Raw genomic sequence first — 55,485 nt, forward strand, 5'->3', positions numbered from 1 at the left:
AGCCAGCAGCAGCTCCACCTTTTGCGCCACGGGCACCTCAAAGGCGTTCTGCTGAATCGGCGTCTTCCAATTTACCTCGCCGTAGCCCTTTTGCGGGGCCAACTTTACGGGCTCCTTCTGCACCTTGGCGTTGGCTTTGGCAATTTGCACGGCCAGCTGCGCGGCCTTGGCCAGGCCTTGCTCGTTAAGCTGGTTGGTGGCCGCAAACCCCCACGTACCGTTGGCCAGTACCCGCACGCCGGCACCTAGGCTTTCGCCGTTGGCGATGTTTTGCACCTGCTTTTCGCGGGTGAAAACGCTTTGGTTGAGGTAGCGCCCGATGCGCACGTCGGCGTACGAAGCGCCGGCCGATTTGGCCGCGTTCAGGGCCGCATCAGCCAGGCGTTTGTTCATTGCCGCATCGAAGGGCTCGAGCAGGCGCGCCGCATCAACGGGCGTGCCGCCGAAGCCCGGAAAGCTCGGCAAGAACAGGGCGCCGACCCCTAGGCCGGTGAGCCCGACAAAATCACGTCGTTTCAAGTGGGTACTGGTTAGTGAATACGGTGAGGGAAGTTTAGTGGGAAAAGCCCGGAGTTGCAAAAAGAAGGACGAAATGACTTTGCCAAGGCTGCATAATGTTTGGCCACAACTCGCAGAAAACGCAACAGCCCCTCCGCGGCGGCAGAGGGGCTGTTGGCTAAATGTATTATTAAAGGCTAAGCTACCAGGCCGAGCAAGTCGGCTGCGATGCCGGGCCACGGCTGGTTCAGATCGATGGTAACAACGCGCATCGGAAACCCGCCTAGGGTATAGCGCAGGTAGGCCTCGTGTGCGGCGGCGGGGTATAGCAGCACGCCCTCGAGCTGCTGCCCGGCCCTAGGTGCCTGGTTTTGTAGGTAGGCAAAGAGCTGGTAGAGGTGCGGCGCAATCAGACGCTGCCGGTCGTAGTGCGGCTTAAGGGCCGCGGCGTAGTACTTGGTATCCAGAATGATTTTGCGCTCGGCTGATTCCAGCGAGGTGTCGGTAATCATGCTGGGCAGCAGCCCGAGGTCCTCGGGGCGCTCGGCTTCGGCTTGCCAGCTTATGGTTTCGGACAGCACGCGGTAGCGCCGCTGCTCGAGCCGGTAAAAGTTGCGCACAAACCGCTCGAAGATGCCGGCCATCAGCGTTTCGTCGCGGCGGAAATCGTGGAAGCGCGTGCGGCCTTCGGTGTCGGTATCGGGTAGGGCGGTGCGGTAAATCAGGTCGCAGATGTTGAGCAAAAAGCCCTCTTGCCCGGGCAGGCGCAGGCGGCGTACCGCGCGCAGCTCGTGGCGGGTAAAAGGTGCGGCTACCAACTCCTCCGGAAAGCGGGCCCGCAGGCGCCGCACCTCTTGGCGCAGCGCAGCCGACAAGTGGCGCGTGCGTCCCAGCACCTCCAAGGTGCCGGCCAGCAAGCGGTTGAAGGGCGTGTTGGGTCCTAGGTCGTCGTAAGCGCAAACGGCCCGGCCCTGCCGCAGCAAGTCGCGCGACAGGGTAGGGGCCAGCAGCACGCGGCCGCGCAGCTCGGTTAGTTCTTCCTCGTGCTCGGCATAACCTAGGGGCAAGCCCTGCTGCAACAGCCGCCGCGTGCCGGCCAGCAGCATGTGCGTAAGCAGCTCCAGCGGCCTATGAAAAGTGCTGGCCTCGAGGTGCTGCCACTCGCCTTGGCTGGGCAAGCGGTTCCAGGCGTAGCAGAGCAGGTAGTACAGGTTCTGGATGGGTATCACTGCAGTAGGCGCTGCTTGTGCGCGGCGGCCTGCGCCGGCTGATCAAACCAATAATCATCGAGCAGAGGCGCTATTTCCTGCTCCAGCACCAGCGCGAGCCAACCGGCAGCAGCGGCAGCATCGGTGGGCGGTTGGCAAAAGTAGCTGTGGCCGAGCTGGAAGTCGGTGCCCAGTTCGGGGTCGTCGGCTATGGTTTGGTTGAGCTCGTTGAGGCGGGCCAACAGGCGCTCCGTTACGGTGGTGGGTACGCCGCGTGCCTTCAACAATTGGCGCAACGGCTCGCCAAACTCGGGCTGCATTGGCACGAAGGCAAAGCGGCGGCGCAAGGCGTAATCGAGCGGTGCCAACGAGCGGTCGGCCGTGTTCATGGTGCCGATTACGTACAGGTTGTCGGGCACGAAAAACCTAGGGGCGTCGGCCGGCGAGTAGGGCAGGCGCACGGCATGCCGCGGCCCGCGCTTATCGGCCTCGAGCAGCACCAGCAGCTCGCCGAAAATGCGGTTCAAATGCCCGCGGTTGATTTCGTCGATGAGCAGCACAAAGGGGCGGTGCGGCTCCTGCGCGGCACGGCGGCACACATCGGGCAGCACGCCATCGGCCAGCCGGAAGCCACCCTGCCCATCGGGCCGAAAGCCCTGCACAAAGTCCTCGTAGCTGTAGCTCGGGTGGAACTGCACCAACTCGATACGCGCCTCGTCGGTGGCGCCCAGTAGCAGCCACGCCAGGCGGCGGGCCAGAAAGGTTTTGCCCGTGCCGGGCGGCCCCTGCAAAATCAGGTTCTTTTTCCGACCTAGGCCCGCCAGCGCATCGTCAAGCTTTTCAGCCGAAACAAAAAGCTCCCGCAAAGCCATGTCGCGGTCGTAGGGCTCGGCCGGAGCGGCGCCGTAAGCCGTGGGCGGTTCCTGGGCTTGCGGACTGGAGGCGGGCAGGGTTGCCGGTGCTGTGGCTTTTTTGTGGGTGGGCAGCGGCACTTCGTCGGCGGCCAGGCCGGTATAAAGCTGCTGCAAGGCATCCTGCGCGGCCACGTCGCCATCGAGCGGCGAATTAGCCAGCGTTGGGCGCTTCGTGGTTACGGTAAAGCTCAGGCCTTCGAGCACTTGGTTGGTGGGCGCCCCGGCGGGCAGCGGCCACTCGGCATCGGTTTGGCCTGTGGCTAGGCGGTAGGCCAGTTGCGCCACCGGGCGCGGCGGGTAGCGCCGGCCCCGAAACACCAAGTCGTACACGGTACTGGGCGTCAGTTCCGTGCCTTCGCGGTCGATCTGCTGCAGGGCACGCAGCACATGCTCGCGGGTAAGCAACGACAGGTCGGAAGGGGCAGTAGGAGTAGCGGCCATGCAAACGGGAAGGTACAGGCAAAACGCCAACTGGGCGGTAGTAGTTCGGCAACCTAAGTGCCCGCAAATGCCGCGCCCCGCACCAGCCTAGGGCCAGGTGCGGGGCGCGATGCGTAGGAGGCCGGCGGGCCTAGCGCTTGTTGCGCTGGTTGCTTTTCAGGCCCGGGTCGGCGTTGCGCTCGGGGTCGTGGGCTTTGTCGGGCGTGGGGTGCCGGTTGCTGGTTTTCATGGTATCGGGCCGCTGATCTTCCTGCTTCTTGCGGGCGGGGTCGTCGTGCGAGGGCGTGGCGGGCACGTTGGTTCGGTTCTTAGTCATGGTTGTGGGTGGTTTTGGGTGAAACCATACCTAGGTGTACGCACCGCAGCGGCGGGTGGTTAGCTGCGCAACAAATTGATCATCAGTATAGATGAGCTTGCGTGGCCGACGCCCCTCCGTAGTTGCCTGCTCTCCTGCGGCCACCAACGGCACCCGCTACCTAGGGCTAAAACGCCCAGCCCACGTTCAGGCCCGACGATATCTTCAGCGGCGTTTCCCGCTCGCGCGTGCCGGTGTAGTTGTCGTTCTGGTCGTAGGTTTTCTCGGTTTTGTGGCGGTAGCCGAGGCCGGTGAACAGCTCTACCGCCAAGTGGCGGCCCAGCACGGCTTGGTAACCAAACAGCGCGTTGAAGTTGCGGTTGACGGTGCGGCTGCCCACTTTGTAAGCGAAATCGGGCGCCTCAAAGGTGTAGTGGGCTCTGGTGTAGGAAAAGTGCGGCGACACGTAAAAGCCTTCCGGCGCCTGCCGCCGCTGGCCTAGGTAGTGCTTGTACTGCAACTGGTAGCGGTGGCCCGTAGTGCGCGTTTTCACATCCGTCCAGACGACGCGCGCGTGCCCGGCGGCCGCAAATGCTGTCATGATGGTTGCGCTCAGGGCTGCTTCGCCGATAAACGTAAACGGGTAATTGGTGCCCAGGTAAGAGTAGCTGCCCATCAGGCTGCCGTGTTGGCTTACTACCCGTTCGTATCCGAGGCGAGTTTCAACCGAAAACGGCTCCTGGCCGTGGATCCAACCGAGCGGGGCAATTTTGATGATGTTGCGCGGGGCCGAAGCCGGCGACGAAGCTGGCGCAACAGGGCCAGAACCGCCTAGCAAACCGCCTCCTAAAGCAGCGGCCAACAAAAACGAGGGCATAAAGACAAGTATTTTATATAGGTAAAAATAGATGTTTTTGCCGGGTTAGGGCGCTTTTTCTTTCGATAAGACAGTTGAGCTGGCACTTAATCGATAAAATACTGTAATGTTTAACTTTTTAGGTATAAAGGTTAAACATAGGCGGCGGCAGTTTAGTATACGATCTGCTTTCGCCCTCAAGTATGAAACTGCCGTTACTCGACCGCATCGTTCGTTTGGCTCCGCTGGGAGCCGCCGCAGCGCCCCCCGATGCCGCCGCCGCGGCCGTGGTGCAGCGCTTGTGCGAGGCATTGCCCGAGTTGTTGGCCGCGGCCGTAATCGAGCTGCAAACCGGCCGACTGCTGGCTAGCCACTCGCAGCAACGGGGCCTCACCCTAGGGCGCGCCGCCCAACACCACGCGGCCATTGTGCGGCAAAAGCAGCAAGCCGTAGCGGCCCTGCGCCTCGAGGGCGAACAAATTGCCGACATCCTCATCAGCACCCGCGAGCAGCTGCACCTGTTGCGCCTGCTGCCCGGCGGACAGCGCCTGCTATACCTCGCCGTAAGTGCCCACGACACCAATCTGGCTGTGGCCCGCAGCGTACTGCACGACGTGACTGCCTAATCTGTTTTTCCTCAACTCTTTCTTCACCAACGTATGGCGTACTCCTCTACTAACCCGGCCGGCAAGGCCGTCGAAAACATTATCAACGATTTGCCCCAGCTGATAGCCGTTGCCGTTGTCGATACCCAATCGGGCATGACGTTGGCCTCGCACAGCAACTCGCCTTCGCTCAACCCCGAAACGGCCGCGGCCTACAACACCGAGGTAGTAAAGCAAAAGCAAAAAGCCATGGCGGCTTTGAAACTGCAAGGCGAAACCATCGACGACATTCTGATTTCGCTGACCAATCAGCTGCACCTCATCAACCTCGTCGACGGCGGCAAGAAGTTTATTTACCTGGCCGTAAACGCGCGCGATACCAACCTGGCCATTGCCCGCGACGTGCTGCGCCAGCAAAGCGAGCTGCTGAAATAACCCACCCGTAGTTGCCCGGGGCTGCGGCCCCGCCCTAGGTGCTCAAGCGCGCTGTTGCGCTTTGGGCCGGCTGCCCTATTGCCTTTTCCCTCAGCTGTTAGCTGCTCCTTCGCTTCGCAATAAGGCGGTTGTTTGTCTGCGTTTTTCCGGGCGGGGCGCCCAGGTGCCCCGCCGGGGTTTATTCATCCACCACTTTTACCGCATTGCTTATGAAACTGACAGCTTCCCCCTTCCATCCGCAAACCGGCGAACTGCTGCCCGTGTACCGCGACGCGTACCTGCGCGGCGATTTGTCGCGGCAGCACACCGCCGCCGTTGATGCCTACCTGAAAGCCAACCGCGCGCTGGCCGACGAAACCTTGGGCCGCTTCTACGACTTGCGCCAGCAGGGCGAAGCCGTGCGGCCCTTGGGTTGGGTGGGGCGCCAGCTCGAGCTCATGCGTACCGAGCCCGAGCGCCTGCGCCGCCGCGCCGCCGTGCTGGTAGCCGGGGCGGTCCTGGCCGGCGGAGCCGTAATGGCCAATGCCAACCTGCCGAACCGCAACCTGCCCGAAAGCGCGCCTGCCGAGTTGGTAGCCCCCGCCGCCGAGGCCGCCAGCGCGGCGCGCTTTGTAACGGTGCGCGGCCGCGTACTAAACGAAAACGGCCAGCCGCTGGTGGGCGCCACTGTGCTCGATAAAACCACTGGCCTAGGTGTCGGCACCGATGCCCAGGGCAACTACGCCCTGCGCCTGCCCGCCGGCGAGGCGGCCCGGTTGCAGTTCGGCTACGCCGGCTACACCGAAGAAGAACTGCCCCTCGACGCCCGCTACACCCGCACCGTAACGCTGCTCCCGCGCGAAGAAGCTTCCGTGCGCAAAGCCCGCCGCTGGTGGATTTTCTAAGCCCGCACACCCGTTGCTGGCTACCGTACAGCGCGTAACTAGTGCAACAAAAAACCCGCAGCGCCCTAGGTGCTGCGGGTTTTTTGTTGGCCTGGGGCCTAAGCGCTTACTGGTACTGAATGTACAGCGGCTTGGGGTCCAGCTCGGCCAGTACTTCCTTGGGCGTCATCATGTGGTGCGGCGCCGGGCGCGGGTCGTACTCGTAGAACAGCTTGAAGCCGGTGTACTGCACGGGCTCCTTCACGATGTAGTCGCGGTACGAGTCCTTTTTCAGGATGGGGTTGCCCCAGCCGTCCATGTGCATTACCACCTGCACGCGCGGATCGAGCTTGATGTTCTTGTAGTTCGTAATCATGCCCTGCGTAAAGCGGTGCACGATAAGCACCTTCGGGGGTAGCTTGTTTTCGGCCACGATGCGCGCCAGGAAGTTGATGGCGTAGTTCACATCCTTGGCGTCGTAGGTGCCGATTTTGCGGTTGGGCTTCACCTTCTTGGTTTTCAGGGCAAACTCCGGGTCGATGCCCAGGTGAATGTCCGGCGACTTCAGGTACTGCTCCAGCTTGGGTAGCTCCGATTCCAGGTCGCTCCAGCCCACCTGCACGTCCAGAAACAGGATGCAGTTGTTTTCGCGGGCCCACTTAATAACCTCCTCAATAGTGGCTTTGGAGTTCATCAGGCGGTACTTGCCGTCCTTGCCGGGGCTGCCTTGGGCCGTGATGGTTACGTTGTGCAAAGCCGGCTGAACAGGTATCGAGGGGTCGGCTGCTTGCCACTCCTTCTGCACCTTCCGGAACTTGGCCAGCATTTGCTCTTTGGGTTCGCGGCCCAAAATGCCCATGCCCTTGGAGCGAATGTTGCCGTAGAACGCGATGATGCGCTTGCCCGGCAAAATAGAGCCCGGCAGCTGTCCGCTGGCTTTCACAATGGAATCGGCCTTGAGCGAATCGCGGCGCATGGCCTCGCGCTTCAGGGCCACCGTATCGACAACGGCCGGTTTGGCGGCAGCGGCCTCGGCGGCCTCCGCAGTGGCGTTGCCCTCGGCGTCGGTGCGGGTGCCGCAGCTGGGCAGCAGAGCGGTAAGAAACAGGCCCAGTGCCGGAAGCACGACAGCCTTTAAGCGGGAAGCGTAAGCGAAATCAGTCACTAGCAAGCGGTTGATGGGCAGAAGACTGTCTCAAAGTTAGGGCCTTTTTCAGGAACCCTTCCGCCGAAAGCGCTTTGGCCGGGGTAAATCGGTGATAAAAAACCGGCCGGCCCCACAAGCAGGGCCGGCCGGTTCAGCCCGGCTGGGTTATAGTGCAAACGAAATGGGAACGGTGTAGGCAACCCGAACGGGCCGGCCGTTTTGCTCGCCGGGCGTCCAGCGGCCGGGCAGCGCTTCTACTGCCCGCAACGCAGCCTGGTTCATGGCATCGGCTAGGGGCTGCTGGGCTGCGTCGGCCGCTTCGATGCCTTTTAATACTTCGGCACCGCTTAGCTGGCCATCGGGCTCTACCACAAAATTCACAAATACCTGACCGGTAAGCTTTGCCGCGGCGGCCTCGCTAGGATACCTAACGGAAGCAGCCAAGTCCTTCATCAGGTGCGCTATGCCGCCCGGGTACTCGGGCATTTTATCAACGCTGGTGTGCACCTGATCGGTGCCCTTGTACATCGGCGGAGCCGGGGGCGCAGGCGGCGGAGCCGGTGCCTCGGGCGCGGCCGGGGGCGGCGGTGGGGGAGGTGGCGTACCCAGCGAGTTCATCTTCTCGCAGGCCAGTAGCAGCAGCAGCGAGGCGGCTACGGGCAGTACGGCCCATTTGCGCCAGGTCGCGGTGCGTTGGAGGTGGTGCAGCATACGAATGCGATTCAAGGTGTTGGAAGTGGCGAAAGAGTGCGCGAGTACCGGGGCCGAGCGCCACGCGTTGGTAGCCTGCCGGGCAAGCAAACCGGCGTAGCTGCCGGGAGTAGCGGTGCGCTGCCGACCTAGGGCTGCAGCATCGGCGAGGTACTCGTGGGTAAGCTCCAGGGCGCGCAAATACAGGTGCATAAGCGGGTTGAACCACAAGGCAGCGCGCCAGAGCTCAAGCCACAGGCGGTCGGCGCTATGGCCCTGGCGCACGTGGGCCAGCTCGTGCATCAGCACCTGCTTGGCCTCGGCCTCGGAGAGCGGGGCGGTGTCATCCCAATACACGGTGTGGGCAAAGGAGCTTATTGGCAACTGCCCGCCCGTGAGGCGCAGCGTGTAGCCAAGCCGGGCCACCGCGGGCAGGCGCCGGGTAAGCAGCCATAGCTTGCCCAAGCGCAGGCCGAGCAACAACAAACTTAGGGCCGCGCCGCTTACATAAAGCAGCAAGGGCCAATTGGTTGTGCTGGCCGCAGCTTTTTGGGTTGCCCCTACGTGCAGCATCGGCAACACCGCCGTGGGCATGCCTACCTGGCGCACGGCCATGGTTACCGGCCACCATTGCTCCCAAGGCAACAGCGGCGCTACGGCGGCCAGCAAAGGCGTAAGCAGCAAATAGGCGCGGTTGTAGCCAAAGCACGACTCGCGCCGGAGCAAGGCCCAGTACAGCAGCCAGCAAGCACCCAGGCACAGGGCGCTTTGCCACATCCAATTAAGCAGGCTTGGCATCGTCATCGTTGGTGCGGGGCGGTTGGTTGAGGTCTTGCTGGGCGTGGCGCAGCAGCTCGTCGAGTTGCTGCGCGGTCAGGTTTTCTTCCTTGGCGAAAAATGAAACCAAGCGGCCGAAGGAATTGCCGAAGTACCCGCCCAGCAGCTTGCGCAGCGAGTGGCGGCGGTAGTCGTCCTGCGCTACCAAGGCGTGGTAGCGGTGGGTGCGGCCGAAGGCCTCGTGGCCTACATAGCCTTTCTGCTCCAGAATGCGGATGATGGTGGACACCGTGTTGTAAGCAGGTTGTGGGGCGGGCATTTCAGCCAGCACTTCTTTCACAAAGGCCGGACCTAGGCGCCAAAGCACTTGCATTACCTGCTCTTCGGCGCGGGTTAGTTCGGGTAGTTTTTCCATGGGCGACATCGATATGCTAAACGTATAACTAATAATTTAGTTTAAAAACTAATTGTGTAGTTGATCTTGCGAATTGGCAGTTATATTCCAAGTACACGCGGTGCGGGCTTTGGCATACATGCACGTCAGCAGCAGCTATTTCCGCTTTTGGCAAAGCCGCTAGCGCCGCTGAACGGAACCTGAATTCGTCGATACGGGCCGATAGAAGCTGGCGCAGTTCTTTTTGGGGGCGTCGCGAAATCTTTTGCCCGTTGAAGTGTTGAGGAAAAACCAATCAGAAGTTACTCCTCCGTGATACAGAACAAGCTTTTTCAACGGGTTACGCGCTACACGTGGCTCCTTTCCGCGGCCTTGTTGCTTGCGCCCACGCCCAGCTGCCAAAAAGAATCGGCGGCGAAGCCGGCTCCTGCTGCCACGCCCCAAGCGCCGGAGCCTACCGGTGGCCGGCTTATCAGCAGCACGCTTATTGGCGAGTACGACCAACGCACACTGGCCAACCGGGTAGCCTCGGTTCCGCTGGTGGGCGCCTTGGCGCAGTACCCTATTAAGGTGTACAAGCTTACTTACAGCACGCGCAACACCGATGGGCAGGACGTTACGGCTTCGGGGGCATTGCTGGTGCCGGTTACTACCAAGGCCTTGCCGCTGCTGAGCTACCAGCACGGCACCATCTCGCCAACCGACGAAGACCGCGCGCCTTCGTACTATAGCTCGAGCAGCGAGGTGTGGTCGGCGGTGTCGGTACTGGCTTCCACGGGCTATATCGTGTCGGCGCCGGACTATATCGGCTACGGCGCTTCTAAGGCGCTGCCGCACCCCTACGAGCATGCCCCGTCGTTGGCTTCGGCTTCGTTGGATATGCTGCGGGCCGCGCGCGAGTTTTGCCAAAAGCAGCAGGTGCAGCTCAACAAGAAGAACTTCCTACTGGGTTACTCCGAAGGCGGCTTTGCTACCATGGCTTTGCACAAGCTAATTGAGGAGCAGGCCAGCAACGAGTTTGCTGTTACGGCCAGTGCGCCCGGCGCCGGCGCTTACCACAAAACGGCTTTTGCCAAGTACATCCTCAACTCCACGCAACCGCTCAACTTCCTGAATTCATACGTGTGGGTGCTGAACACCTACAACCGGGTGTATGACATCAAGCGGCCGCTTACGCACTACTACAACCAGCCCTACGCCACGCAGCTGCAAAACAACCCCTTTAGCGCAGTGCCGAAGCAGGTGCAAGAGCTCTTTACGGAGTCGTTCCGCACGAGCGTGCTTGCCAACAACGACGCGCCGATGAGCACCGCCTTCCGCAACAACGACGTGTACGACTGGAAGCCCAAAGCGCCGCTGGCCCTGTTCCACGGCACCGCCGACGACTACGTGCCCTTCTTCAACTCGCAGGATGCCTACAACGCCATGCGCGCCAAGGGAGCCACGCAGGTGCAGCTGCGTCCCATTCAGGGCGGCAACCACTTTAGCGCGGCCGGGGCTTACACGCTCGAGGCTTTCGGCTTCATCTCGCAGTATTACTAAGAGTAGCCGCTGAGGCATTACTTGTTGTCATTCCGAGCGAAAGCGAGGAATCTGAGTTGCTCCGTACGCGGCGCACAACTCCAGATTCCTCGCTTTCGCTCGGAATGACAGTTTAGGCCGAAACGGTATCGGCAGATGTTGGACTAATAGCCTGCCGCAGCCAGCAGCCCGTCAGCGCGGCCAAGGCGCCCACCAACCCCGCAATTACCGCCGCTACCAGCACCACTGCCCAGCCTTGCCCACCCAGGGGCAACAGCTCGGCTACACGGTTGGCCAAGTGGCCGCCGTTGCGCACGTACAAATAGCCGGCCGGCAGCAGCCAACCTAATGCCGCGCCGCCGAAGCCAGCCCCAAAGGCCTGCCCACCGCGGCGGGCGAGCAAGGCACCTAGGAGCAGGGCTGCCGCGGCCAGCGTCCACCACGGCAGCAGCAGTTGAACCACGGCCGCCAGCACCAGTATTGCTAAGAAGAGTTTCATACTAGAAAAGACTAGGTGGTTAGCGGCTTTGCAGCGTCCAGGCGGCTTGCACGCGCGGGTGCTGTTGCGTGGGCGAGGTCAGGTAAATCAGCTCGTTGAGTTGGCCTGTGCGCCAAGTTTCGATCAGGTTGTCGTAGTAGCGGGAGCCAGGGTTGCCGCTTTGCCCACCGGGGAACACACCATAGGCTTTCGGCTCGGGGCCCAGGGCCACTACCATGCGCCACGAAGGACCGTTGCGCTCGGTGGTGGCATTCACGATGGCCGCCCCGCCGCCGCAATCCAAATCCAGGCGGCCGAAGCCGGGCAGGCGGGCCAGGTGCAGGATGTCGGTGCTTTTGTGGTTGGCCCAGCGCCACTTGGGCCCTAGGTCGCCGTACTTGCGCGTGAGCGAATCGGTAGCAAACCGGAACGACTGCAAGGCCAGCTGCGGCAGCGACTCGCGCTGCGGCGTGCGGCGGTCGTCGATCCAGCGCGAGGTGTCTTCGCGCAAGATGAGGTTGGCCGTACGGTCGCGGGGCGGGTAGCGCATTTCCAGGCCGGTAGCTTCCGGGCCGAAGTCGTCTTCCCAGATGCTATCTACCAGCTCGGCGTACCACATATCGAAGATGCTCGGGGCAATGGCCTGGGCATCGTGCATGTAGTTCCAGCGGCGCAGCTCGTCGTAGGCGCGGCGCTGGGCGGGCGTAAGCTGCTCGGGCTGCACCAAAGCCAGCATACGCGGCAGCATCAGCTGGGCGTGCAGGTTCAGGTTATCGTTTTGCAGCACGCGCAGCGAGTCGGGCGTGGCTTTGCTCATGCGCGCCAACCGCTCGTTGATGCGGTGGCCGCGCTCGTAGCTGGCAAAGCTCCAGCCTAGGTAGTAGGGGTAATCGGGCCCGGCCGGAAACTGGTTGGCCGACGACACAAAGCCGCGCGCCGGGTTTTTTACGTGCGGATTCTGCTGCTGCGGAATCCAGCCCTGCCAGTCGTGCTGCGGGTTGGAGCCATCGAGCACAAACTTGCCCTGGTTTTTCCACTTCAGCGGAAACTTGCCGTTGGGCCAAATGGCCACGTCGTTTTGCTTGCTGGCGAAGATGAAGTTTTGGGCCGGCGAGGCGTAGGTACTTAGGGCCGCGGCGTAATCCTGGTAGTTGCGGGCGCGGTTGAGGTTATAGAACGTAAGCACCTCGTTGCCGCCCTCGTGGGCCGTCCAGCGCAGGGCGTGCCGAATGGGCGTTTGCTCGTTGAATACTTTCTCGGCGCGGTCGTAGGTGATGGGGCCGTGGTGGGTGTAGAGCACGGTATCAAGCCGCTCGGGCAGGCCGCGCACTTTAATGCGCTCCACCACCTGCCGGATGGGCTTCCACTGCCCGTCGTGCCAGTACTCGCGCTTGGTGTTGTCCTTGAACTTCAGCTGATACCAATCGAGCACGTCGGCGCCAACGTTCGTCACGCCCCACGCCACCTCCTGGTTGAAGCCGATGATGATGGTAGGCGCGCCTGGAATGGTAACGCCGTACACGTTTACGCCCGGCGCCGAAAGCTGCACCTGGTACCAAATGCTGGGCAGGTTGAGCTGCAGGTGCGGGTCGTTGGCCAAAATGGGCAAGCCCGAGGCCGAGCGCGCGCCGCTCACGGCAAAGTTGTTCGAGCCCAGGTCGGCGTCGGGCTCCCGGGCGGGCACCTTATCCGAGGCCGAGGCGGCAAATACCTGGGGCACCGGCGGCGTTTTCACGGGCGTGTAGTCGAGCGGCGTGCCCACGGGCACAATCGGGTCTTCGCGCGTGGGGTAGTCCGGGAACAAGTCGCGCACCACCTCGGGGCCGTACTTGTGCAGGGCGTTGGAGAGACGCAAGTCGTCGGAGCGGCCGCTCAGGTCCCAGGCCATCAGCTTCAGCAGCAGGGCGCACTTCAGCGGCGTCCAGGCTTCGGGGGCGTAGTTCAGCAGCTTGTACTCGAGCGGATAATCGCGCGGCGAGAGGCTGCCGATGTAGGCATTCACGCCGGCCGTGTACGACTCCAGCACCGTGCGGGTGGTGGGGTTGGCCATCATCACCTGCAGCGACTTTTCGGCTCCGTACGGCAAGCCCATGCGGCGCTGAAACCGGTCGTACTCCAGGGCCCTAGGTCCAACGACCTCCGAGATGCGCCCGGCCGCTACGTGCGTCTGAAACTCCATTTGCCAGAGCCGGTCGCGGGCCGTGAAGTAGCCCTGCGCGAAGTACAGGTCGTGGTCGTTCTGGGCAAAAATGTGCGGCACCCGCTGGTCGTCGAAGCGCACCGTTACGGGCTGCTGCAGGCCGGGCAGTTCCAGGGTCTGCTCGGCGGCAAAGTCGTTGGGGGCTTCGGCGTTGCGCCAAAAACCCTCGTACGGGCTCAGAAACTTGCCAAAAGCCGGCACCTCGCCGTGGTTGGTGTTCAGGGCCCACACCAGGGTACCCGTAGTCAGAAGAGCCAAACCGGCCCGGATGTAACGCAGCATAGGAACAACAGCTAGCAATAGCTGCCCTCAACATCCGACAAAAAAACGCGCCGCGCAAACCTAGGGGTGTTTCTCGCTGAGGTTCGCAGAGGTTCACGCCGAGGTGCGCAGGGGCCGTTGGATAACTCAGCGAACCTCGGCGCCGGCCTCTGCGAACCTCAGCGAGAAATAAACCAAGCGGCCCCGGCTGCGCAGTGCAACCAGGGCCGCTTGTAAGGCTTGCTGATGAGAGTAGGCGTGCTACAGATTTTCGGCCTGACGCACGAGCCCGTTGATGCCGCGGGTTTGCAGGCGCTGCCACAGCTCGTCGGCTTGCGGGCGGGGCAGCCGCTCGCCCACAATCACGCGGTTAAGGGCGCGGCCATTTACGTTGTCGGTGTGCACGGCCACGGGCAGCTGCGCGTCGAGGGCTTTGATTTGGGCCGCTAGAGCTTCGGCATTGCGCAGCTCGCCGAAAGTGCCGGCCTGCACCACGTAGGTTTCGGCGGGCTCGGGCGAGGTTTCGGTTACTACAATGTCGGTTTCCTGTTCGGCGGGCACGCTAGCCACGCCATTCACCGGACCCAGGGGCGTATCGGCAGGCACGATTTGGGCCACTACGCCGGCCGAGCCCAGCTGCACGATGCCCAGCGGGCGGGCCGCTACTTCCGATAAATCGAGGATGCGCTGGTGGCGGTAGGGGCCGCGGTCGGTTACGCGCACTACCACGGCTTTGCCGTTCTGGGGGTTGGTTACGCGCAGGCGGGTGCCGAAGGGCAGGGTTTTGTGCGCGCAGGTGTATTGGTTGCGGTCGAAACGCTCACCGTTGCTGGTGCGTTTGCCTTGGTGCTCGCGTCCGTACCACGAGGCCCGGCCGCGCAAAACAGCGCTTTTCGAGGCGGTGGCGGTGGGGGTGTCGTCGGCCAGGGTGGGGAATGAGCCAGCGAGTAGCAGCAGGGCTACCAGCCACGTCATCAGCAAGCCCGAGAGGTTCTGTCGTTGGTTCAACTTCATTGATTCTCTGCTTTGGTGAACGGGCCAAAACTATTGGCCTCGCCGGAATACAATCCAAATACCACGGCGGCGTAACCTAAGCAGAATAGTTGAAAATTGTGCTATAGACGGAAGATTTGCATTTAAGATTATTTCTGAGCGGATGAAAAATGGCTGATTGTGTTTCCTTAAGGGCGATTTAGGATTCTGTGTGGATAATTGGGCTGCCGAGCCAGAAATAAGATTATCCGCCGCTGAAAAAAGTTACTGTCGAGCCTCCGGGTTTTGTTCAAAAGCTGGTTGGTAATTACCAAAATTTTGTGTAAGGCAGTAACAGCCGCGCCGTTCGCCATTGCGTAGGTTTGCACATGGATTTTGGCCGCTTACCCGATGTGCGCGGGCTCGACTTTACCCTGCCGCCCGACCACCCCGACACCGCCCCGCTGCTGGCCCGCACGGCACTGCCCGCCGAGCCCGCCGGCATTTGGGTGGGCTGCCCCACCTGGACAAACCGCTCGTGGCTAGGCCAATGGTACCCGTTGGGGCTGCGCGAGGCCGACCAACTCATGTGGTACGCCAAGCAATTCAATAGCTTGGAGGTGAACGTGACGCACTACCGCATCCCCGATGCCGACATGGTGCGGCGCTGGCGCCAGGCCGTGCCGCCGCAGTTTCGCTTCTGCCCCAAAGTGCCGCAAGCCATCAGCCACGACCGGGAGTTGTTTCGGGCCGAAGACCTCACCAACTCGTTTTGCCGCGCCCTCGAGGGGTTGGGCGAGCAGCTAGGCATGGCCTTTCTGCAGCTGCCGCCGCACTTTGCGCCCCAGCAGCTGCCGCGCCTCGAGCGGTATTTGCTCGATTGGCCCCAGCACTTGCCCCTGGCCGTGGAGTTGCGCCACCCCGCCTGGTACCACGACAAAGGCCTGCTGGCCGAAACCGCCGCCCTGCTCGAGGCCCTAGGTAAAACCTGGGTAATCAGCGACGTGGCCGGCCGCCGCGACGTGCTGCACCAGCGGCTTACCACGCCCACGGCCTTTATCCGCTTCAACGGCCACGCCCTGCACCGCTCCGATTACCTCCGCGCCGATGCCTGGGCCGAGCGCATAGCCGCCTGGATGCAGAGTGGCTTGCAGCAGGTGTATTTCTTTATTCACCAGCGCGAGGTAAACGATGCCCCGGTGTGGGCGCAGTACTTTTTGCAGCGCCTGGGCAAGCTCACGGGCCGCGAGCTGCCCGCCCCCAAGCTGGTGGTGCAGCCGGTGCAGGGCAAGCTGTTTTAGCGCCAAAGCGGTTCGGGCACCTAGGGTGCGGCCACGGCCGCACCCTAGGTGCCCGAACCGCTTTGGCGGGTAGGCATCAGAAAGCAAAGCCCGCCCGCACCCGCAGCAAAATGCTGGGCTGCCACCGGTAGCTGGGCGTGCTGTAGCCCTGGTACCAGGGCTGCTGCCGCATTTGCAGGCCGGCACCCGCATCCACAAAGCCATACCGGCCCAACTGCCGCTGCCAGCCCCACAGCAGCTCGGCGCTGGGCTCGTGCTGAAACTGCGCTGGTCCGTCGTAGGTGAGGGGCGAATACATGCGGGTGAAGTTGCTGGTGTATTGCAGCTGCACGTAGGTGCCGCCCAGGCGGGTGGTGGCTTTGCCGAGGCGCTGGCGGCGGGCCTGGTTGTAGTAGTAACGCACGCCAACCGAGGGCGTAAGGCCGGCCAGCCGCCCTCCGCGCGAGAATCCCACGAGCACGTCGCTATCGAGGGTAGCCGAAAAATGCTTGCCTACCGCCCGCTCAACGCCTACATACAAAGGCGCCTTGAAGCCCCAGTATGAGCCCCAGGCTTTGGGAGGACTTACCCCCAGCTTGAACAAGGTTTGGGGCGTGGCCGTGGCCGTGCGCGCCGAATCGGGGACGGGCGACTGACCTAGGGCGACGGTGGTAGATAACGGCAGGCCCACGAGGCAGCCCGCGGCGGGTAATAACAGCTTATGCACAAATAATGCGTTTGGTGGTTGTAAGTACCTGCACGAGGCTGCGGCACCCTACTTGGGTTGCATGGGCGGCAGGCAAGCCACCTAGGCCTGTTTGTTCGTATGTTGTTATCCTACTTCCGACCCTGACCCTATCTGCCGATGCATACTTTCTCTACTCTACGGCGCGGTGCTTGGGCAATTGCCCTGGCGGCGGCCCTGTTTAGCCCCGCGGCGGCGCAGCAACCTTTGCCAGCAACAGCATCGGCTACCTCCTGCCTGTTGCTCCCGCTCGAGCCCGCCACGCGGGCCCAGCGTGCCGCGTTGGTGGTAGAGGCCGAGGTAGTGGCACAGCGTAGCTTTTGGGACCAGGAGCGCCGCCACATCTTCACGGCCAATACCTTGCGCGTGTACAAGCTGCTGAAGGGCCAGTGGGTGGCCGGGCAACCCCTTACGGTAATAACCGAGGGCGGCACCGTGGAGCTAGCGCGCGAAACCCTTACCAACACCCTCGCCCTGAAAGCGGGCGAACAAGGTTTGTTCTTCCTGAGCCCGGCCGCGTTCCGGGGCGTCAACGAGCCGCAGGCTTACACGCCCTATGGCAGCCTGCAGGGGTTTATCCGCTACGATGTAGCCGCTGCTACCGCTGCCGAACCCTTCCGGCAGTACCCGCTGCTCGACGATACCTTTTACCAGCAGCAACTAGCCTTTACAGGCCAGGCCCTGCGCCAACTGCAGCCCAACGCCGCGCTTGCGGCAGCCGTGGCCAAGCGCCTGCGCCCCGCCACCGCTTCGCGCGTTACGGCACCCGTAATTACTACCCTCGCGCCGCTTACCGTTACGGCCGGGACCGGCACGGTGCTTACCATCAGCGGTACGGGTTTTGGCGCCACGCCGGGCAGCGTCGAGTTCCGCAACGCCGACGACGGCGGGGCCTCGTTTACGCGGGCGCCCGGTTCCGAAATCGTGTCATGGTCCGATTCGCGCATTCAGGTGCGGGTGCCTTCTTTTACCGAGCAGGGGCGCCCGGCCGGCACGGGCAACATCCGCGTGAACACGGCCGATAACCAAAGCACCATCAGCGCGCTTAGCATTACGGTGGTGTATGCCATTTCCAATGTGCAGGAAACCAACAGCCTCGCCTTGTTCCCCACGGAGCATTTCAACCAAAACCGGCGCGGCGGCTACTCGTTTCAGCCGGATGCCGGCTTTGCCCAAAATGCGGCGGCCATGCAGGCCTTCAACCGCGCGCTGGCCAGCTGGCGCTGCCAAACGGCCATCAACTGGGAGATGGGCAGCACCCGCAGCAGCCGCGGCATTGCCTCCGACGACGTAAACGCCCTCGAGTTCGACCAGGGCGGCGAGCTGCCCGCGCAGGTATTGGGCCGCACTACCAGCTATTTCCTGGGATGCCGCGATGCCAGCGGGCAAATCCGCTTCTGGGTAAAAGAGATTGATATGGTCTACGACGACGGCACGCCCTGGCAGTTTGGGCCGGCGCTGCCCACGGCGCTGCAAATCGATTTTGAGTCGGTGGCGGTGCACGAGCTGGGCCACGGCCACCAACTTTCGCACATTATTGCGCCAGCCGCCGCCGGCCGCCCCGGCGCCGTGATGCACTACGCCATCGGGCGGGGCCAAGTAAACCGCACCCTCGATTTCGACCGCGACATTCAAGGGGGCTACACGGTGCTGCAGCGCAGCTTTGCGCCCGATAACTGCGGCGCCGCCCCCATGATACCTGCCCCGCTTACGGGCGCGCTCACGGCCCAAACCGCGGGTCCGCGGGTGCTGCTTACCTGGGCAGTGCGCGACGAGTGCAATGTGCGCAACTACGTGGTGGAGCGCAGCACCAACAACCAGCAAACCTGGGCGCGGGCCGGCGAGGTGCGGCCCACGGGCGCGGCCTCCTACACCTTCACCGACAACAACCCCGGCGCCGAGCTGGTGCACTACCGCGTGCTGGTGCAGCTCAGCAACGGCCTCACCCTCACGGTGGCGCCCGTTACGGTGCGCACCATACCCGGGCCCGAGTTTGCGCTGTACCCCAACCCCCGGCGCGGCACCGAGGTGTACGTAGCCCTGAATGCGGCCTCCACCGACAACCTGGTTATCCGCCTCTACGACGCCGTGGGGCGCTATTACGGCGCCAGGGCCTACACGGTGCCGCAGGCAGGTTTTAACCCAAAGCTGCTCATCTCGCTGCCGCAATTGCGCGCCGGCTGGTACCTGATTCGGTGGGAAGCGGGCAGCCAAAAAGGCACTGTGCCGTTCATTCAGGTAGAGTAGCCTAGGTAGCCAACACTTGCAGCAGGGCCTTGCAGTACCGCAAAACCCGGCCGCCGTGTAGCGACCTAGGCACGGCGGGGTAAGCCTTCGGCCTAGTTTAGCCAAACGTGCGTGGTTGTCAGTAGCTTTGTTGGGCCCGCGCTGGTGGCACCGCCTGCCCCGCAGCAGCTCACGTTTTTGCTCTATGAACTTACGAGTACTTGTTACGCTATGGTTGGTAATGGCCGCGTTGGGGCTGAAAGCGCAATCGGTAGCCGACCTGGATGCCAAAAACGGTTTCGGCAACGATGTTTTCGGCACCGACCTCAGCGCCCTACCCGGCATGGTTTGCACCAGCAAGCAAAAGTCGGAGTACCAGCTGTATGCCCGCCCTGCCGATGAGCTTGCTTGGGGCGGCGGCAAGCTGCAAAGCATCAAGTATGGCTTCTATAACAACAAGCTCAGGGAGGTAATTCTGACCATCGACGGAGCCAGCAACGCAGCCCTGGTGCTGCAAGCCCTAACGGCGTTGTACGGGCCCGGCACACCCGGCCACAAGCCCAACTCCACGGTGTGGCAGGGGCAAAAGGTGAAGATGGAATGCGTGACGGACAGCCCGTTCGGCTCGTTTGTGTTCATCGGCCAAACCAAGTAGCTAGCCCATAGTTGGTTGTGGCCACGTGCACTTTGGGGCCTAAAGCCGCGGGCCAGTACTAAACTTGGCTTTTTGGAACGAAGCTGCGGCCGGGCCGTACTTTTGCCCGCTGCTCTGCGTTTTAGAGCCTCCGCTTAGCCCTTTGTTGCCCATGCGTTTTGCTTTTTTGCGCCCCGTGCTGGCTTTGGCCTTGGGGGTTGTTTCGCTGCCGGTGGCAGCTCAGAAGTACCGCACCGCGGCCGGCGCGCGCATTGGTGCCGGCAACTACGGCCTCACGGTGCAGCAGCGCATCTTCGAGAAAACCACACTCGAGGGGTTGGGCTTGCTGAACTCACGCGAGGTAACGGCCACAGTACTGGCCGAACAGCACTTTCCGCTGCTGGGCCGCAGCCTCAACTACTACCTAGGGGCCGGGGCGCACCTAGGGCGCCACAAAGACCGCGGCACCGTGGGCGGCTTCGACGGCATTGTGGGCGTGGAGTGGAAGCTGCCCATCACCCCGCTGCTGGTGTCGTTTGATTTGAAGCCGACCTACGAAATCAACAACGACGACTGGTTCCGCTTCCCAACGGCCGTGTCGGTGCGCTACGTGCTCGTGAAGGAGAAAGAGAAGCCGTTCATGGGCGGCCTGTTTGGCGGCGGCAACAACGACGGCGACCGGGAAGGCAAGCGCAAGTCGAAAACCAAAACCAAGCGCAAAGGCGAGTCGGGCGGGTTTTTCGACGGGTTGTTCGGCAACTAAGCCCTAGGTGCGCTACAGCAACGCGAGGCTCAGCAGCAGCACCGACAGCAGCACAAAGCTGATAATCAGCAGGTAAACTACCGAAACTACCAAGGCTTTGGCAATGGTTTTGGCCCAGCCTTGCTCGTACACGTGGTGCAAGGCCAGCACCAGGTACAGCGGCGGCGCCAGCGTAAGCACCACGTCGAACCAATCGTTGCGTACGAACTCCGTCCAGAGCATGCCAGCCAGCACCAACACAAACAAAAAGCAGTGCAGGTGCAGCGAAAACACCAGGTGGTTGATGTAGAGCCGCTTGCGCCGCGCGTATACGCCCTTGAGCAGCAGGGCAAACAGCGGCATCAGCACAAACATCGAGACGGATGCGTTTTTGGTGATGCGCTGGCGCACTTGGTCCACCGTCGACTCGCGCACGCGCGCCCATTGGCGCAGGGCCAGGCGGTTCCAGAACGTGGGCGTGGCGCCCTTGCTCCGGATAAGCGAATCGGTGCGGGCGGGGCTGGGGTTGCGGGCGTAGCGCTCCAGCTCGGCGGTGCCAAAGCGCACGCGGCCCACCTCAATCGAGTCGGGGCTGCTGGCGGCCCGCATCAGCAGGCTGGCATCGAGGTTGGGGCGGGCCTTTACAACGGCGGCGCGCGTGCTGTCGAGGGCGGCGCTGGCCGCCTCCGAGGCTTGAGCGGTGGTGTCAACCAGGCGGCGCTCGTCGTGGCCCATCAGCAGGCCCACCAGCAAAAAGAAAACAAAGCTGACGAACACGTACAGCCGGATGGGCGGCACGTAGGCCACGCGGTGCCCTAAGTTAAACTTCCGCGTGAGGCGCCCGGGCCGGAACAGCAGCAGGCCCAGCGTGCGGAAAAACTTGCTGTCGAAGTGAAACAGGCCTTCCAGGGTTTCCTCAACCAGGTGGCCGAACGAGATGTTCAGGTCGTGGTTTTCCTGGCCGCAGCTGGGGCAGAAGCTGTTGGGGCCGCCGGCGGCCACAAAATCGTAGCCGCAGTTGGCACAAGTGGGCAACCGGTGCGGAGTGTGCGCCATAGGAGCTTGGGGTCAGCGGCGGGTGGGCCGCGGGCGCAAGTAAGCATTTCCGCTGCTACGGTTGTGCTTTTTCGTGCGCCGGGCCCTGGCAAGGCCCCTGGCGGCGCAAGCCGCCTGCCCACCTAGGGGCCCGCCGTAACCTCTCGGGCCGGGCACTAGGCTACTGGCTGCCTAGCCCGGCCCAAACACCTAGGGCTAGCCCTTCCGGACGCGGCCGCTGCCCGAAATGTGCGTGGTAATGCGCGGCGCGCCGGTGTAGTAAATGCTGCCCGAGCCGCTGATGCGGGCCTCGAGCGTTTGGGCAACCCCCACGCGGCAATTGCCCGAGCCGCTGACGTGGGCCGTGCAACTGGCGGTTTGCAGGCCGGCCGCCTCGATGCGCCCCGAGCCGCTAATGTGCATTGCGGCGGCGGGGCTGGTGCCGCTCAGGCGCAGGCTGCCCGAGCCCGAAACGCTGGCCTTTAGCTGCTCAGTTGCTACGGCCACGCGCAGGGCCCCCGAGCCGCTCACCGACAAATCGAGGGCGGCGGCGCGCAGTGGCTGCGCGGCCTCGATGCTGCCCGAACCGCTAACGCCCAGGGCCTCAACCCGCGGCATGGTTACGTACACCTTTACCGGGGCCGAAAACCCGCGCCAGTTTTTCCAGTTGCCGTCGGGCTGACCAATGCGCAGGCGGCCGTCCTTCACGGTGGTTTCTATGGTGCGCAGGTCGTCGGGGTTGCCCACCAGCTCCACCTTTTGCACGTTGCCTTGTACCAGCACCAGCTCGGCCGAGGTAGCCAACGACAACCGCGTGAAGGCCGGTACCTGGCGCACTTCGCGCGTTGACTCGGGGCGGCTGAAGGTGCTGGCAACGGCTGCCGGCGCGGGCCAATACACCGGTGCAGCGGCCAACAGCGCCAGCGGCAAAGTGAGCAGAGGCAGGAGGAAGGTTTTCATGGCTAGGCTTTTACGGGTTGGCGTGTTCAAGATAGCAGATGCAGCGGAACCCTGCACCGTTGCTTGGTCTGCCGAAAGCACAGGGTATCAGCTGCTAGCAACGCCGAAAAGCCTAGGTGGCCAGGGCCTGCTCGCGCTGCAGGTAGCTTTGGCCCCAGCCAATCAACGCCTCAAACAGGGGCTGCACGCGGCGCCCGTGCTCGGTCAGGTGGTATTCTACTTTGGGCGGCACTTGCTGGTACACCGTCCGCTGCACCACGGCATCGAGCTCCAACTCGCGCAATTCCTGAATCAGCATCTTTTCGGTGATTTCGGGCATCAGGCGCTTCAGCTCGCCGTAGCGGCGCGGGCCCTCGAGCAAGTACGATAAAATGAGCAGCTTCCATTTGCCGCCCAGCACGTTGAGGGTGGTGCGCACCGGGCAAAAGGCGTTGGGCGGCGGGGCCGTGCGGCAGGTTTTCCACTCGGTTTCGGCTTGCTGCTGCTTCGTGAGTTTGTCCATGACGAAATAAATTAGCTGATAATCAGCATAACTACCCAAAAGGTAGGTAGCATACTTTTTGGTGGGTACTTGCTTAAACCAAAGGTAAGGGGCGTCCTTTGAACCGCCAACGCGGCCCAGGTGGCCGGCGTGGCAGTTCGCGTTCAACCCACACGTTTCTTTGTTATGCAAAAGCACATTGTAGTAACCGGTGCCACCGGCAACATTGGCAGCCGCCTGGCCCACGAGTTGTTGCGCCGCGGCCACCGCGTAACGGCCGTAGCCCGCTCGGCCGCCCACCTCGAGGCACTGCGCCAGGCCGGCGCCGAGGTGCGACCCGGCCAACTCAGCGACGTTGCCTTCCTGAGCGAGGTATTGCGCTCGGCCGACGCGGCTTTTCTGATGCTGCCGCCCAACGTAACCGCCCCCGACAACCTGGCTTACCAAGACGACCTAGGGCAAGCCGTGACCGAGGCCGTGCGCGCCGCGGGCCTGCCGCAGGCCGTAAACCTGAGCAGCATTGCCGCCGATTTGCCCGCCGGTACCGGGCCCATTGTGGGCGTACACCGGCAGGAGCAACGCCTCAACGCCATCGAGGGGCTGCGCGTGGTGCACCTGCGCCCGGCTTATTTCATGGAAAACTTTTTGCCCAACATCGGCCTGATACTGGGCATGGGCATCAACGGCTCGGCCACGCGGCCCGAGGTGGCGTTTCCGATGATTGCCACGCAGGACATTGCCGACCGCGCCGCTGCGTTGCTCGATGGGCCGGAGTTGCCCGCCGGCCACACGGCGCAATTGCTGCTGGGGCCGCGCAACTACTCCATGCAGGAAGCCACCGCCCTGCTGGGCGCCGCCGTGGGCCGCCCCGAACTCCCCTACGTGCCGTTTTCGTACGAGCAAGCCCGGCAGGGCATGGTGGGCGCGGGCCTATCGGAGTCGATGGCCGATTTGTACATCGAGATGACCCAAACACTCAACGCCGAAAAAGCCATGGTGCACGAGGTGCGCACCCCCGACAACACCACGCCCACCACGCTCGAGCAGTTTGCCCAGCAGGTGTTTGCGCCGGCTTACCAAGCTGCCGCTGGCGCCGCCCAGCCAGTGGCCTAAGCCAGCCAGTAAGGTGAGCCCCCAGCAAAGCCCCCGCCGGCAATCCGCCGGCGGGGGCTTTTTGTTAAGGCTTGCGTATGCATCAGCAAAATGCCCGCGCCCATGCCCGATAAACTGCTTCTGCTCCTCAACTTTGCCTTGGCGGCTTACCTTACCGGCGTCATCTGGACGGTGCAGCTGGTGCACTACCCGGGTTTTGCGCTGGTGCCGGCCGATGCCTTTCGGGCCTACCACCAAGCGCACCTAGGGCGTATGGGTTGGGTGGTAATGGCGCCTATGGTGGCCGAGCTGCTGCTCGCCGCGTGGTGGGCGTGGGCAGCGCGCTCGGCCGTGGGCTGGAGCAGCCTGGGGCTGGTGGTGTTTGTGTGGGCCGTTACGTTCTTCGTGTCGGTGCCGCTGCACAACCGCCTTGCCACCGACGGCGGCAGCTACGTGGCCGTATACGCCCTGGTGCGCACCAACTGGCTTCGTACTTTGGCCTGGAGCATCCGCTTGGGCCTGCTGGGTTGGGCTTTGGTTAAATAAGAAATGAAAAAGGGCGAAGGCTGAACCAGGCGCGTGGTTGGCCTGGTGGCCCAAGCAAGGCTTAAGTTGGGCGGCCGCTCAAGCGCGTGTTTACGGTGCAATGCGCAGTTGGTAAGCCCTAACGCCCGGCCGTGCGTACACCCAATTCAGCGTTCATAATTCTTAATTCAGCATTAAAAACAATGCTTCCTCCGCCCGATGCTTTTTTGCCCGAACTTCAGTTCCAAACGGCCCGCAGCAGCGGGCCAGGCGGGCAAAACGTGAACAAGGTCGAAACCAAAGTGGAGCTGCGCTTTCAGCCCCAGGCCTCGGCCTTGCTTACGGAGGAGCAAAAGCTACGCGTGCTCGAAAAGCTGGCTTCGCGCCTCACGGCCGACGGCGTGCTCATCATTACGGCGCAGGAGTCGCGCAGCCAGCAGCGCAATAAGGAGTTGGCCGTGCAAAAGTTCTACGAGTTGCTGCAGCGCAGCCTGCACCAGCCCAAAGCCCGCAAAGCCACCAAGCCCGGCGCGGGGGCAGTGCGCAAGCGGCTCGAGGGCAAGCGGCGGCAATCGGAGAAGAAAGCCAACCGCCGCGCCGACTACTAAAGCTGTTGCCGCTTGTGGCCCGCACGGGCCTTGCTGCCGCCGCGTTGCCTTGCCCATACCGCGCCCGGCATCGGAAAACGCGTAGCCGGAAGCCCTTTAACCTAGATTCGGCTTAACCACCGTTGCTCCCCTGATTTATGGACGCCGCCCCAACCCGCACGCCGCTGTTCGGCTCGTACGCCGTAGCCGAAGTAGGCCCCGACGAATGGAGCGCCTTTGCCGGCCAGCACTTCGAGCGCGTGTTTCCGCACGAAATTAACCTGCCGCTCGACGGCGCCCTCGGCCCCGATGAGCAGGATAAGCTGGCCCGCCTGCGCCGCAACATGGCCGGTAGCCTGCAGTTGTATTTCATTCTGTACGACGGCGAAACGCCCGTTGGCTGGCATTTTGGTTTGCAGCGCAACGAGTTGGAGTACCATATGGCCAACACCGCCGTATTGCCCGAACACCAGGGCCGCGGGGTGTACTCGGCGTTTCTGCAGTTTGCCAAGGCGCGCATCTTCGCCGAGGGGTTTCAGTACATCACCAGCCTGCACCGGGCCGATAACAACGCCGTGCTGGTGCCCAAGCTCAAGGCCGGGTTCCAGATTCAGGCTTTCGGCTACCTGATTCAGCCCATGTTGTTCGAGGTCAACTACGGCCCCATGATTCAGCTGATTTGCCCGGCCAAGGAGCTGTACCGCAAGCTGTTCGACGCGCAAGCCGGTACCCGCGCGCTGGCCCAAGAACTGGCGCCGCAGCTGGGGGCGCTGTAAGCCCCCCGTGTGCGCACTCGGGGGCTAATTCAGATCGAGGCCAAACAGGATGCCCACCCAAGGCTTGTGCTGGTACAGCCAATGGCGGCCATCGGGGCCAAACAGGTGGTCGGCACCTAGGGCCAGGCCAATGTTGAACACGCGCGCATCGTAAATAAAAGCCGCGCCCGCGTGGGCCACCATGCCCTCGTACTCGGCCACGCGCGCCTGCTGGTTGGTTACATCGGGGTTGATGACCGCGGCGCCCAACCCGGCAAACACCCCGTAGCCAAAGCCTAGGTCGCGCACGGCAGGCGGCCGGCCGGGGCGCCCGCTTGGGGAGTGTAGGTGGTAAAAATCGAGGCGCCGGCCTAGGTACAAGGCCGCGTTGAACTGGGTATTCAGCTGCACGGGCAGCGGCCCGCGCGCCGGCCGAATCTTGAAAGGCAGCGTGAACACGTCCACATCGAAGCGGCGGGCCAGCACGGTGGTGTGCTGGCCGGGCGGCAGGGCCACGGCTTGGGCGTTCGGGGCGTCTTCGGAGGAGGCGAGCAGCAGCGTGTCGGCGGCCTGGTGCAGGTAGGCGGGCCGATGGCGCTGGGCTTGCAAAGCGGGCACAGTGCTGTGTAGCACGCGGTAGCGGCCGTCGGGTAGGGTATCTATTTTGCCCACCACGGCGCAGCCGCTCAGCAGCGCGGCCAAAGCGCCAACCACCAGGGTCAGGCAGCAGGGGCGGCGCCCGGCCGGGTATTGCTTCGGAGCCATAGCGAGGCGGGTTGTGGGCTTACAGCAGCGTACCGCTCAAAATGGCCGATGCCAACGAGAAGTAAATAATCAGCCCGGTTACATCGACCAAGGTAGCCACAAACGGCGCCGACGAGGTGGCCGGGTCGAGGCCCAGGCGCTTGAGCAGCAGCGGCAACATGGAGCCGGCCAGCGTACCCCACAGCACAATGCCCATCAGCGAGAGGGCCACGGTGGCGCCCACCAGCCTCCAGTACGGGCCGTATTCCTGAAACATGGTGGCCCACACGGCAATGCGCAGAAAACCCACCAGCCCCAGAATGGCGCCCAAAATCAGGCCCGAAAGCACCTCACGGCGCATAATCAGCCACCAGTCCGACAGGCTGATTTCGCCCAGCGACAAGGCCCGGATTACCAGCGTTACGGCCTGCGAGCCGGAGTTGCCGCCCGAGCTGATGATGAGCGGCACAAACGAAGCCAGCACCACGGCCCGCTGAATTTCGTCTTCGAAGTGGTGCATGGCCGAGGCCGTGAGCATTTCGCCCAGCAGCAGCAGCACCAGCCAACCGGCACGCTTTTTCACCATTTGGCCCACAGAGGTGGCCAAGTAGGGCTCGTCGAGGGCCTCGGAGCCACCCAATTTCTGGATATCCTCGGTGTCTTCTTCTTCCCGAATGGCCAGGATATCGTCGATGGTAACGATGCCGAACAGCACGCCCTCTTCGTTGACGACGGGCAGGGCGGTGCGGTCGTTTTTGCGGAACACCTCAATGGCTTCTTCCTGGTCCTGCATGGCTTGCAGGCGCACAAAGCGGCGGTCCATCAGCTCGTGTACGCGCTGGGTGGGTTGCGCAAACAGGAATTCCCGGATGCGGATGTCGTCGATGAGCACGCCGCGCTCGTCGACCACAAACACCACGCTTACGGTTTCGGAGCCGCGGCCGTGCTCGCGCACGTACTCAAACACGTGCTCCACCGTCCAGTCCTCGCGCACGGCAATGTAGTCGGGCGTCATCAGGCGGCCCACCGAATACTCGGGGTAGCCCAGCAGCTCCAGCGTAATGCGGCGCTCTTTTTCCGACAGTGTCTGAATCAGCTCGCGCACCAAATCGTCGGGCAAAAACTCGAGCAGCGCCGTGCGGTCGTCGGGCGACATCTCGTTCAGGATGTCGGCAATCTTTTCTTGCGAAAGGCTTTCCAGGAAGTGGCGCTGCACCTCCAAATCCAGGAACTCGAACACCTCGGTGGCGTGCTTCAGCGGCAGCAACCGGAAGATGATAAGCTGTTCCCGTTCTTCCTGCGCCTCAATCAGGTCTACCAGTTCCGGCGTGTCCAAACTTCGGAGCAGCTTTTTAAGCCGTAAAAACTCCCGCTGTTCAAGCAGGTCCGGAATTTGTTCGAGGGCCAGTTGCTGTTCGGTAGTCATGACGTGGCGGCAAAAAAGGTGTTTCGCTAGGCAAAACGGGGTTTGGTGAAAGGGCGCGCAAAAGTACCCGAAGGGGCGCAAAAATCCTCTCCCGAAACGGTTCTGCTTACAAGAAAATTTCGCGGCCCACAGCCAGTGGCCCCAAGCCAGCTGAGGTGGCCGTGCAAAGCAAAGCTTGATGCTGACTATCAATATTTTGCTGCGGATACCTAGGGGCGGGTTGCAAGTGCGAAGCAGCTAGGCCCTAGGTGCCTATGGGTTGCGCCTGGGCCGGCAGCACGGGGCAGCCAGTGCAAACCGTATTGCAGAGCACCGCGGCGCTTAAAAGTGTATTTCGTAGCTTTTTCGGCGGGGCTACGTAGCAGAGCCCTGGTGCCTTGGTGCGCCTGCGCCCTTTTTTGCCCATCCGTTATGCCCAATCCTACGATTCCGCGCGGTACGCTTATCGCCCTAGGTGGTGGCGACGACGATCCGCTGCTGGCCCTCGTCAGCGAGCTAGTGCCCACGCCCGATACCCCGGTGGAGGTAATTACCACGGCCGTACCGCGCTACCCCGTGCGCACGGGCAAAGCCTACGTGCAGGCGCTCAACGAAATGGGCTGCACCAACGTGCGCCATTTGCGCATCGATGCCAAGCACTCGGCCGCCAACCCCGCCACGCTGCGCCGCCTCGAGCGGGCAGGGGCGGTGTTCTTCACCGGCGGCGACCAGGAAAACATCACCGATTATTGGCTTGATACCCCGGCCGTGGAGCTGCTGTGCGAACGGTACCACACCGACCCCAACTTCATCGTGTCGGGCACCAGCGCGGGAGCTTCCGTAATGCCGGCGTACATGATTGTATCGGGCTACGGCTACCGCTCGCTTACCAAGGGCGGCATCGAAATGGCCCGCGGCTTGGGGCTGATTTCGTACGTGTACATCGACCAGCACTTTGTGGAGCGCGGGCGCTTCAACCGCCTCTCGCACGCCGTACTTAAGCACCCCACCACCCTGGGCATTGGTTTGGCCGAGCAAACGGGCATCGTCATTCGGCAAGGCCGCGAAATGGAAGTGTTCGGCGACGGCGTGGTAACCATCATCGACGGCAACGAAGTGCGCCACGACAACCTAGGGCGCGTGGGACGTGGCGAGGCCGTAGGCGGCCAAAACCTGCGCGTGCACTTAATGGTGGCCGGCCAGCGCCTCGATTTGCGCACGCGCCGCGTGCTGGAGTTGGCTGCCGAAGGCTAGTGGCGCTAGCGGCGGCGTAGCCAACAATACGCGCGGCGTACCGCGCGCCTTTTCACTAGTTGAATAATCCTTCTAATATTGGCTTCGGATGCGTCGCAATAGTAGGCATGCCGCATTGTAGGATGCCCGCAACCGCATACATTTAGCTCCCACAACCCTTTTTCCCTTTTCTTTGGGTATGAACCTAAAACATCTACTATTTGCCGGCGGAGCCCTGCTGGGCGCCACGGCCGCGCAGGCGGGCGGGTTCCAGCTCACGCTGGCCGGGCAGAAAAACAACGGCATGGGTGGCGTAGGCACGGGCCTGGCCCTCGATCAGGCCGCCATGTTCTACAACCCCGGTGCGCTGGCGATGGTGCGCGAGCGGGGCGTGCAAATCGGCGTAAATGCTACACTGGCGCGGCAGGCGTTTCGGGCGCAGTACGGCGGAACCGAACGCCAGCTCGACAACACCGTGAGCACCCCGTTTAACTTTTACGCGGGTTTTGGGCCAACCGAAGGCAAATGGAAAGCGGGCATCGGCGTGTACACGCCCTTCGGCTCGCGCCTCGACTACAACGACAACTGGGAAGGTCGCACGTCGCTCACCAGCATTGATCTAAAATCGATTTTTGTGCAGCCCACCGTTAGCTACGCCCTCACCGACCAGCTAAGCGTTGGGGCCGGCCTGGTGGTGTTTGCTGCCGGCTCGGTTAACCTGCAGCGCGACATCCAAGACCCCGCCCAGGGCAGCATTGAGCTCGATGGCAAGGCCGACACCAAGTTTGGCTGGAACGCGGGCGTGTACTTTAAGCCCTCGGATAAATTTAGCCTCGGCATCAGCCACCGCTCCAAAATGGACGCCGTGGTTAGCGGCGGCGACGTGATTATTTCGGGCGTAAACGCCTCGTTAGCCAACCGCTTCGCCGCCCGCAAGTTCGACGTTACGTTGCCGCTGCCGGCTACCACCACCATCGGCTTCGGCCTGATGCCTACCGAAAAGCTAACTCTGGGCTTCGACGTGAACTACGCCACCTGGAGCCGCTACCAGGAGCTGGTATTTACGTTTGATGCTCCCATCAACGGCCAGACGGTTTCCCGCTCGCGCCGCGAATACCAGGACGCCCTCACGTTCCGCCTCGGCGGCCAGTACCAAGTTACCGACGCCCTAACCGTGCGCTTGGGTGGTGCCTTCGACGAAACGCCCGTGAAAGACGGCTTTGTAACGCCCGAAACCCCCGACAACGACCGCCTGACGGCTACCGCCGGCGTGAGCTACAAGTTTGGCGAACGGTTCGGCATCGATGTATCGGCCCAGTACGTGAACATTGCCAAGCGCAGCCAAACCCAGGAAGACCTGCTGAACAACGGCGTGGCCAACGACCGCGTGGCTGGTACTTACAAAACCGTTGCCGTAGTGCCGGGCTTTGGCCTGAACTACAACTTCTAATCACTTGCATTGCCACTCCTCACCATGTATACGTTTCTGAAAAAAGGAGCTCCGGCGCTGGCTTTGCTAGGCTTGGCGCTCGGCAGCTGCCAGCCCGAGCTGGAAGAACCCAAGGCAAGTGCCGGTTCGGCTGATTTCTCCCGCTACATCGCGGTTGGTAACTCGCTGACGGCCGGCTTTATGGACGGCGGCCTCTACCGCGAAGGCCAGGCCAGCTCGTACCCGGCCCTGCTGGCCCAGCAGTTCAGCCGTGTGGGCGGGGGCGCGTTTACGCAGCCGCTGTTTACCGAGGCTCAGGCCAACGGCTCGGGCTACCTGCGCCTGGCGGGCTTTACGGCGCAAGGCTCGCCCATTACGGCGCCCGTTGTTACCAGCCTGGCCATTCGGGGCTTTGCCGGCAACGACCCCACCAAGCCCCTCTACACCAAATTCACCGAGCCCGTTAACAACCTGGGCGTGCCCGGCATTCGCATGTCGGACATTACCACGGCGGGCTACGGCAGCACCCAGGGCAACCCGTACTTCGAGCGTATTACGCCCGATGCTTCGGGCACCCAAACTTACCTGCAGCGCATCAGCGCTTCCAACCCCACGTTCTTCACGTTCTGGCTCGGCAACAACGACGTGCTTGGCTTTGCCACGGCGGGCGGTGCGGCCAACAGCATTACGGCGCGCACTACCTTCACCAACAATGCCAACAGCGCCATCGACGCCCTCACGGCCAACGGCGCCAAGGGCGTGGTGGCCCTGATTCCGGACGTAGCCAACATTCCGTTCTTTACCACGGTAGGCCCGGCCTTCCGCAGCACGTTGGCGCAGGCCAATGTGCCTTCGGCCGCTCCGTTTGTGTACACCACCGGCACGCTGGCGCCCGGCCAGCCCAACACCCGCGTAAGCACCACCGTGGCCAGCATCCGCGACGCGGCCGGCACCGGCAACCTGCTGCTTACGCTCACGGCCTCGCCTTACCTAGGGCTCTACGGCCAGCCCAGCGGCAAGTACTGGCGCGATTTTTACCAGCAGGCGCGGCCCTCGTTGCCGGCCACCATCCCGAACCTGGCCACGTTCCTGTTGGTGATGCAAATCGACACGTTGCGCCCCTTCGGCCAAACCACGCAAAACCCCTTCCCGAGCACGCTGGTGCTTGATGCTACGGAGCAAACCACCGTGCGCACCGCTACCACCAACTTCAATGCCGACCTGACGGCCAAGGCTACCGCCAAGGACCTGGCTATTTTCGATGCCAACAGTTTCTTCAACGGTGTGGCCGCGAATGGCTACGCCACGAATGGGCAGATAAATTCGGCTAGCTTTATTTCGGGCAACCTGTTTTCGCTCGACGGCGTGCACCCCACGCCGCGTGGCTACGCCGTGGTGGCCAACGAAATGATCCGCGTGATCAATCAGAAGTACGGCTCGACGATTCCGTTTGTAGATGCCAACGCCTACCGCGGCGTGCGTTTCCCCTAGGTCGCCGCGTTTCCTGCTTTGCAAAACGGCTCCTTCCGATGGCGGAAGGAGCCGTTTTTTTATGCCTTGGGGCCAGGGAAACAGTTGCAAAAACCTTGCGGCGGGCACATGACTATGTGATGCACCGCCCTAAAATTTTCTTACGAGCAAGGTGCAGTGGCGCGGCACATAGCACAATCGTGTCTGGTTAAAATTCTGTTTGAGCTGGTTGGCGGGTGTAGAATTGCATCATCATTCACGACCACACAAACCAACTGCTATGAAAACCCTGCGCTTCCCCCTGTACCTGGCCCTAGGTGCCGCCGCCCTGCTCTCCTCCTGCAAGAAGGACAAAGACAAAGACGAGGTAAAGCCCAAAACCAAAACCGAGCTGCTGACCGACAAAAGCTGGATGATGACGGCCCAAACCATTACCCCGGGCCTGCGCACCTCCTCGGGCGAGGTAGTCACGGATTTGTATGCCCAAATGGACGCCTGCGACCAAGACGACCTGCTGCAGTTTGCCAAACCCGATGGCTATACCCTGAACGAAGGTGCCACCAAGTGTAACCCCAACGGCCCGCAGTCCTACCCCGGTACGTGGTCGTTCGGCAGCAACGAGAGCACCCTCACGCTGAAGCTGGGCAACCAGGACCCCAACACCTACACCGTGCAGGAAATCAGCGACAACACCATGCGCCTAACCGAAAGCGGTACCTCGGGCGGTACTTCGTACACCATCACGTACACGTTCAGCAAGCGCTAAACGCCGCCTTGCGTACGGCGCTCAACGGCAACGGCCGCTGCCCTAGGTGGGGCAGCGGCCGTTGCGGCTTAGGGTAGGCACAAGCACCTAGGGCAGCGGCGCGGCAGGGTGCAGTTGGCCGGCCAGGTGGCGGGCAATTACCTGCGCGTGGTGGCGGCCGTTCTCGATAAACCAACGGCTGGTGTTGAGGCCGCCGCATACGGTGCCGGCCAAGTACACGCCGGGGCGGTTTGTCTCGAAGGTTTCTTCGTGGTGGGTGGGCGTGCAGGCGGCATCGGGTTGGGTGCTTACACCTAGGGCTTCGAGCAGCGCGTAATCGGGGCGGTAGCCGGTGAGGGCGTACACAAAGTCGGCCTGCAAGGTACGCGGGCCTTCGGGCGTCAGCACATCCACCTCGCCGGGCCTGATGGCCTGCACCGTGGTGTTGTAGTGGCAGCCAATGCGGCCCTCGGCAATGCGGTTAAGCAAATCGGGCCGCAGCCAGTACTTCACCGAGGGCGATATTTCGGTGCCGCGCACCACCAAAGTGGCTTGTGCCCCCGAGCGGTTGAGCGCCAGGGCAGCTTTGGCCGCCGAGTTTTTGGCCCCGATTACCACTACGCGCTGCCCGGCGTGGGCGTAGGGCTCTTTGTAGTAATAGCTTACGTGCGGCAAATCGGCGCCGGGCACGCTCAGGCGGTTGGGCACATCGAAAAAGCCGGTGGCCACAATTACGCGGCTGGCCTGCAGCTCGCCGCGTTCGGTGTGTAGGCTGAAGTTGCCGGCTTGGCCCTCGAGGCGCAGCACGCGCTCGTAAAGGCGCAAAGCAAGGCGCTCGGTCTCGGCCACGCGGCGGTAGTAGTCGAGGGCTTCTTCGCGCAGGGGCTTATAGTTGCCCGTCACGAAGGGATGGCCGCCAATTTCGAGCAGCTCGGGCGTCGAAAAGAACTCCATGTTGGTGGGGTAGCCCACCACCGAGTTCACGAGGGCGCCTTTGTCGACCACGCAGGTGCGCAAACCTAGGCGCTGGGTTTCGATGGCGCAGGCCAGGCCCACAGGGCCCGCGCCCACCACCACCACATCGAAGCGGCCAGCAGCAACAGTGTTTTCCATAAGCGAATTGCATACAGCGGCACCGGGAAAGATGTTCGGTTGCGGCACGGCTTTTTCGCGGGCCAAAGCGCAGCCGCCTGCCCGCAATAGTTGAGCTTACAGTGCTTTAACAGCCCTCGATAACGCTTATACTTGTAGGCGTTTAACTGGCCTCACCCGTTGCATATGAAAAAAGCTCGACTCCTTTATTACTCCACGTTGCTGGTTGCTGGTTGCACCTTCACGGCTTGCGAAGACGACGCGGAGCTACCCAATAAAACCGACTTGCTTACCGGCAAGGACTGGAAGATGACTGCCGCCTCGGTAACGCCCGGCATCCCCGACGGCAACGGCGGCACCATTCGCGACGTGTACGCCCGCTACCCCTCGTGCCGCCAAGACGATTTGCTGCGCTTCGAAACCCCCAGCACGCTCAAAGAACTCAGCGGCCCCTCGATGTGCACCGGCGACGTGGCCAGCAAAACCGGCACGTGGTCGTTCAGCAGCGACCAAAAGCAGCTGTATCTGGTGCGCCAAGGCAAATCAACCACCGACGATTTCTCGGTTGATGAGCTAACCAGCTCGTCGATGCGGCTAAAAACCACCGAGCGCAGCAACGGTGTGGATTACACCTTTACCTACACCTACGCCAAGCAGTAGGCCCCCAACCGCTGCCAACTCCGGGCTACCTAGGCAGCCCGGAGTTTTTAATGCCGAGCTTTAGATAGCAGGCAAAACCGGTGGAGGGGTTGGCATAACTGTTGAGCTTGGCTGGCGCCTACCAAAGCCTTTACCACATCTTTTTTTATTGGATGAAAACGATACCGCTGTTTGGCGCCTTGGCGCTTGGTTTGGCACTTGTGGCCTGCAAAAAAGAAGACGAGAAACCCAAGTCGAAGACGGAGCTGCTCACCGCCAAAAACTGGCGCATCACCGCCGACAAACGCACCTCCGTCACCAACGGCCAAACCACCACAACGGACGCGTACGCCTCGTACCCCGATTGCACGAAGGACGATTTCTACAAGTATTCAACCGAGTACAAAGTCGATATGAATGCCGGTGCCACCAAGTGCTCGGCCACTCAGGCGCAAAGCACGGTTGCCAACTGGAATTTTAGCTCGGACGAAACCCGGCTGGTAATTACGGACCCGCGCTCGGGCCTGAGCATTAACTCCGAAGTGCTGGAGCTGAGCGCAACCACCCTTCGGCTTAAGAACACCCAAAGCGGAGGCAGTTCGCAGGAGCTAACCTTCGCTGCTTTCTAGGCCGGTTGCAGCAAACCCTCTTCAGAAAACACCGCAGCGCCGCCGTTTGCCCAGGCAAACGGCGGCGCTGCGGTTGGTGCCCTAGGTTCGGCGGGCGTTAGTGCGCCTGCAGCCAGTTGGTGCCGGTACCAATTTCTACCTCCAAGGGCACTTGCATGGGCAGGGCGTCCACCATCAGGCGCTTGATGTGGGGCTGAATAAACGCCACTTCTTCCTTGGGCGCATCGAACACCAATTCGTCGTGCACTTGCAGAATCATGCGCGTGCCGAGTTTTTCCTGCTCAATCCAATCGTTGATGTGGATCATGGCCACCTTGATGATGTCGGCCGCGGTGCCCTGAATGGGCGCGTTGATGGCGTTGCGCTCGGTGTAGCCGCGCAGCGTGGCGTTGCGCGAGTTGATGTCGCGCAGGTAGCGGCGCCGACCTAGGAGGGTTTCGGCGTATTCCAGGTCGCGGGCTTTCTGAATGCTGGCGTCCATGTACTGTTTCACGGCCGGAAATTCCTCGAAGTAGGCTTCAATCAGGTCCTGCGCTTCTTTGCGCGGAATGCTCAGGCGCTGTGCCAAACCAAAGGCCGAAATGCCGTAGATGATGCCGAAGTTGGCCGTTTTGGCTTTGCGGCGCATGTCCGAATCAACCTGATCGAGCGACACCTTAAAGATTTTGCTCGCCGTGCTGGTGTGGATGTCGATGCCTTGGCGGAACGACTCGATCATGGTCGGGTCCTGCGAGAACGAGGCCATGATGCGCAACTCGATTTGCGAGTAGTCGGCCGCCACCAGAACGTGGTCTTTATCGCGCGGCACAAAAGCGCGGCGGATTTCGCGGCCTTTCTCCGTCCGAATCGGAATGTTTTGCAGGTTGGGGTTGGTGCTGCTCAAGCGCCCCGTGGCCGTTACGGCCTGGTTGAAGGAAGTATGGATGCGGCCGTCCATTTCGCACACCAGCTGCGGCAGCGCATCCACGTACGTGCTCTTGAGCTTGGTAAGCTGGCGGTGCTCCAAAATAAGCGCCGCAATGGGGTGGTCGGCGGCTAGCACGCTCAGTACCTCTTCGCCGGTGGCGTACTGGCCGGTTTTGGTTTTCTTGGGCTTGCCGCCGATCTGCAGCTTATCAAACAACACCTCGCCCAGCTGCTTGGGCGAGCCAATGTTGAACGGCTCGCCGGCCACCTTAAAAATTTGGTCTTCTACCTCCTGAATGTAGCCTTGCAGTTGGCCCGAGTAGTCGGCCAGGGCCGAGGCATCGATGCGCACGCCCTCGTACTCCACGTTGGCCAGTACGCGCACCAGCGGGTTTTCCACGTCGGTGAGCAAAGGCAATAGGCCTTGCTCGCGCAGCTTGGGCTCGAACACGTGCTTGAGTTGCAGCGTCACGTCGGCATCTTCGCAGGCATAGTCTTTTACCTCGGCCGGCGGTACATCGGCCATGGTTTTCTGGTTTTTGCCCTTCGGGCCGATGAGCTCCAGAATGCTAATAGGCGTGTAGTGCAGGTAGGTTTCGGCCAGCACATCCATGCCGTGGCGCATATCGGGCTCGAGCAGGTAGTGGGCCAGCATGGTATCGAACAAGGGCCCGCGCACCGTCACCTGGTAGTGCTTCAGAATCAGCAAGTCGTACTTGATGTTCTGGCCCACCTTGGTGATGTGCTCGGCGTCGAAAAACGGCCGGAACTCATCCACGATTTGCTGCGCGGCGTCCAGGTCGTCGGCGGGCACGGGCACGTAGTAAGCCTCGCCCTGGCGCCAGCAAAACGACATGCCCACCATGCGCGCCGTCATGGTGTCGAGGCCGGTGGTTTCGGTGTCGAAGCTGACTTCCTTTTGCTTCAGCAGAAACTGCAGCAGGCTGCGGCGGGCCCCGGGCGTATCCACGAGGTGGTAGGAGTGGGCCACGTCGTCGAGGGTGCGGCGGGCCCCTAGGTGCGCAGGTTCGTCGAGGTCGATTTCGTCACTGTCGGCGCCTTCGGCCACGCGCTTCAGTAGCTCGGCGTCGGGCGCGTCGAACAGGCCGGGCGCGGCAGTAACCTTGGGTCGGCGGGCGCCGCGCGTGCCGCCGGTGGTTACGCCCCCGCCCGCGCCGGCGTTGCCCAAAATGCGCGCCGCCAATTGCCGGAACTCCAGCTCATCAAACAACGACGACAGCGCCTGCTCGTTGGGGCGCTCCACCACCAGCTCCTCGGCGCTGAACTCGATGGGCACGGAGGTATGAATGGTGGCCAACTCCTTCGACATGAGGCCCTGCTGCGCGTAAGTTTCCACGTTTTCGCGCTGCTTGCCCTTCAGCTTATCGGAGTTGGCAATCAGGTTCTCGACCGAGCCGAACTGCTGAATCAGGGATTTGGCAGTTTTCTCGCCGATGCCCGGAATGCCGGGGATGTTGTCGACGGCGTCGCCCTGCAGACCTAGGATATCGATAACCTGCTCCACGCGCTCCACGCCGAATTTCTCCTTTACCCGCTCCACGTCGAGCACCTCGGCGGCGTTGCCCATAAACGCCGGGCGATACTGCTTGATGCGCTCCGTCACGAGCTGGCAGTAGTCCTTATCGGGCGTCATCATGAACACCTCGAAGCCTTCCTTTTCGGCTTTGCAGGCCAGGGTGCCAATCACGTCGTCGGCCTCGTAGCCATCCATAATCAGGATGGGAATGCGGAAGGCCTGAATGATTTGCTTGATGTACGGAATGGCCACGCCAATATCCTCGGGCATGGCCTGGCGGTGGGCTTTGTAGTCGGCAAACGACTCGTGGCGAAAGGTTTTCTTGGCCGCGTCGAAGGCTACGCCGATGTGCGTGGGCTTTTCCTTCTGCAGCACCTCCACCAAGGTGTTGGTAAAGCCCAAAATGGCGCCGGTATTCAGGCCTTTGGAGTTGATGCGCGGGTTTTTGCTGAACGCGAAGTGTGAGCGGTAAATCAGCGCAAAGGCATCGAGCAGGAAGAGTTTCTTGGGAGCGGCGTCGGTCATGGTGCGAAACTAAGCAAGAAGCAAGCGGCACAACAGGCAAAGCAGCGACTACTTTGGCGTAGCTTGCGGAGCCGGTTTGGCTTGGCAAATAAGCATTAGAACAGGTGTACGTGCTTTGCGGCCCTAGGTGTGTGTAGGACAGGGGCCGAAACACCAGGGGCAAAGCATAACAAACGGCCAGCCTAATTAGTAAACGCATTTACCTACACGCCGAACCGAAGTTGTGGTAAGCAGGTTTACTAACGACTGGTCATCGTTAAACACCAACGCGCAAACAGGTAGCCACGTAAGCCAAAGCCCTATGCGCTACGTTTCTCTCGACCTCGAAACCACTGGCGGCGACCCGCAACGGCACCAGATATTGGAGCTGGCCGCAGTGATTGAAGACACCAAGCGCGTGCGCCCGCTGCCCGAGTTGCCCGCTTTCCGGCGGGTGGTGCGCCACCCCGAGTACGTGGGCACGGCCGGCGCGCTGGCCCTGAACGCGCGCCTCTTGGAGGAGTTGGCCCGCAAAGGCCCCAACGCCGAGCTATGCACGCCCGACGAGCTGGTGCCGCAGCTGCAAAGCTTCTTGCTCGAGCATGGCTTCAGGCCCGAGCCAAACGGCCGTGTGGTAATCACGCTGGCCGGCAAAAACATTGCTTCCTTCGATTTGCCTTTTTTGAAGCAATTGCCGGGCTGGGGCCAGTTGGTGCGCGCCGAGCCAGCCACCCTCGACCCGGCCGCTTTTTACCTGAACTGGCGCAAAGACACGCGGCTGCCCACCATGAGCATTTGCAAGGCCCGCGCGAAGTTCGACGACCATACCGTGGCGCACGAAGCCGTGGCCGATGCCTTGGACGTGATTCGGCTGCTGCGGCCTTTCTACGAGCTGCCCGTGTACAAGCAAGTGGGCGAGGAGCCCGCCAAAGCATCCGACACGGCCGAAGAGTAGCCCTAGGTGCCAACCCGCTAAGCCCAAGCAAGCAGCTACCTTGCGGCATGAATACCCGTGTTTTTCTGGGCGCTTTGATGTGGGCAGCCCTAGGTGCTTTGCCGACCGTGGCCCAACAGCAGCCCGCTGCTAGCGGTAAGCTCACGGCTGCCGCGCACGCGCAAGCTGTGGCAGCGCATCAGCAAGAGCTTAATGCCGAGTACCGCGACTCCACCCGCTCGCCGTTGCCGGCGGCGCAGCGGCGCGCGTTTTCGGGGCTGCCTTTTTACCCCATCGAGTACGGCTACTGCGTGCAGGCCCGGCTGGTGCGCGACTCTACCTCGGCGCCTTTTGCCATGCCCACCAGCACCATGCGCCGGCCCTTGTACCGCAAGTTTGGCGAGCTGCACTTTACGCTGCGGGGCAAAGCCATGCGCCTGAACGTGTACCAAAGCCTCGACCTGCTCAAGCAGCCCGGCTACGAGGATTACTTGTTCGTGCCCTTTACCGACCTCACCAACGGCCACGGTTCGTACGGCGGTGGCCGCTACCTCGATGTGCGCATTCCCAAGGGCAACAGCGTGTGGCTCGATTTCAACCGGGCCTACAATCCGTATTGCGCCTACAGCCCCAATTACTCGTGTCCCGTGCCGCCGCGCGAAAACCACCTGCCCGTGGCCGTAAAAGCGGGCGTGCAGAGCGACCATTAAACTTCGCATCAGGCCCTGGGTGCCGAAAGGCTTGGGCGCAAAAAAGAGCCCGGCAGCGCGTGCTGCCGGGCTCTTTTCCTGTACGGTAAGCATATACCGCGAGAAGCGTTACCAGTCGCCGGAGGCACCGCCGCCGCCCGAGGAGCCGCCGCCAAAGCCGCCGAAACCGCCGCCCCCGCCGCCGCCAAAACCACCGCCGCCGAAGCCGCCGCCAAACCCGCCTCCGCCGCCGATGATGACGGGCGGAAAAAAGCCGCCGCCCCAACCGCGACTGCGCCGATAACCGCCTCCGCCGCCCCCGCCGCCGCGGCTGCGCAGCAGAAAGAGCAGCACCATCACGCCGATAATCACCCAAAACAGCCAGCCCGAACCGCTGCTGTCGGAGTAGTCGGCGGTGGGGCGGGGCTCGGCTTGGTATTCGCCGCCGGCCAGGGCAATCAGGCGGTCCACGGCGCCGTCGAGGCCGTCGTAATAGCGCTCGGCTTTAAAAGCGGGCACAATCACGTTGCTGATGATGCGCTTGGCCAGGGCGTCGGGCACGGCCCCTTCGAGGCCGTAGCCCGTCCGGATGGTAACTTTGCGCTCCTGCTGCGCTACCAGAATCAGCAGGCCGTTGTTTTTCTGTGCCTGCCCAATGCCCCAGCTTTCAAACAGCTTTTGGCCGTAATCAGCTATTTCGGCACCCTCCAGGCTGGGTACCGTTACAATGGCAAACTGCGAGGAAGTGGTATCGTTGTAGTTGAGCAGCTTTTGCTCCAAGGCTTGCTCCTCGGCGGGCGAGAGCAGGCCGGCCAAGTCGTTTACAAGCCGGGGCGGCGTGGGCCGAGTGGGAATATTTTGCCCCAGGGCCGCCGTGGCCAGCAACAGGCAAAGCAGCAACCCGTAGGTGCGCAGCCAAGCCTTAGAAAGCACATGGATGGTCATGAGCGCGGAGGTTTCGGAGGGCCGCCGAACGAAATGGAGTTGTCCAGCTCGTTTTGATCGGTGGCCGCGTTGTGCGGAAAGTAATGGCGCAGTTGCTCGCCGGCCAGCTGAATGCCTTGCTCGAGGCCTTGCACGTATTGCTGTCGCCGGAAATAGCTCAGCACCACTTCTTTTGTACGCTCCCAGAAGTCGTCGGGCACGGCCGCGTTGATGCCGGCGTCGCCGATAACGGCAAACTGCCGCGAGGCCCACGCCACGTAAAACAGCACGCCGTTGCGCTGGGCCGTGCGGTGCATGCCCAGCTGCCCAAATACCTGCGCGGCGCGGTCCATGGGCTCGGGCGTGGGGCATTCCTCTTCGAGGTGCACCCGAATTTCGCCCGACGTAGCCAGCTCGGCCTTGCGGATGGCCTCGACGAGCGCCGCCTCTTGTTGCGGCGTGATGGGAGAGTACATAGTGGGGTTGGTTGTCAGTTGGAAGTTGTCAGCTGTCGGGACGAAGCAGCCACAAGGACCACCAACCGACAACTGACAACTGACAACTTGTAATTACTCGAAGTTTACCGTCGGGGCTTTTTGCGCGGCAGCGTCGGCCTCGAAGTAGGGCTTGGCCTGGAACCCGAACACGCCCGCGAACAGGTTGTTGGGGAAGGAGCGGATGTACGTGTTGTACTGGTTGGTAGCGTCGTTAAACTTCTGCCGCTCCACGTTGATGCGGTTTTCGGTGCCCTCAATCTGCGCCTGCAACTCCTGAAAGTTGGCGTTGGCTTTCAGATCGGGGTAGTTTTCGGCCACGGCCAGTAACCTACCTAGGCCCGCGCTCAGTTGCCCCTGGGCCTCCTGAAACTGCTTGAGGTTTTCGGGCGTGAGCTGATCGGCCCGCAGTTGTACACTGGTGGCTTTGGCGCGTGCCTCCACCACTTGCGTGAGGGTTTGCTGCTCGAACTTGGCGGCGCCCTTCACGGTGTTCACCAGGTTCGGAATCAGGTCGGCGCGGCGCTGGTAGCTGTTTTGCACGTTGGCCCACTGGCCTTGCACTTTCTGATCGAGCTCGACCATGGTGTTGTAGCCGCACGACGACTGCGAAAGCAGCACCACCAAGCCAGCGAAGTAAAGAAGTAGGCGTTTCATTGTGAGTGTGTAGGAGAGAAGTGAGGTAATAGTTCAGTCGAACGAAGCAGCGCGGCCGCGGTTGTATGGCCGAGCTGGCGTTGCAAAGTACGTATTCATCGCAGAGCGGTTATATAGCGCCCGCAACAGCTCCGAATCCGTATTTTGCAACGCATGTTTTGAGATGAGCGGATGAAGGGGTGAGGAAATGAGTGCATGAGCAGATGAGTAAATGACTGGCCACTGGCTAAGAACATCCACTCACCCACTCACCCACTCATCCACTCATCCACTCATCTACTCACCCACTCATCCGCCTATCTGCTCATCCGTTCATGAAAGCCATCATTCCTGTTGCGGGCATTGGGTCGCGCTTGCGGCCGCACACCCACACCCAGCCCAAGTCGCTGGTGCCGGTAGCGGGTACGCCCATCCTAGGCCACATTATCGACCGGCTGGTGGCCGTTGGCATCCAGGACTTTGTGTTTGTGGTGGGTTACCTAGGCGAAAAGGTGGAACGCTACGTGCGCCGCTGCTACCCGCAGCTGCGCGCCGAATTTGTGGTGCAGGAGCCGCGCGAGGGCATTGGGCACGCGCTGTGGCTGGCGCGCGAAAGCTTCCGGCACGAGCAAGAGCCCATCCTGATTCAGCTGGGGGACACCATCGTGGACGTAGACCTGCAGAAAATCATCGAGGGCCCCGGCACGGTGCTGGCCGTGAAGGAAGTGAAAACGCCTTCCTCGTTTGGGGTAGTTGAAATCGGCGTGAACGGCCGCGTAACCAAAGCCGTTGAAAAGCCGCGTATCCCCAAATCCAACTTTGCGCTGGTGGGGCTGTACCGCATCGAAAACCCGGCGTGGCTGGCCTCGGCGCTGGAGCGCATCATCGAGGACGAACGCCGCACCCACAACGAGTTTTACCTCACCGATGCGCTCATGCTCATGATTGAGCAAGGCGCCGAAATGACCACTTGGAGCGTAGAAAGCTGGTTTGACTGCGGCCGCAAGGACACCTTGCTCGAGGCCAACGCCCGGCTGCTCAACCGCCCCGCGTTTCTGCAGGCCTCGGAGGAGCACAATTTCCCGAACACGGTAATAATCCCGCCCGTGAGCATTGCCCGCGACTGCCACATCAGCAACAGCATCATCGGGCCGAACGTGGCTATTGGCGAGCGGACGATTATTCAGGACACCATTTTGCGCAACAGCATTATTGGGGCGTACAGCGAGCTGCGCACCGCCGTAATGCACAATTGCATTGTGGGCTCCGATGCCTCGTTCAGGGGGCTAAACCACAGCCTGAACATCGGCGACAACACCGAAATCGACTACACCGCCACGGCCGACTAAGCCGGGTAGTTGCCCTAGGTTAGGCTGGGGTTGGTTTCCAGGGCTTCGTCCCACTCTTGCTGCAGGTCGTTGGCGGCGGCGGCCGAGCCGGTAAGCCACTCCAGCGCCGTGTGCGAATCGGCAAAAAACTGCACCGAGCGGCCCACCAGGCGTTTGCTGATAGGTAACAGTTCTTCTACCACCATCAGGTTGTAGGCGTCATCGGCTACAATGGCAATGCGGCGCACTTTGGTATCGGCCAACGCCGGCAGCCACGTGCCCTCAATCCACATTTGGTCTTCCACGTTCAGCGGAGCGGCGCTCAGCTCAATCAGCCACGAGGAGGCTTCGTGGTTGACGGCCAGATCGAGCAGTGATTCGTGTACGCTCTGAAAAAGGCTTAAGCCCGCAAAACGCTCTACCCCGTTCCAGCGGTGGCGCAACAAGCCAATGGACCAATCGTGTTGCACGCACACAAAATCACTAACGGTATACATCATATCGGTGGCGGGGCGGGTATTCGGCTAAGGCAACTGAGGGATGTTGTACGCAAGTAGCCTCCCCGAGGTATTGTTTAATAGAAGGTGTTTTTATAACATTTTGGAGCCATGGCAAGCGCCCTAGGTGCCCGCAGGCACCGCCGACGGGCAAAAAGGACGGATGGGTGCCGCCGCGGATAAAATTTTATCCGGCTGCCAACGTTCCGCTGCACAACCTCCGGAGCCTTGTAGCAGTACGTGGCTTTGCACTACCACTCAGAGGTGCGTATGTTCGGGCCGATGCGTATCCCTTTTATAGTTCGACACACCCTGCCCGTAGTAGGGCTTTTGCTAGCCGGCTGCTACTCGCGTTCCGATATGAACACCGAGAGCGGCCAACCCGCCGCCACTGCCGACCCAGCTGCCAAGCGCCCTGCGGCGCCTGCACCCCAGCCGGCCAAGCCCAGCGCCGCGGCAGTTGCCACTTCGCCTTTGGAGCGGGTAAACGTATTTCTGGAAGTGTCGGGTTCCATGCAGGGCTTTATGCCCGCGGCCGGTGCCGATGCCAGCACCACCCAGTTTCAGCAGCAAGTATCGGAGTGGCTCTCGGCCCTCGAGCGCAACCCCAACCTAGGGCAGCGCCGTTACTACCGCATTGCCGACCGCCCCGTGGCCGACTCGTACCGTGCCCTGAGCGAAACCGTGCGGCGCGGCATTCGGCAGCCGGCTACCAGCACCAGCATTCCGGCCATTCTCGATACCGTGGCCAACCGTTACCTGACCGATGGCACCGTGAGCGTCATCATCTCCGACTTCATTTACTCGCCCGAGCGCGCCGGCGACGTGCCTTACATCAGCACCGATATTGCCGATGCCCTGGCCCGCAGCCGCCCCGACTTGGCTGTATCGGTGTACGGTTTCACCTCCGATTTCCGCGGCACGTACTACCCGGCCATCAAGGGCAAGGTGGGCAAAGTGCCCAATTGCTGCCCCAAGCCAGTGCCTTACTACATGTGGGTGCTGGGCCCAAGCAAGCTGGTGGCCGAGTTCGATGCTTCGCTGATGAAGAACCTAGAGGCCGAACAGGCGCACTATGGCCTGCCTGCCGCCGAAGTGCCCAGCGCGGTGCTGAGCCGCTACGGCCGCAAGGGCGTGTGGTTTGTGGCCGATGCCGGCAAGCAAGCCGGCGCCTCGGGCCGCGTGGTGGCCATCGAGGAAGCCTCGGCGCAAGAGCCGGCCGAGTTCGTGGTGGGACTTAACCTAAACCAGCTGCCCGAGCTGTTTCAGGCGCCGGATTACCTTCAGAAGAACCTGGTGCTGCGCGGCAACATACCTGAGGCCAAAGTGGTGAAGGTGGAAGGCGCCACCGAAGCTACCCGCCGCAGCGGTGGCGCCGAGGCCGACTATACCCATTTTGCAACGGTGCGCGTAACGGCCAAGCCCCGCGTGAAGCAGGACTTGGTGTTGGCCCTGCCGGCTACTCGCCCTACTTGGGTGGAAAAATGGACCACCACCGACGATTCGCGCCCTGGCCCTCAGACATTTGCTCTAAACCGCCAGCTCGATGGCTTGCAGCGCCTGCTCGCCGGCCGAAATACTGGCACGAATGCTGCCGAGGTGATGCGCGTGCCTTTGGCCGTGCAGCCGGATTAGAAATCAGGGCTCGGGGCTTAGGCAGCAATGCCTAGGTGCTGGCCGTGCCTGTTTGCGGTTGCTGCCGCTCTTGCTTTGTTTCTCTCAACGGGTGTGTGGTCCGATGACCCAGCCCCAGTACCAAGTTTCTAAGCCCTTCCCATGAAAGGTTTTTTCCGCGCCCTCTACGAAGTCATCGGCCTACCGCAGCCGCCTTCGGAAACCCCGGTTTACCGCGACGTTATCTTCCCCAACATCGGCTTGCTGAACCTCGGCATCACGCTGGCGCTGCTGGTGCTGTTCTACCTGGTTATTAACCGCTGGATGCGCGTGGCCACCTTTAGCCGGCCCAGTCACTGGTCAATTTTGCTGGTGCTGAATGCGGTAATTGCCTTCATCATCGTTATAGCCCAGGTAAACGGCCAGAACGTGGTAGAGCACTCCTATATGTATTGGCTGGCGCTGCTGAATGCCATTTACGCGGCACTGTTCTTCTTCCTGTTCTCGCTCGTATTCCGCAAGCTGTCGGTAAACGCCAGCACCACTCCTTTTTAGGGCTTAGGGACTGGGACTTAGGTATTAGTGCCTAGGTCCTGGTTCGGAAACTAAGCCCTAACACCTAAGTCCCTAAGCCCTAACCAATGGCTAAACTCTTTCTTTTCGGCATTGGCGGCACCGGCTCGCGCGTGGTCCGCTCGCTTACCATGCTGCTGGCCTCGGGTATCGAGCTGCCCAACTGCCAGCAGGTAGTACCCATCATCATCGACCCGGATGCGCAGAATGCGGACATGAACCGCACGGTGCAGATGCTGCAAACCTACCAGCAGATCTACAAGCGCCTAGGTCCGCGCGACGAAGGGTTCTTCAAGACCGACATCAGCACTTTGTCGTCGATCAGCCAGGATGTGAACGGCTCGGTGAAGGACACGTTCGTGTTCGACTTCGGCGGCATCAACCGCTCGTTCCGCGACTACCTAGGTTACAACGCACTGCCCGTGGAGTCGAAGGCGCTGGTGGAGGCCCTGTTTACGCAGGACAACCTCGAAAGCCCGCTCACCATTGGTTTCCGCGGTTCGCCCAACGTAGGTTCGGTGGTGCTCAACCGCATTGTGGAGTCGCCGGAACTGCGCTTTTTCGCCGACAACTTCCAGCAGGACGACCGGGTGTTCTTCATCTCGTCGATCTTCGGCGGCACGGGAGCTTCGGGCTTCCCGCTGCTGCTCAAAAACCTGAAAGACCCCAACACGCGCCTGAGCAACGCCCGCTACCTGCGCGATGCCCTTACCGGCGCCGTAACGGTGATGCCCTACTTCGCGCTGCAGAGCGAAGACCAGCAAGTAATCGACTCGAACAACTTCCTGACGAAAACCAAGGCAGCCCTCGGTTACTACGAAAACCACCTGCAGGGCCTCGACGCGCTGTACTACCTGGCCGACACGCCCGACACGCCCTACGACAACCAGCCCGGCGGCCAAGGCCAGCGCAACAAAGCGCACATCATCGAGCTGCTGGCGGCGCTGAGCATCGTCGATTTCATGCACTACACGCCCGACGAGCTGCGCTCGAACGGCCCGTTGCACCACGAGTACGGCCTAGGTGCCGACACCGCCGAGGTGCAGTTTCAGCACCTGCCCGACGAAACCAAGGAGCAGGTGGCGCAGCACCTCACGCAGCTGCTGTACTTCACCAAGTACCACCGCCAGCACATGGGCTCCGACGAGGCGCCCTACGCGAAGAACCTCAACCTGCAGTACGCGCAGAAAAACGAGCCCATCTTCCGCCAGCTCGACGCCTTCCTACACAGCTCCGACTTTGGCGTTGATGCCTGGCTGACCGAGCTGAGCCAGAACCGTCGCGCGTTCCGCCCCTTCAACCTGAATACCGACGACTTCAACCTGATGATCAACGGTAAGCCAGTTGAAACCGGTTTCTTCAGCAAGGGCATCAGCCGCAACTACCTGCTCGATGCGCTGAACAGCCGCGAGAAGAAGGTGCAGGACGCTGATAACTTCCGCAAGCTCATCACTTTGATGTACGAAGTGACGGAAGAAGCCTTCAAAGATAAGGTGAAAGTCGTCTGACGCCAGAACGGCAAGCTCCCCTCCTCAGCTGAGGAGGGGACGCGGCAGCTGCAAGCTGACGCTGGGGTGGTTGACCTCGCGTCAGATAGTAAACTCAACTAAACAGCACGTCATACTGAGCGAAGTCGAAGCATCTCTACCGCTTCGTTGCAGAATTTTAGCAGGCTAGCTCGACACTGCATATGGTTTACACCAAACGGCGTTTCGCTGCTGAATTGCTTGCAGAATTAGAGCGTGATTTAGCTGAGGCCGAACCACCTTTCTCAATCATACGACTAGCTCGTTGGGCATCAACGAAGCATTTTCAATACCAAGGACGCTTTGAAGACGGTTTGAACGACAGTATAATGACCATTATGTTAATGGAAGATGGACCAGAGTTTGAACTTGACATAAACCAAATCAGGATATTGGCTGAAGAGCTGCTGTGTCCTACCAAGCTAAAGTCTAACTGACCCAATGAAGCAGTAGAGATGCTTCGACAAGCTCAGCATGACGACCTAGGGTAATCGTTGAACGATTGCCAACCACCCCGCCCTTCGGGCACCCCTCCTCATCTGAGGAGGGGAGTTCGTACTCCCTCCAAACCGACCTCTTCCTCAAGCATGGCCAAAGTCCTCCGCCTGCATAACAGCGGCTCGCAGCAAATCCAGGGCTGGCAACAGACCGGTCCGCTCACGAGCACCGAAATCAATACCATCACCGACCCCACGGGCGGCCGTACGCGCAACCTAGCGGTGTCCATCCCGACGCCCTTCGCGCGGATGCACCTCTTCGAAACCGCGTTCGACTTCGTGGCGCGCGAGGGCAGCCGCAACCCCAACTCGGTATACCACGAGCTGGTGTCGCACTACTGGGATTTGCTGGAGCTGCTCTACAACTACCACCTCTACAGCCAGGCTGGCCGCCGCATTACGCTGCGCCGCTGGAACGCCGAGACGGAGCTGAACCGCATGCAGGCCGACCCGAACACGCGCCTCCTAGGTGAAACCCTGCGTTTGTTTTGGCAGGACGAGCGGTTCCGCGAAACGCCTGATTTGTACCTGGTTTTCTACGAATCGCCGGGCTTGGCGGGTGGGCCGCGCCTGCTGGGCGGCACCTCGCCGCTCACGCTGCTGTTTACCGCACCCGCCGTGCCGGTGCTCGATGTGGAGCGCCCCCGCGCCGGCGGCCGCTACTTCGACCACCAGTACGTGGGCCTGGAGCAGCGCGACCCCGCGTTCCAGGACTTCGTGTACGAGCTGTTCCTGACGTTCCCGCGCCTGCAGGACCGCAACTTTGCGCACCGCGTGTTTGCTACCCTCGACCGCAACCGCATCAGCCAGATGCAGCTGCAGGGCGACCGGAACGGCCAGCAGTTTGCCTCGCGCTACCCCAGCCTGACCGACGTGCAGGGCAACCCGGCTTACGTGCGCGGTATTCCGTTGCCCGGCCGCGCCGATCAAACGGCGGTGATGTCGTCGGACCTGTTCATTCAGCCCACCCGCGACCTAGGCCCCGGCCAGGTGCGCCCACTGGTGCTGCGCCCCAACCTGGCCATGGGCGGCGTAAACTACCTGAACGGCCAACCCTGGGACGACCGCACGCCCGTGCCGTACGCCGACGAGCAGCCCATGAGCAGCCGCGTGTTGCCCGGCAAAGGCTTCAAGTATCCCTACCTCACGGTGGGCGACTTCCTGGCCGATTCGCTGGTGGAGCTGCCCTATGAGCTGAACGCCGAGCGCTACCACACCGGCCGCGTTACCTTCCAGTACGGTGCCGATGCGCAGGGCCGTTCGCGCTTCCCGTACCTGCTGCCGCTGCAGCCGGCTTTCTTCGAGTACTTCACCGAGCACGACCTGGCCGAGCTGCTGCACTTCACCATCGACCTGAACCACGTGCGCGTGTCGCTGCGGGTGCCGGTGCAGCAAGGTCGCTTTATTACCCTGGAGCGCAGCTACTACACCAATCCGCAAAACCCCAAAGACGAAATGGGGCGCGAGATTCCGGAGAAGGGCCGCATTGTGCGCGCCAACGTGGGCCTAGGTGTGTTTCCGTTCTACAAGTTCCGGCAGCAGCCTGAGTACAACGACTTGTACAAGGTGATGCTGGTAGACGCTGACAACGGCCCCGCCCAGCTGCAAAAGCAATACAACGTAGAGTTTTACGTGGGCGGCGAACGGCTGACCGACCAAGGTGCTGCCCGCCGCGCTACCCGCTACGAACGCACCCGCAAGAGCATAAACACCGCGGGCAGCAGCTACTACGAAGTTACGGGCACGCACTTCGACGTGGCCGAGCTGGTGTGCCCCGCGGGCCCCGGCCTGCCGCCCGCCCGTGGCCTGATGGTACCGCGTTGGAAGGAACTGGACCGCGGCACGCGCCGCTTCACCTTCGCCGTCGACTTTGGTACCACCAACACGCACGTTGCCTACTCCGACGGCCCGAGCAGCCACCCGCGCCCGCTCACCATCGGCGAGATAGACCAGCAGGTTACCTGGCTGCACGCGCCGCTGCCCGACCTAGGGCTGTCGGGTGCGCAGCGCTTCCGGCAGGGGGCGCAGCAGCTGCAGGCCGACATTGCCGCCCTGCAAAACCGCGAGTTTATTCCGTCGTTTATCGGCGAGGGCGGGGCCTCGTACGCCTTCCCAGTGCGTACGGCCGTGTGCGAAACCAGCACTTTCCCGAACGAACCGGCCCGCGTACTCGGCAACATCAACATCGGCTTCAGCATCAACACCGAAACCTCGGCCGAGCTGCCCCAGAACCGCTTTGTAACAAACCTGAAGTGGTCGGCTGAGCTTGACCCGAGCGGCGTAACGCGCATCGAGGCGTTCTTCCGCGAGGTGATGCTGCTGCTCAAGCACAAAGCCGCGCTGAACGGCGGCATTATGGAAGACACCCGCGTGGTGTGGTTTGCGCCGCTGAGCTTCGATGCCTTCCTGCGCAACCAGTTCAAGGACAAGTGGGACCAGGCCTTCCAGCAGGTGTTCCGCACCCGCCGCGATACGCTCACGCTTACCGAATCGGTGGCGCCGTACTACTACCTCACGGCTACCAACCAAGTGGTGCCCTCGCGCGACGAGAACGTGGTGAACATCGACATCGGCGGCGGCACTACCGACCTGCTGCTGTTTGCCGATTCGCGCCCGGCCTACAGCTCCTCGTTCCGCTTTGCCGGCAACGATTTGTGGGGCGACGGCTACGCCCGCGTGCAGGGCGCGCCCAAGCAAAACGGCCTGCTGCGCCTAGGTGTAGGCCACGTCGAGAGCCTGCCCGACTCGGAGCAAAACCAGGAGTACAAAGGCTACCTGCGCGCTGCCCTCAGCAACAACGACTTCGGCTCGGCCGACGTGACCTCGCTGCTGTTCCTCTACGACGATGCCCTGCGCTTCTCGCAGAGCCTTGCCCTAGGCAAGGGCCGCCAGCTGCGCGTGCTGTTCTATCTGCACTACACCAGCATCATCTACCACGTTGGCCAGCTCACGCAGCACCTGGGTCTCAAGCTGCCGCGCTACCTGTGCTTCTCGGGCAAAGGCAGCCTGTACCTGCGCCTGCTCGCGGGTGGCACCAGCATGGGCGCCATCGAGCGTATCTCGAAGGCCGTGCTGAAAGCCGCCTCGGGGCAGGAGCCGCCGCACAACTTCCGCGTAATTCTGGCCGATAACCCCAAGGAGGCCACCACCAACGGCGGTGTGCTGTTCGAGGAAAGCCAGTCGGCCCCGGATGTGGACAGCATCAAGAACATCCGCCTCGTAGGCGCGCAGGATGGCCCCGAAATCGGCAGCCTGCGCCTGAAAGCCCGCGGCGTTGATGCCGATATGCGCACGGCTGTGCTCGACAACACGCGCCGCTTCCTGGAGCTGGTGCTGACCAACGACGACGTAGCTCCGCTGATGCGCGAAGTAGGCGTCGACATCGACCGCGGCCGCGTGCTCGACTTTATGCTGCGCGAAGTGGAGGACAGCCTGAACCTGGGCCTGCACCAGATGGAGCGCAACCTGGGCTCAGAGGAAACCCTGCCCGAAACGCTGTTCTTCCTGCCGCTCAAGCAGTCGTTGTTTAACCTTGGTCGCGACTTGCTGCAAGGGTAGTAGCGCGAGATTCCGCTTCGCGTATCGTTGCTGACGTCCGAACGACCTCGCTTAATGATACGCGGAGTAGAGCTTCGCACTAAACGCGCTGTCGTTGATGAACCGAAACACGAACTTCCTTATCGACTTGCTTCGACTGCTGCCAGAAGGGGCTACAGTTTTTCTGGACTACTATGATGACGAAGTAGGGCCGGAACTGTGGCGTTTGGATGCAGGGAAACGCATAGTTCCGTTGAAGAAGCGGCGCGAATTAATTAAGCTTCTTGTTTGCGCAGACCTGCTCCGCCACCTCGTCCATATCGAAATCAGTCAAGGGCATGACAAGTACTTCAATGCTTATGACCGCATGATGGGGTGTTGGATACATAAGCCCTTCGAACTACCGCAACGCTTTATTAGCAAGTACAAGCTTGTCGAACAGGAAACATGCTGGGAGTTCGAAGCTGATGGTTTCGACGATTTGGAACAGTGGATTATGATTCTGGAATAACTTCCTCTCAACCTCCCTTTGACTTCATGAGGATTCCCCGCTGCCTCACCGCCCTGCTGACGGGCTTGCTGCTTTCCGCTACGGCTCAGGCCCAAACCGCTCCCGGCCAGCCCACGCTCGAGGAGAAAAAAGTACAGATTTGGTGCGCTACGGCCCGTTTCGTGTTCAACGACACCGGCCGGCCGAACCTGAAAAACACCCTCCGCTGCGACGCCACGCTGCGCGAGTTCGAGAACAGCATCAAGGCCGATAGCCAGCGCGTGTACTCGCGCCTGTACCAGCCGCTCGAGGGCAAAGGCGTGATGTACAAAGGCCTGGGTTCGGATGGCTCGCGGCTGCAAAAGCTCACCAACGAGATTGTGCGGCAGCTGGGCTCGTCGCCGGCGCGGCGCAACACGCCCGAGCGCTTAGCGCAAGTACAGCGGCTCGAAGGCGCCTTCAACGCCTACCTCACGCAGGGTACGCCCATGCCCGACGATATTGGCCTGCTGAATGCCACTGCTTCCGAAGCCACCTTCGATAGCACCGCCACCATAACTGCCAACGGCATGGCGGAGCAACCCGACCTAGGGCAAACCGAGGCAGATACCGCGGGCGTGGCTTCGGCCCGAGTCGCATCGGCCGAAAGCCCCATGACGCGTCTGTTCGGGCCCATTGCGCTCATTTTGTCGCTGCTCAGCCTGGTGCTCTGGTTTTTGGAGCGGCGGGTGCTGCGCAACCACATCAGCGAGCTGCGCGACCGAGCCTCGCGCCACCGCAACGAGCTCGACTCTATCCGGACCACGTCGGGCCTAGGTAACCGAAACGCAGCCCCTACCGAAGCACCCGCCGAGCTGACCTTTAGCCAACGCAAGCAAATTGAAGAACTGGTAGAGCGCATGGTGCAACAGCGCCTAGCCGACTTGCAGCCCCACGGCCGCCCCGCCGCCGCGCCCGAACCCGCTATGCCCACCGTAGCGCCGGCACCAGCAGCTAGCGCACCGCGCAAAAACCAAGCACCTGCACCCGCACCCGAGCGCGTGCGGCAAGCACCTGTGGCTCCGCCGGCACCGGCGCGCCCGGTTGCCGTGGCTCCGGCGGCACCACCTAGGGAAGAAATTACGGCCCCGGCAATGCCCATTCCGGCCGGCCCACCCGCCGTAGCGCCGCGCGACGAGTTCGATAGCTTGGTGCCGCCCGTGCAATTGCCCAGTCCAACACCTGCTCCGCCGCCCGCACCCACGCCCGACCCGGCTCCGGTGGGCCACTTCTATGTGAAAGTGCCCGTAAACGGCGGCTTTTCCGATTACGACCTGCACACGGTGGCTCAGCACGACAGCATCTACGAAATCACGCCCGATCCGCAGCGGCCCGACGCGGCTACGTTCCGCATCAACCCCAACTCGCAGGTGCACGCCTACGCCATCCAGAACGCGCAATACTCCTTGCGTGAGGCGTGCCGCTACCAGCCGCCAGCCGGCCCGGTGTCGCGCATCGTTACCGACGAGCCCGGCTACCTCCGGAAAGTAGGTGCCACCTGGCAAATCGAGCAGAAGGCAGCTATTCACTTTGAATAGCTGGCCTGAGGCTAGAAGCTAGTTCCCCTCCTCAGATGAGGAGGGGCTAGGGGTGGTTGAAAGGCTAGAACTAGAGGCTAGATCTAGTAACTGTTCAACAACAGGTCAACCACCCCTAGCCCCTCCTCATCTGAGGAGGGGAACTAGCATTTTAGACCTAGGCTTAATTTGTAGTAGTTAGCTTCGCCCCATGCTTGAAATCATACTTGAACTGGTTGTAATAGCCGTTATCGTGGCGCTGCAGGTACGGGCGTTTATCCGGACGCGCACGCAGGCCCGGCGGCTGGCAGCCCTGTACCCGCCCCGCACCGATTTGCGCGTGGAGCGCCGGCTCGTGACGCCCGATGGCCGCGACATGGCCGAGTATGCCGCCGATGCACCCGCCGACGCCTACGCCGTTGATATTCTGCGAGCCGACAACGTTTCGGTTGACTTTAAGGAAATCCTACAGGACACCAACGAGTACCTGCGCCACAACAAGGGCGCCGCGGCCGACTTCGGCATTCTGAAGGACATTGCCATTCGGCAGGCGCAGGCGCCCGAGTCGAGTGCCCAGGCCAACGTGGCCACGCCGCTCTACCTAGGGTTGCTAGGCACCTTCCTAGGTGTAATTCTGGGTTTGGTAAGCATTGCCCGTCAGGGCATCACCGACGACGACGCCCTCACGCCCTTCCTCACCGGCGTGCTCATTGCCATGACGGGCTCCTTCATGGGCCTGATGCTGACCTTGTTCGGCAATAGTGTGCTGCGCCACGCCCGCGCCGAGCGCGACCAGCGCCAGAACCAGTACTTCACCTTTTTGCAGGCACGGCTGCTGCCCATTCTGCACAACGACATGTCGGCCAGCCTCTCGACCCTGAAAGGCGTGCTCGATGCGTTCAATCAGGATTTCGTGGGCAAAGTCACGTTGTTCGAGCCCATTCTGAACACCATCACCGAGAACATTCGGGTGCAGCGCGACTTTCTGGTGAAACTTGAGGAAATCGGCTTCGACCGAATGGCGCAGGCCAACCTGGCGGTGTTCGAGAAAGTACGCGAGTCGGCGGAGCTGTTCGGGCAGTTTACGGCCTACCAGGAGCGCCTCAACCAGATGCTCGACAAAGGCACCGAAACCGGCATCATGGTCACGAGCATCCTTGACCGTCTCACCGGTTTCGAGCGCGGCATCAACAACCTAGGGCAGTACATTGGCCAGCACGACAACCTTGTGCAGCGCCAGCTCGATTTCTTCCAGCGCCACCAAACCGAGATGGGCAACCTTGCGGCCCGCACCGAGCAGTACTTCGACGAAGCCTCGCTGCACCTCACCGAGCTGATGCGCCGCCGCCTCGAGCACCACGAACGCGACGCCCAACTGGCCTACGAAAAGTGGGGCGAGTACTTCCAGCGCATCAACCAAGACAATGCTTTCGAGCGCATCATGCGCCAGCTAGATCCGTTGCGCGACGTGAAAGCCAACCAAGAGGCCTTAACCCGCGACGTAACCGCTACTCAGCGCGAACTGCTGCGGAAGGTAGAGCTGGATGCGCAGGTTGATGCCAAGCTGCTAGCCGAGCTATCCGTGATGAACGAAATTCTGCGGAAAGCCACCGCTAAAAATCGTCTCCAACGCGGTATGGATAAGCTGTTTGGCGGGGTGAAGGAATAGATTAAGGCCAATGCCATCGATCCTGGTAATTGAATCGGCAGTAGTGGCGGTAGTCTATCTGCTGCTTGTATTTGGCGCCTTTCGTCTGCTCATATACCGAGCAGTATATCCTACGTGGGTGTGGGTTGTGGCTAGGTGGGCTTTATTCCTGGCTATTGCTCTGATTCCGCTCTTTATGATCTGGAGCCTACTCTTGATGACTGAGGACGATGGTCTAAAGCCACTCTTTTAACAAAAGCTAATGCCCAGCGCCGACCCACAACGCTCCGACTTTTTCTGGCCCAGCTACGTGGACCTGATGACCTCCCTGTTCATCGTAATGCTGGTGCTGTTTGTGTACAGCTTCAAGCTATTCCGCGATAGGGAGCAGGAGCAGCGCCGGCTGTTAGGTGAGCTAAAGGTGAAAGCCAAAGAGCTCGAGCAGATTCAGCGCATCCGCGAATCGTTGCGGCGGCTCGAGGGCAACTACTTCCGCTACGACCCCAGCAACGAGCGGTACGAGCTGCGCGTGGACGTGCAGTTCAAGGCCGGCCGCGACGAGATTCAGGAGCAGTACAAGCCCGCGTTGCTG

The 55,485-nt window shown here is 61.8% G+C and carries 53 protein-coding genes (2 of these 53 cut by a window edge); 30 read left to right on the forward strand and 23 right to left on the reverse strand.

All coding sequences use genetic code 11. The features are described from left to right. The 5 genes from D3Y59_RS14460 to D3Y59_RS14480 form a co-directional block, all read right to left on the reverse strand. Nucleotides 1-519, reverse strand: partial view of a TldD/PmbA family protein gene (locus tag D3Y59_RS14460; RefSeq protein ID WP_119445686.1) — the beginning only. Its footprint begins 1,128 nt before the window's first position; the window shows 519 of its 1,647 coding nt (coding positions 1-519); it begins with the start codon at nt 517-519; its stop codon lies off the left edge, out of view. Between the two features lie 176 nt (nt 520-695). Then, entirely contained in the window at nt 696-1,727 is a 1,032-nt protein-coding gene (locus D3Y59_RS14465) for a 5-methylcytosine restriction system specificity protein McrC (RefSeq protein WP_119445687.1), read from the reverse strand. Further along, nucleotides 1,724-3,061: an AAA family ATPase gene (locus tag D3Y59_RS18385; protein WP_162910807.1), complete on the reverse strand. Its 1,338-nt coding sequence runs from the start codon at nt 3,059-3,061 to the stop codon at nt 1,724-1,726. Before D3Y59_RS18385 ends, D3Y59_RS14465 begins: the two co-directional genes overlap by 4 nt. Before the next feature lie 130 nt (nt 3,062-3,191). Next, complete coding sequence (locus D3Y59_RS14475; RefSeq protein WP_119445688.1) at nt 3,192-3,377, reverse strand: hypothetical protein; 186 nt, start codon at nt 3,375-3,377, stop codon at nt 3,192-3,194. A 166-nt stretch (nt 3,378-3,543) separates the two neighbouring features. Continuing rightward, the gene (locus D3Y59_RS14480; protein ID WP_119445689.1) at nt 3,544-4,233 is read right to left on the reverse strand and encodes a DUF3575 domain-containing protein; all 690 of its coding nucleotides are present in this window, start codon (nt 4,231-4,233) and stop codon (nt 3,544-3,546) included. 182 nt (nt 4,234-4,415) lie between these two features. On the opposite strand from D3Y59_RS14480, the gene D3Y59_RS14485 reads away from it, so the two are divergent. From D3Y59_RS14485 to D3Y59_RS14495, 3 genes are all read left to right on the forward strand, one after another. Then, a complete protein-coding gene (locus D3Y59_RS14485) occupies nt 4,416-4,838 on the forward strand; it encodes a hypothetical protein (RefSeq protein WP_119445690.1) in 423 nt (140 codons plus the stop codon). Between the two features lie 33 nt (nt 4,839-4,871). After that, the gene (locus D3Y59_RS14490) at nt 4,872-5,252 is read left to right on the forward strand and encodes a hypothetical protein (protein ID WP_119445691.1); all 381 of its coding nucleotides are present in this window, start codon (nt 4,872-4,874) and stop codon (nt 5,250-5,252) included. A 209-nt stretch (nt 5,253-5,461) separates the two neighbouring features. Then, the gene (locus D3Y59_RS14495; protein ID WP_119445692.1) at nt 5,462-6,136 is read left to right on the forward strand and encodes a carboxypeptidase-like regulatory domain-containing protein; all 675 of its coding nucleotides are present in this window, start codon (nt 5,462-5,464) and stop codon (nt 6,134-6,136) included. Nucleotides 6,137-6,242: 106 nt separating this feature from the next. On the opposite strand, the gene D3Y59_RS14500 is transcribed toward D3Y59_RS14495, so the two are convergent. The 3 genes from D3Y59_RS14500 to D3Y59_RS14510 form a co-directional block, all read right to left on the reverse strand. Further along, complete coding sequence (locus D3Y59_RS14500; protein WP_119445693.1) at nt 6,243-7,280, reverse strand: hypothetical protein; 1,038 nt, start codon at nt 7,278-7,280, stop codon at nt 6,243-6,245. A gap of 147 nt (nt 7,281-7,427) precedes the next feature. After that, nucleotides 7,428-8,756: a TonB family protein gene (locus tag D3Y59_RS14505; RefSeq protein ID WP_119445694.1), complete on the reverse strand. Its 1,329-nt coding sequence runs from the start codon at nt 8,754-8,756 to the stop codon at nt 7,428-7,430. Then, nucleotides 8,734-9,144 carry a BlaI/MecI/CopY family transcriptional regulator gene (locus D3Y59_RS14510; RefSeq protein ID WP_119446496.1) on the reverse strand — a complete coding sequence of 137 codons (411 nt, stop codon included), beginning with the start codon at nt 9,142-9,144 and terminating at the stop codon, nt 8,734-8,736. Before D3Y59_RS14510 ends, D3Y59_RS14505 begins: the two co-directional genes overlap by 23 nt. Before the next feature lie 291 nt (nt 9,145-9,435). Between D3Y59_RS14510 and D3Y59_RS14515 the strand changes: the two genes are divergently transcribed. Beyond that, nucleotides 9,436-10,665, forward strand: coding sequence for an alpha/beta hydrolase family protein (locus D3Y59_RS14515; RefSeq protein WP_240410383.1), 1,230 nt, complete (start codon nt 9,436-9,438; stop codon nt 10,663-10,665). 112 nt (nt 10,666-10,777) lie between these two features. On the opposite strand, the gene D3Y59_RS14520 is transcribed toward D3Y59_RS14515, so the two are convergent. From D3Y59_RS14520 to D3Y59_RS14530, 3 genes are all read right to left on the reverse strand, one after another. Further along, a complete protein-coding gene (locus D3Y59_RS14520; protein ID WP_119445696.1) occupies nt 10,778-11,143 on the reverse strand; it encodes a hypothetical protein in 366 nt (121 codons plus the stop codon). Between the two features lie 19 nt (nt 11,144-11,162). Further along, complete coding sequence (locus D3Y59_RS14525) at nt 11,163-13,604, reverse strand: penicillin acylase family protein (protein WP_119445697.1); 2,442 nt, start codon at nt 13,602-13,604, stop codon at nt 11,163-11,165. A gap of 240 nt (nt 13,605-13,844) precedes the next feature. Next, nucleotides 13,845-14,597, reverse strand: coding sequence for a septal ring lytic transglycosylase RlpA family protein (locus tag D3Y59_RS14530; protein WP_119445698.1), 753 nt, complete (start codon nt 14,595-14,597; stop codon nt 13,845-13,847). Nucleotides 14,598-14,944: 347 nt separating this feature from the next. Between D3Y59_RS14530 and D3Y59_RS14535 the strand changes: the two genes are divergently transcribed. Next, nucleotides 14,945-15,856 (forward strand): DUF72 domain-containing protein, encoded by a 912-nt coding sequence (locus tag D3Y59_RS14535; RefSeq protein WP_119445699.1) that lies wholly within the window; start codon nt 14,945-14,947, stop codon nt 15,854-15,856. A gap of 76 nt (nt 15,857-15,932) precedes the next feature. Here D3Y59_RS14535 and D3Y59_RS14540 read toward each other — a convergent pair whose 3' ends face one another. After that, complete coding sequence (locus tag D3Y59_RS14540; protein ID WP_162910809.1) at nt 15,933-16,562, reverse strand: hypothetical protein; 630 nt, start codon at nt 16,560-16,562, stop codon at nt 15,933-15,935. A gap of 138 nt (nt 16,563-16,700) precedes the next feature. Between D3Y59_RS14540 and D3Y59_RS14545 the strand changes: the two genes are divergently transcribed. The 3 genes from D3Y59_RS14545 (at nt 16,701) to D3Y59_RS14555 (ending at nt 20,203) form a co-directional block, all read left to right on the forward strand. Beyond that, a complete protein-coding gene (locus D3Y59_RS14545) occupies nt 16,701-18,827 on the forward strand; it encodes an IPT/TIG domain-containing protein (protein WP_119445701.1) in 2,127 nt (708 codons plus the stop codon). A 184-nt stretch (nt 18,828-19,011) separates the two neighbouring features. Next, complete coding sequence (locus D3Y59_RS14550) at nt 19,012-19,461, forward strand: hypothetical protein (protein ID WP_162910810.1); 450 nt, start codon at nt 19,012-19,014, stop codon at nt 19,459-19,461. A gap of 151 nt (nt 19,462-19,612) precedes the next feature. After that, nucleotides 19,613-20,203 (forward strand): hypothetical protein, encoded by a 591-nt coding sequence (locus D3Y59_RS14555; protein WP_119445703.1) that lies wholly within the window; start codon nt 19,613-19,615, stop codon nt 20,201-20,203. A 12-nt stretch (nt 20,204-20,215) separates the two neighbouring features. On the opposite strand, the gene D3Y59_RS14560 is transcribed toward D3Y59_RS14555, so the two are convergent. The 3 genes from D3Y59_RS14560 to D3Y59_RS14570 form a co-directional block, all read right to left on the reverse strand. Further along, nucleotides 20,216-21,238, reverse strand: coding sequence for a DUF3667 domain-containing protein (locus tag D3Y59_RS14560; RefSeq protein WP_119445704.1), 1,023 nt, complete (start codon nt 21,236-21,238; stop codon nt 20,216-20,218). 195 nt (nt 21,239-21,433) lie between these two features. Then, nucleotides 21,434-22,177, reverse strand: a complete 744-nt coding sequence (locus D3Y59_RS14565; protein WP_119445705.1) for a head GIN domain-containing protein — start codon at nt 22,175-22,177, stop codon at nt 21,434-21,436. Nucleotides 22,178-22,289: 112 nt separating this feature from the next. Beyond that, nucleotides 22,290-22,679 carry a winged helix-turn-helix transcriptional regulator gene (locus tag D3Y59_RS14570; RefSeq protein WP_119446497.1) on the reverse strand — a complete coding sequence of 130 codons (390 nt, stop codon included), beginning with the start codon at nt 22,677-22,679 and terminating at the stop codon, nt 22,290-22,292. Nucleotides 22,680-22,844: 165 nt separating this feature from the next. Here D3Y59_RS14570 and D3Y59_RS14575 point away from each other — a divergent pair, with 165 nt between their 5' ends. The 4 genes from D3Y59_RS14575 to D3Y59_RS14590 all read left to right on the forward strand — a co-directional run bounded on the left by D3Y59_RS14575 (nt 22,845) and on the right by D3Y59_RS14590 (nt 25,638). Continuing rightward, nucleotides 22,845-23,771: an SDR family NAD(P)-dependent oxidoreductase gene (locus tag D3Y59_RS14575; RefSeq protein WP_119445706.1), complete on the forward strand. Its 927-nt coding sequence runs from the start codon at nt 22,845-22,847 to the stop codon at nt 23,769-23,771. A 102-nt stretch (nt 23,772-23,873) separates the two neighbouring features. Continuing rightward, nucleotides 23,874-24,296: a hypothetical protein gene (locus D3Y59_RS14580; RefSeq protein ID WP_162910811.1), complete on the forward strand. Its 423-nt coding sequence runs from the start codon at nt 23,874-23,876 to the stop codon at nt 24,294-24,296. 182 nt (nt 24,297-24,478) lie between these two features. Next, a complete protein-coding gene (arfB, locus tag D3Y59_RS14585) occupies nt 24,479-24,883 on the forward strand; it encodes an alternative ribosome rescue aminoacyl-tRNA hydrolase ArfB (RefSeq protein WP_119445708.1) in 405 nt (134 codons plus the stop codon). Between the two features lie 137 nt (nt 24,884-25,020). Further along, nucleotides 25,021-25,638 carry a GNAT family N-acetyltransferase gene (locus D3Y59_RS14590; RefSeq protein WP_119445709.1) on the forward strand — a complete coding sequence of 206 codons (618 nt, stop codon included), beginning with the start codon at nt 25,021-25,023 and terminating at the stop codon, nt 25,636-25,638. A gap of 24 nt (nt 25,639-25,662) precedes the next feature. Here D3Y59_RS14590 and D3Y59_RS14595 read toward each other — a convergent pair whose 3' ends face one another. Next, nucleotides 25,663-26,382 (reverse strand): hypothetical protein, encoded by a 720-nt coding sequence (locus D3Y59_RS14595; protein ID WP_119445710.1) that lies wholly within the window; start codon nt 26,380-26,382, stop codon nt 25,663-25,665. A gap of 19 nt (nt 26,383-26,401) precedes the next feature. Next, a complete protein-coding gene (gene mgtE / locus D3Y59_RS14600; RefSeq protein ID WP_119445711.1) occupies nt 26,402-27,787 on the reverse strand; it encodes a magnesium transporter in 1,386 nt (461 codons plus the stop codon). A 411-nt stretch (nt 27,788-28,198) separates the two neighbouring features. Between mgtE and D3Y59_RS14605 the strand changes: the two genes are divergently transcribed. The 4 genes from D3Y59_RS14605 (at nt 28,199) to D3Y59_RS14620 (ending at nt 32,664) form a co-directional block, all read left to right on the forward strand. Beyond that, nucleotides 28,199-29,020, forward strand: a complete 822-nt coding sequence (locus D3Y59_RS14605) for a cyanophycinase (RefSeq protein ID WP_119445712.1) — start codon at nt 28,199-28,201, stop codon at nt 29,018-29,020. Nucleotides 29,021-29,198: 178 nt separating this feature from the next. Further along, a complete protein-coding gene (locus tag D3Y59_RS14610) occupies nt 29,199-30,449 on the forward strand; it encodes an OmpP1/FadL family transporter (protein WP_119445713.1) in 1,251 nt (416 codons plus the stop codon). Between the two features lie 24 nt (nt 30,450-30,473). After that, the gene (locus D3Y59_RS14615; protein WP_119445714.1) at nt 30,474-31,919 is read left to right on the forward strand and encodes an SGNH/GDSL hydrolase family protein; all 1,446 of its coding nucleotides are present in this window, start codon (nt 30,474-30,476) and stop codon (nt 31,917-31,919) included. A 259-nt stretch (nt 31,920-32,178) separates the two neighbouring features. Further along, nucleotides 32,179-32,664 carry a lipocalin family protein gene (locus D3Y59_RS14620; protein ID WP_119445715.1) on the forward strand — a complete coding sequence of 162 codons (486 nt, stop codon included), beginning with the start codon at nt 32,179-32,181 and terminating at the stop codon, nt 32,662-32,664. A gap of 87 nt (nt 32,665-32,751) precedes the next feature. Here D3Y59_RS14620 and D3Y59_RS14625 read toward each other — a convergent pair whose 3' ends face one another. Further along, on the reverse strand, nt 32,752-33,756 hold the full coding sequence (locus D3Y59_RS14625) for a YpdA family putative bacillithiol disulfide reductase (protein WP_119446498.1): 1,005 nt from the start codon (nt 33,754-33,756) through the stop codon (nt 32,752-32,754). Nucleotides 33,757-33,921: 165 nt separating this feature from the next. Between D3Y59_RS14625 and D3Y59_RS14630 the strand changes: the two genes are divergently transcribed. Together D3Y59_RS14630 and D3Y59_RS14635 are read left to right on the forward strand one after the other, a co-directional pair. After that, nucleotides 33,922-34,395, forward strand: a complete 474-nt coding sequence (locus tag D3Y59_RS14630) for a hypothetical protein (protein WP_119445716.1) — start codon at nt 33,922-33,924, stop codon at nt 34,393-34,395. Nucleotides 34,396-34,547: 152 nt separating this feature from the next. After that, nucleotides 34,548-35,003, forward strand: a complete 456-nt coding sequence (locus D3Y59_RS14635) for a hypothetical protein (protein ID WP_162910812.1) — start codon at nt 34,548-34,550, stop codon at nt 35,001-35,003. A 97-nt stretch (nt 35,004-35,100) separates the two neighbouring features. Here the strand turns inward: D3Y59_RS14635 and polA are convergent, their stop codons facing one another. Next, complete coding sequence (polA, locus tag D3Y59_RS14640; RefSeq protein ID WP_119445718.1) at nt 35,101-37,971, reverse strand: DNA polymerase I; 2,871 nt, start codon at nt 37,969-37,971, stop codon at nt 35,101-35,103. A gap of 301 nt (nt 37,972-38,272) precedes the next feature. Here polA and D3Y59_RS14645 point away from each other — a divergent pair, with 301 nt between their 5' ends. Further along, on the forward strand, nt 38,273-38,905 hold the full coding sequence (locus tag D3Y59_RS14645) for a 3'-5' exonuclease family protein (protein ID WP_119445719.1): 633 nt from the start codon (nt 38,273-38,275) through the stop codon (nt 38,903-38,905). Nucleotides 38,906-38,952: 47 nt separating this feature from the next. Beyond that, nucleotides 38,953-39,594: a DUF1684 domain-containing protein gene (locus D3Y59_RS14650; protein ID WP_240410384.1), complete on the forward strand. Its 642-nt coding sequence runs from the start codon at nt 38,953-38,955 to the stop codon at nt 39,592-39,594. Between the two features lie 108 nt (nt 39,595-39,702). On the opposite strand, the gene D3Y59_RS14655 is transcribed toward D3Y59_RS14650, so the two are convergent. The 3 genes from D3Y59_RS14655 to D3Y59_RS14665 form a co-directional block, all read right to left on the reverse strand. Beyond that, nucleotides 39,703-40,518 (reverse strand): TPM domain-containing protein, encoded by an 816-nt coding sequence (locus D3Y59_RS14655; RefSeq protein WP_119445721.1) that lies wholly within the window; start codon nt 40,516-40,518, stop codon nt 39,703-39,705. Further along, on the reverse strand, nt 40,515-40,973 hold the full coding sequence (locus D3Y59_RS14660) for a TPM domain-containing protein (protein ID WP_119445722.1): 459 nt from the start codon (nt 40,971-40,973) through the stop codon (nt 40,515-40,517). Before D3Y59_RS14660 ends, D3Y59_RS14655 begins: the two co-directional genes overlap by 4 nt. 93 nt (nt 40,974-41,066) lie before the next feature. Then, on the reverse strand, nt 41,067-41,648 hold the full coding sequence (locus D3Y59_RS14665; RefSeq protein ID WP_119445723.1) for a LemA family protein: 582 nt from the start codon (nt 41,646-41,648) through the stop codon (nt 41,067-41,069). Between the two features lie 314 nt (nt 41,649-41,962). Here D3Y59_RS14665 and D3Y59_RS14670 point away from each other — a divergent pair, with 314 nt between their 5' ends. Next, entirely contained in the window at nt 41,963-42,976 is a 1,014-nt protein-coding gene (locus D3Y59_RS14670; protein ID WP_119445724.1) for a sugar phosphate nucleotidyltransferase, read from the forward strand. Between the two features lie 14 nt (nt 42,977-42,990). Here D3Y59_RS14670 and D3Y59_RS14675 read toward each other — a convergent pair whose 3' ends face one another. Next, nucleotides 42,991-43,455 (reverse strand): hypothetical protein, encoded by a 465-nt coding sequence (locus tag D3Y59_RS14675; protein WP_119445725.1) that lies wholly within the window; start codon nt 43,453-43,455, stop codon nt 42,991-42,993. A gap of 357 nt (nt 43,456-43,812) precedes the next feature. On the opposite strand from D3Y59_RS14675, the gene D3Y59_RS14680 reads away from it, so the two are divergent. The 9 genes from D3Y59_RS14680 to D3Y59_RS14725 form a co-directional block, all read left to right on the forward strand. Beyond that, nucleotides 43,813-45,087, forward strand: a complete 1,275-nt coding sequence (locus D3Y59_RS14680) for a hypothetical protein (RefSeq protein WP_119445726.1) — start codon at nt 43,813-43,815, stop codon at nt 45,085-45,087. 141 nt (nt 45,088-45,228) lie between these two features. Next, complete coding sequence (locus D3Y59_RS14685) at nt 45,229-45,621, forward strand: hypothetical protein (RefSeq protein WP_119445727.1); 393 nt, start codon at nt 45,229-45,231, stop codon at nt 45,619-45,621. Nucleotides 45,622-45,707: 86 nt separating this feature from the next. Continuing rightward, nucleotides 45,708-47,147: an FtsZ/tubulin family protein gene (locus tag D3Y59_RS14690; protein ID WP_119445728.1), complete on the forward strand. Its 1,440-nt coding sequence runs from the start codon at nt 45,708-45,710 to the stop codon at nt 47,145-47,147. 182 nt (nt 47,148-47,329) lie between these two features. Then, on the forward strand, nt 47,330-47,602 hold the full coding sequence (locus tag D3Y59_RS14695) for a hypothetical protein (protein ID WP_119445729.1): 273 nt from the start codon (nt 47,330-47,332) through the stop codon (nt 47,600-47,602). 150 nt (nt 47,603-47,752) lie between these two features. After that, nucleotides 47,753-51,220, forward strand: a complete 3,468-nt coding sequence (locus tag D3Y59_RS14700) for an acetate and sugar kinases/Hsc70/actin family protein (RefSeq protein ID WP_119445730.1) — start codon at nt 47,753-47,755, stop codon at nt 51,218-51,220. Between the two features lie 127 nt (nt 51,221-51,347). Next, complete coding sequence (locus D3Y59_RS14705) at nt 51,348-51,710, forward strand: hypothetical protein (RefSeq protein ID WP_162910813.1); 363 nt, start codon at nt 51,348-51,350, stop codon at nt 51,708-51,710. A 26-nt stretch (nt 51,711-51,736) separates the two neighbouring features. After that, nucleotides 51,737-53,266, forward strand: coding sequence for a hypothetical protein (locus D3Y59_RS14710; RefSeq protein ID WP_119445732.1), 1,530 nt, complete (start codon nt 51,737-51,739; stop codon nt 53,264-53,266). Nucleotides 53,267-53,456: 190 nt separating this feature from the next. Further along, a complete protein-coding gene (locus tag D3Y59_RS14715) occupies nt 53,457-54,914 on the forward strand; it encodes a hypothetical protein (protein ID WP_119445733.1) in 1,458 nt (485 codons plus the stop codon). A 241-nt stretch (nt 54,915-55,155) separates the two neighbouring features. After that, a protein-coding gene (locus D3Y59_RS14725) for a hypothetical protein (RefSeq protein ID WP_059071879.1) crosses the window boundary here: on the forward strand, nt 55,156-55,485 show its start. 360 nt of this gene lie beyond the right edge of the window; 330 of the gene's 690 nt are visible here — the first part of the coding sequence; it begins with the start codon at nt 55,156-55,158; the stop codon falls past the right edge of the window.

It is taken from the genome of Hymenobacter oligotrophus (assembly GCF_003574965.1).
Taxonomy (GTDB): domain Bacteria; phylum Bacteroidota; class Bacteroidia; order Cytophagales; family Hymenobacteraceae; genus Solirubrum; species Solirubrum oligotrophum.

Excerpts from the sequence above, each read along its gene's own strand:
- D3Y59_RS14670 (WP_119445724.1), top strand. The coding sequence starts at position 41,963 with ATGAAAGCCATCATTCCTGTTGCGGGCATTGGGTCGCGCTTGCGGCCG.
- arfB (WP_119445708.1), top strand. The coding sequence starts at position 24,479 with ATGCTTCCTCCGCCCGATGCTTTTTTGCCCGAACTTCAGTTCCAAACG.
- D3Y59_RS14590 (WP_119445709.1), top strand. The coding sequence starts at position 25,021 with ATGGACGCCGCCCCAACCCGCACGCCGCTGTTCGGCTCGTACGCCGTA.
- D3Y59_RS14490 (WP_119445691.1), top strand. The coding sequence starts at position 4,872 with ATGGCGTACTCCTCTACTAACCCGGCCGGCAAGGCCGTCGAAAACATT.
- D3Y59_RS14685 (WP_119445727.1), top strand. The coding sequence starts at position 45,229 with ATGAAAGGTTTTTTCCGCGCCCTCTACGAAGTCATCGGCCTACCGCAG.
- D3Y59_RS14680 (WP_119445726.1), top strand. The coding sequence starts at position 43,813 with ATGAACACCGAGAGCGGCCAACCCGCCGCCACTGCCGACCCAGCTGCC.
- D3Y59_RS14535 (WP_119445699.1), top strand. The coding sequence starts at position 14,945 with ATGGATTTTGGCCGCTTACCCGATGTGCGCGGGCTCGACTTTACCCTG.
- D3Y59_RS14565 (WP_119445705.1), bottom strand. The coding sequence starts at position 22,177 with ATGAAAACCTTCCTCCTGCCTCTGCTCACTTTGCCGCTGGCGCTGTTG.
- D3Y59_RS14510 (WP_119446496.1), bottom strand. The coding sequence starts at position 9,144 with ATGGAAAAACTACCCGAACTAACCCGCGCCGAAGAGCAGGTAATGCAA.
- D3Y59_RS14520 (WP_119445696.1), bottom strand. The coding sequence starts at position 11,143 with ATGAAACTCTTCTTAGCAATACTGGTGCTGGCGGCCGTGGTTCAACTG.
- D3Y59_RS14480 (WP_119445689.1), bottom strand. The coding sequence starts at position 4,233 with ATGCCCTCGTTTTTGTTGGCCGCTGCTTTAGGAGGCGGTTTGCTAGGC.
- D3Y59_RS14530 (WP_119445698.1), bottom strand. The coding sequence starts at position 14,597 with ATGAAGTTGAACCAACGACAGAACCTCTCGGGCTTGCTGATGACGTGG.
- D3Y59_RS14575 (WP_119445706.1), top strand. The coding sequence starts at position 22,845 with ATGCAAAAGCACATTGTAGTAACCGGTGCCACCGGCAACATTGGCAGC.
- D3Y59_RS14475 (WP_119445688.1), bottom strand. The coding sequence starts at position 3,377 with ATGACTAAGAACCGAACCAACGTGCCCGCCACGCCCTCGCACGACGAC.
- D3Y59_RS14550 (WP_162910810.1), top strand. The coding sequence starts at position 19,012 with ATGAACTTACGAGTACTTGTTACGCTATGGTTGGTAATGGCCGCGTTG.
- D3Y59_RS14635 (WP_162910812.1), top strand. The coding sequence starts at position 34,548 with ATGAAAACGATACCGCTGTTTGGCGCCTTGGCGCTTGGTTTGGCACTT.
- D3Y59_RS18385 (WP_162910807.1), bottom strand. The coding sequence starts at position 3,061 with ATGGCCGCTACTCCTACTGCCCCTTCCGACCTGTCGTTGCTTACCCGC.
- D3Y59_RS14660 (WP_119445722.1), bottom strand. The coding sequence starts at position 40,973 with ATGTACTCTCCCATCACGCCGCAACAAGAGGCGGCGCTCGTCGAGGCC.
- D3Y59_RS14625 (WP_119446498.1), bottom strand. The coding sequence starts at position 33,756 with ATGGAAAACACTGTTGCTGCTGGCCGCTTCGATGTGGTGGTGGTGGGC.
- D3Y59_RS14485 (WP_119445690.1), top strand. The coding sequence starts at position 4,416 with ATGAAACTGCCGTTACTCGACCGCATCGTTCGTTTGGCTCCGCTGGGA.
- D3Y59_RS14605 (WP_119445712.1), top strand. The coding sequence starts at position 28,199 with ATGCCCAATCCTACGATTCCGCGCGGTACGCTTATCGCCCTAGGTGGT.
- D3Y59_RS14710 (WP_119445732.1), top strand. The coding sequence starts at position 51,737 with ATGAGGATTCCCCGCTGCCTCACCGCCCTGCTGACGGGCTTGCTGCTT.
- polA (WP_119445718.1), bottom strand. The coding sequence starts at position 37,971 with ATGACCGACGCCGCTCCCAAGAAACTCTTCCTGCTCGATGCCTTTGCG.
- D3Y59_RS14665 (WP_119445723.1), bottom strand. The coding sequence starts at position 41,648 with ATGAAACGCCTACTTCTTTACTTCGCTGGCTTGGTGGTGCTGCTTTCG.
- D3Y59_RS14655 (WP_119445721.1), bottom strand. The coding sequence starts at position 40,518 with ATGACCATCCATGTGCTTTCTAAGGCTTGGCTGCGCACCTACGGGTTG.
- D3Y59_RS14615 (WP_119445714.1), top strand. The coding sequence starts at position 30,474 with ATGTATACGTTTCTGAAAAAAGGAGCTCCGGCGCTGGCTTTGCTAGGC.
- D3Y59_RS14695 (WP_119445729.1), top strand. The coding sequence starts at position 47,330 with ATGGTTTACACCAAACGGCGTTTCGCTGCTGAATTGCTTGCAGAATTA.
- D3Y59_RS14620 (WP_119445715.1), top strand. The coding sequence starts at position 32,179 with ATGAAAACCCTGCGCTTCCCCCTGTACCTGGCCCTAGGTGCCGCCGCC.
- D3Y59_RS14645 (WP_119445719.1), top strand. The coding sequence starts at position 38,273 with ATGCGCTACGTTTCTCTCGACCTCGAAACCACTGGCGGCGACCCGCAA.
- D3Y59_RS14580 (WP_162910811.1), top strand. The coding sequence starts at position 23,874 with ATGCCCGATAAACTGCTTCTGCTCCTCAACTTTGCCTTGGCGGCTTAC.
- D3Y59_RS14545 (WP_119445701.1), top strand. The coding sequence starts at position 16,701 with ATGCATACTTTCTCTACTCTACGGCGCGGTGCTTGGGCAATTGCCCTG.
- D3Y59_RS14675 (WP_119445725.1), bottom strand. The coding sequence starts at position 43,455 with ATGATGTATACCGTTAGTGATTTTGTGTGCGTGCAACACGATTGGTCC.
- D3Y59_RS14650 (WP_240410384.1), top strand. The coding sequence starts at position 38,953 with ATGAATACCCGTGTTTTTCTGGGCGCTTTGATGTGGGCAGCCCTAGGT.
- mgtE (WP_119445711.1), bottom strand. The coding sequence starts at position 27,787 with ATGACTACCGAACAGCAACTGGCCCTCGAACAAATTCCGGACCTGCTT.
- D3Y59_RS14560 (WP_119445704.1), bottom strand. The coding sequence starts at position 21,238 with ATGGCGCACACTCCGCACCGGTTGCCCACTTGTGCCAACTGCGGCTAC.
- D3Y59_RS14700 (WP_119445730.1), top strand. The coding sequence starts at position 47,753 with ATGGCCAAAGTCCTCCGCCTGCATAACAGCGGCTCGCAGCAAATCCAG.
- D3Y59_RS14715 (WP_119445733.1), top strand. The coding sequence starts at position 53,457 with ATGCTTGAAATCATACTTGAACTGGTTGTAATAGCCGTTATCGTGGCG.
- D3Y59_RS14525 (WP_119445697.1), bottom strand. The coding sequence starts at position 13,604 with ATGCTGCGTTACATCCGGGCCGGTTTGGCTCTTCTGACTACGGGTACC.
- D3Y59_RS14630 (WP_119445716.1), top strand. The coding sequence starts at position 33,922 with ATGAAAAAAGCTCGACTCCTTTATTACTCCACGTTGCTGGTTGCTGGT.
- D3Y59_RS14570 (WP_119446497.1), bottom strand. The coding sequence starts at position 22,679 with ATGGACAAACTCACGAAGCAGCAGCAAGCCGAAACCGAGTGGAAAACC.
- D3Y59_RS14495 (WP_119445692.1), top strand. The coding sequence starts at position 5,462 with ATGAAACTGACAGCTTCCCCCTTCCATCCGCAAACCGGCGAACTGCTG.
- D3Y59_RS14595 (WP_119445710.1), bottom strand. The coding sequence starts at position 26,382 with ATGGCTCCGAAGCAATACCCGGCCGGGCGCCGCCCCTGCTGCCTGACC.
- D3Y59_RS14690 (WP_119445728.1), top strand. The coding sequence starts at position 45,708 with ATGGCTAAACTCTTTCTTTTCGGCATTGGCGGCACCGGCTCGCGCGTG.
- D3Y59_RS14610 (WP_119445713.1), top strand. The coding sequence starts at position 29,199 with ATGAACCTAAAACATCTACTATTTGCCGGCGGAGCCCTGCTGGGCGCC.
- D3Y59_RS14555 (WP_119445703.1), top strand. The coding sequence starts at position 19,613 with ATGCGTTTTGCTTTTTTGCGCCCCGTGCTGGCTTTGGCCTTGGGGGTT.
- D3Y59_RS14505 (WP_119445694.1), bottom strand. The coding sequence starts at position 8,756 with ATGACGATGCCAAGCCTGCTTAATTGGATGTGGCAAAGCGCCCTGTGC.